General features: G+C 58.5%; 43 protein-coding genes, 1 tRNA gene and 4 pseudogenes (1 of these 48 only partly in view). 21 read left to right on the top strand and 27 right to left on the bottom strand.

Annotation, left to right across the window (positions count from 1 at the left end):
• The 7 genes and pseudogenes from AC14IB_RS09125 to AC14IB_RS09095 all read right to left on the bottom strand — a co-directional run.
• Window positions 1–742 (bottom strand): thiolase family protein (locus AC14IB_RS09125; protein WP_484231578.1); only part of this gene is annotated, 742 nt, incomplete at its 3' end.
• A 278-nt stretch (window positions 743–1,020) separates the two neighbouring features.
• Entirely contained in the window at window positions 1,021–1,269 is a 249-nt protein-coding gene (locus AC14IB_RS09120; protein ID WP_484231577.1) for a hypothetical protein, read from the bottom strand.
• Between the two features lie 403 nt (window positions 1,270–1,672).
• Window positions 1,673–2,794, bottom strand: a complete 1,122-nt coding sequence (locus AC14IB_RS09115) for an acyl-CoA dehydrogenase family protein (protein WP_484231576.1) — start codon at window positions 2,792–2,794, stop codon at window positions 1,673–1,675.
• Window positions 2,795–2,822: 28 nt separating this feature from the next.
• On the bottom strand, window positions 2,823–3,995 hold the full coding sequence (locus tag AC14IB_RS09110; protein ID WP_484231575.1) for an acyl-CoA dehydrogenase family protein: 1,173 nt from the start codon (window positions 3,993–3,995) through the stop codon (window positions 2,823–2,825).
• A 52-nt stretch (window positions 3,996–4,047) separates the two neighbouring features.
• Window positions 4,048–5,601 (bottom strand): annotated as a pseudogene (locus AC14IB_RS09105) (long-chain-fatty-acid--CoA ligase); the annotation flags it as partial.
• Window positions 5,602–5,630: 29 nt separating this feature from the next.
• Window positions 5,631–6,521: an alpha/beta fold hydrolase gene (locus AC14IB_RS09100; protein ID WP_484231574.1), complete on the bottom strand. Its 891-nt coding sequence runs from the start codon at window positions 6,519–6,521 to the stop codon at window positions 5,631–5,633.
• Window positions 6,522–6,610: 89 nt separating this feature from the next.
• The gene (locus AC14IB_RS09095; RefSeq protein ID WP_484231573.1) at window positions 6,611–8,146 is read right to left on the bottom strand and encodes a flavin-containing monooxygenase; all 1,536 of its coding nucleotides are present in this window, start codon (window positions 8,144–8,146) and stop codon (window positions 6,611–6,613) included.
• Window positions 8,147–8,416: 270 nt separating this feature from the next.
• On the opposite strand from AC14IB_RS09095, the gene AC14IB_RS09090 reads away from it, so the two are divergent.
• The 5 genes and pseudogenes from AC14IB_RS09090 (at window position 8,417) to AC14IB_RS09070 (ending at window position 14,808) form a co-directional block, all read left to right on the top strand.
• Window positions 8,417–8,893 carry a ferredoxin--NADP reductase gene (locus tag AC14IB_RS09090; protein WP_484231572.1) on the top strand — a complete coding sequence of 159 codons (477 nt, stop codon included), beginning with the start codon at window positions 8,417–8,419 and terminating at the stop codon, window positions 8,891–8,893.
• Window positions 8,884–9,288, top strand: coding sequence for a hypothetical protein (locus AC14IB_RS09085; RefSeq protein WP_484231571.1), 405 nt, complete (start codon window positions 8,884–8,886; stop codon window positions 9,286–9,288). The genes AC14IB_RS09090 and AC14IB_RS09085 overlap by 10 nt, the downstream gene beginning before the upstream one ends.
• Window positions 9,289–9,377: 89 nt before the next feature.
• On the top strand, window positions 9,378–10,457 hold the full coding sequence (locus tag AC14IB_RS09080; RefSeq protein WP_484231570.1) for an efflux RND transporter periplasmic adaptor subunit: 1,080 nt from the start codon (window positions 9,378–9,380) through the stop codon (window positions 10,455–10,457).
• Window positions 10,458–10,472: 15 nt separating this feature from the next.
• Window positions 10,473–13,592, top strand: coding sequence for an efflux RND transporter permease subunit (locus AC14IB_RS09075; protein ID WP_484231569.1), 3,120 nt, complete (start codon window positions 10,473–10,475; stop codon window positions 13,590–13,592).
• A 229-nt stretch (window positions 13,593–13,821) separates the two neighbouring features.
• Window positions 13,822–14,808, top strand: a pseudogene (locus AC14IB_RS09070) (IS3 family transposase).
• A 90-nt stretch (window positions 14,809–14,898) separates the two neighbouring features.
• Here AC14IB_RS09070 and AC14IB_RS09065 read toward each other — a convergent pair.
• Window positions 14,899–15,882 (bottom strand): helix-turn-helix domain-containing protein, encoded by a 984-nt coding sequence (locus tag AC14IB_RS09065; protein WP_484231568.1) that lies wholly within the window; start codon window positions 15,880–15,882, stop codon window positions 14,899–14,901.
• Between the two features lie 133 nt (window positions 15,883–16,015).
• On the opposite strand from AC14IB_RS09065, the gene AC14IB_RS09060 reads away from it, so the two are divergent.
• From AC14IB_RS09060 to AC14IB_RS09035, 6 genes and pseudogenes are all read left to right on the top strand, one after another.
• Complete coding sequence (locus AC14IB_RS09060) at window positions 16,016–16,336, top strand: 2Fe-2S iron-sulfur cluster-binding protein (RefSeq protein ID WP_484231567.1); 321 nt, start codon at window positions 16,016–16,018, stop codon at window positions 16,334–16,336.
• 40 nt (window positions 16,337–16,376) lie between these two features.
• A complete protein-coding gene (locus AC14IB_RS09055) occupies window positions 16,377–17,765 on the top strand; it encodes a cytochrome P450 (protein WP_484231566.1) in 1,389 nt (462 codons plus the stop codon).
• Window positions 17,762–18,985, top strand: a complete 1,224-nt coding sequence (locus AC14IB_RS09050) for an NAD(P)/FAD-dependent oxidoreductase (RefSeq protein WP_484231565.1) — start codon at window positions 17,762–17,764, stop codon at window positions 18,983–18,985. Before AC14IB_RS09055 ends, AC14IB_RS09050 begins: the two co-directional genes overlap by 4 nt.
• A gap of 67 nt (window positions 18,986–19,052) precedes the next feature.
• Window positions 19,053–19,187, top strand: a pseudogene (locus tag AC14IB_RS09045) (IS5/IS1182 family transposase); the annotation flags it as partial.
• Window positions 19,182–19,295: pseudogene (locus tag AC14IB_RS09040) on the top strand (IS5/IS1182 family transposase); the annotation flags it as partial. The pseudogenes AC14IB_RS09045 and AC14IB_RS09040, both read left to right, overlap by 6 nt.
• Before the next feature lie 182 nt (window positions 19,296–19,477).
• A complete protein-coding gene (locus tag AC14IB_RS09035; RefSeq protein ID WP_484231564.1) occupies window positions 19,478–19,666 on the top strand; it encodes a helix-turn-helix transcriptional regulator in 189 nt (62 codons plus the stop codon).
• Here the strand turns inward: AC14IB_RS09035 and AC14IB_RS09030 are convergent.
• Window positions 19,653–20,828, bottom strand: a complete 1,176-nt coding sequence (locus AC14IB_RS09030) for a tyrosine-type recombinase/integrase (RefSeq protein WP_484231563.1) — start codon at window positions 20,826–20,828, stop codon at window positions 19,653–19,655. The genes AC14IB_RS09035 and AC14IB_RS09030 overlap by 14 nt on opposite strands.
• A 178-nt stretch (window positions 20,829–21,006) precedes the next feature.
• Window positions 21,007–21,097 (bottom strand) — tRNA-Ser (locus AC14IB_RS09025).
• A 172-nt stretch (window positions 21,098–21,269) separates the two neighbouring features.
• On the opposite strand from AC14IB_RS09025, the gene AC14IB_RS09020 reads away from it, so the two are divergent.
• The 5 genes from AC14IB_RS09020 to AC14IB_RS09000 all read left to right on the top strand — a co-directional run bounded on the left by AC14IB_RS09020 (window position 21,270) and on the right by AC14IB_RS09000 (window position 27,947).
• On the top strand, window positions 21,270–23,159 hold the full coding sequence (locus AC14IB_RS09020) for a potassium transporter Kup (RefSeq protein ID WP_484231562.1): 1,890 nt from the start codon (window positions 21,270–21,272) through the stop codon (window positions 23,157–23,159).
• An 11-nt stretch (window positions 23,160–23,170) separates the two neighbouring features.
• The gene (gene modA, locus AC14IB_RS09015) at window positions 23,171–23,953 is read left to right on the top strand and encodes a molybdate ABC transporter substrate-binding protein (protein WP_484231561.1); all 783 of its coding nucleotides are present in this window, start codon (window positions 23,171–23,173) and stop codon (window positions 23,951–23,953) included.
• On the top strand, window positions 23,950–24,648 hold the full coding sequence (gene modB, locus AC14IB_RS09010) for a molybdate ABC transporter permease subunit (protein ID WP_484231560.1): 699 nt from the start codon (window positions 23,950–23,952) through the stop codon (window positions 24,646–24,648). The genes modA and modB overlap by 4 nt, the downstream gene beginning before the upstream one ends.
• Before the next feature lie 99 nt (window positions 24,649–24,747).
• Complete coding sequence (locus AC14IB_RS09005) at window positions 24,748–26,586, top strand: long-chain-acyl-CoA synthetase (protein WP_484231559.1); 1,839 nt, start codon at window positions 24,748–24,750, stop codon at window positions 26,584–26,586.
• A complete protein-coding gene (locus AC14IB_RS09000) occupies window positions 26,583–27,947 on the top strand; it encodes a WS/DGAT/MGAT family O-acyltransferase (RefSeq protein ID WP_484231558.1) in 1,365 nt (454 codons plus the stop codon). The genes AC14IB_RS09005 and AC14IB_RS09000 overlap by 4 nt, the downstream gene beginning before the upstream one ends.
• An 11-nt stretch (window positions 27,948–27,958) precedes the next feature.
• Here AC14IB_RS09000 and AC14IB_RS08995 read toward each other — a convergent pair whose 3' ends face one another.
• Window positions 27,959–29,785 carry an ABC transporter ATP-binding protein gene (locus tag AC14IB_RS08995; protein WP_484231557.1) on the bottom strand — a complete coding sequence of 609 codons (1,827 nt, stop codon included), beginning with the start codon at window positions 29,783–29,785 and terminating at the stop codon, window positions 27,959–27,961.
• A 369-nt stretch (window positions 29,786–30,154) separates the two neighbouring features.
• On the opposite strand from AC14IB_RS08995, the gene AC14IB_RS08990 reads away from it, so the two are divergent.
• From AC14IB_RS08990 to AC14IB_RS08980, 3 genes are all read left to right on the top strand, one after another.
• The gene (locus tag AC14IB_RS08990) at window positions 30,155–30,655 is read left to right on the top strand and encodes a YgjP-like metallopeptidase domain-containing protein (protein ID WP_484231556.1); all 501 of its coding nucleotides are present in this window, start codon (window positions 30,155–30,157) and stop codon (window positions 30,653–30,655) included.
• An 87-nt stretch (window positions 30,656–30,742) separates the two neighbouring features.
• Complete coding sequence (locus AC14IB_RS08985) at window positions 30,743–31,858, top strand: ferredoxin reductase (RefSeq protein ID WP_484231555.1); 1,116 nt, start codon at window positions 30,743–30,745, stop codon at window positions 31,856–31,858.
• Between the two features lie 12 nt (window positions 31,859–31,870).
• Entirely contained in the window at window positions 31,871–33,079 is a 1,209-nt protein-coding gene (locus AC14IB_RS08980) for a fatty acid desaturase family protein (RefSeq protein WP_484231554.1), read from the top strand.
• 73 nt (window positions 33,080–33,152) lie between these two features.
• On the opposite strand, the gene AC14IB_RS08975 is transcribed toward AC14IB_RS08980, so the two are convergent.
• Complete coding sequence (locus AC14IB_RS08975; protein ID WP_484231553.1) at window positions 33,153–34,079, bottom strand: metal-dependent hydrolase; 927 nt, start codon at window positions 34,077–34,079, stop codon at window positions 33,153–33,155.
• Window positions 34,080–34,188: 109 nt separating this feature from the next.
• Between AC14IB_RS08975 and AC14IB_RS08970 the strand changes: the two genes are divergently transcribed.
• The gene (locus tag AC14IB_RS08970; RefSeq protein ID WP_484231552.1) at window positions 34,189–35,214 is read left to right on the top strand and encodes an AraC family transcriptional regulator; all 1,026 of its coding nucleotides are present in this window, start codon (window positions 34,189–34,191) and stop codon (window positions 35,212–35,214) included.
• A gap of 68 nt (window positions 35,215–35,282) precedes the next feature.
• Window positions 35,283–36,095 (top strand): hypothetical protein, encoded by an 813-nt coding sequence (locus AC14IB_RS08965; RefSeq protein WP_484231551.1) that lies wholly within the window; start codon window positions 35,283–35,285, stop codon window positions 36,093–36,095.
• A gap of 87 nt (window positions 36,096–36,182) precedes the next feature.
• On the opposite strand, the gene AC14IB_RS08960 is transcribed toward AC14IB_RS08965, so the two are convergent.
• From AC14IB_RS08960 to AC14IB_RS08890, 15 genes are all read right to left on the bottom strand, one after another.
• Entirely contained in the window at window positions 36,183–37,112 is a 930-nt protein-coding gene (locus tag AC14IB_RS08960; protein WP_484231550.1) for an electron transfer flavoprotein subunit alpha/FixB family protein, read from the bottom strand.
• Between the two features lie 2 nt (window positions 37,113–37,114).
• The gene (locus AC14IB_RS08955; RefSeq protein ID WP_068859986.1) at window positions 37,115–37,861 is read right to left on the bottom strand and encodes an electron transfer flavoprotein subunit beta/FixA family protein; all 747 of its coding nucleotides are present in this window, start codon (window positions 37,859–37,861) and stop codon (window positions 37,115–37,117) included.
• 176 nt (window positions 37,862–38,037) lie between these two features.
• Window positions 38,038–38,667, bottom strand: coding sequence for a TetR/AcrR family transcriptional regulator (locus AC14IB_RS08950; RefSeq protein WP_484231587.1), 630 nt, complete (start codon window positions 38,665–38,667; stop codon window positions 38,038–38,040).
• Window positions 38,668–38,724: 57 nt separating this feature from the next.
• A complete protein-coding gene (locus AC14IB_RS08945; protein WP_484231549.1) occupies window positions 38,725–39,519 on the bottom strand; it encodes a TatD family hydrolase in 795 nt (264 codons plus the stop codon).
• Window positions 39,509–40,531, bottom strand: coding sequence for a DNA polymerase III subunit delta' (holB, locus tag AC14IB_RS08940; RefSeq protein WP_484231548.1), 1,023 nt, complete (start codon window positions 40,529–40,531; stop codon window positions 39,509–39,511). The genes AC14IB_RS08945 and holB overlap by 11 nt, the downstream gene beginning before the upstream one ends.
• A complete protein-coding gene (gene tmk / locus AC14IB_RS08935; RefSeq protein WP_484231547.1) occupies window positions 40,528–41,178 on the bottom strand; it encodes a dTMP kinase in 651 nt (216 codons plus the stop codon). Before tmk ends, holB begins: the two co-directional genes overlap by 4 nt.
• A gap of 7 nt (window positions 41,179–41,185) precedes the next feature.
• A complete protein-coding gene (gene mltG, locus AC14IB_RS08930) occupies window positions 41,186–42,202 on the bottom strand; it encodes an endolytic transglycosylase MltG (protein WP_484231546.1) in 1,017 nt (338 codons plus the stop codon).
• Window positions 42,199–43,014: an aminodeoxychorismate lyase gene (pabC, locus tag AC14IB_RS08925; RefSeq protein WP_484231545.1), complete on the bottom strand. Its 816-nt coding sequence runs from the start codon at window positions 43,012–43,014 to the stop codon at window positions 42,199–42,201. Before pabC ends, mltG begins: the two co-directional genes overlap by 4 nt.
• A 17-nt stretch (window positions 43,015–43,031) precedes the next feature.
• Window positions 43,032–44,270, bottom strand: coding sequence for a beta-ketoacyl-ACP synthase II (gene fabF / locus AC14IB_RS08920; protein ID WP_484231544.1), 1,239 nt, complete (start codon window positions 44,268–44,270; stop codon window positions 43,032–43,034).
• Window positions 44,271–44,418: 148 nt separating this feature from the next.
• Window positions 44,419–44,658 (bottom strand): acyl carrier protein, encoded by a 240-nt coding sequence (acpP, locus tag AC14IB_RS08915; protein ID WP_022956365.1) that lies wholly within the window; start codon window positions 44,656–44,658, stop codon window positions 44,419–44,421.
• A gap of 136 nt (window positions 44,659–44,794) precedes the next feature.
• On the bottom strand, window positions 44,795–45,544 hold the full coding sequence (fabG, locus tag AC14IB_RS08910) for a 3-oxoacyl-ACP reductase FabG (protein ID WP_484231543.1): 750 nt from the start codon (window positions 45,542–45,544) through the stop codon (window positions 44,795–44,797).
• Window positions 45,545–45,574: 30 nt separating this feature from the next.
• Complete coding sequence (gene fabD / locus AC14IB_RS08905) at window positions 45,575–46,507, bottom strand: ACP S-malonyltransferase (RefSeq protein WP_484231542.1); 933 nt, start codon at window positions 46,505–46,507, stop codon at window positions 45,575–45,577.
• A 67-nt stretch (window positions 46,508–46,574) separates the two neighbouring features.
• A complete protein-coding gene (gene plsX / locus AC14IB_RS08900) occupies window positions 46,575–47,630 on the bottom strand; it encodes a phosphate acyltransferase PlsX (protein ID WP_484231541.1) in 1,056 nt (351 codons plus the stop codon).
• 8 nt (window positions 47,631–47,638) lie between these two features.
• Window positions 47,639–47,821, bottom strand: coding sequence for a 50S ribosomal protein L32 (rpmF, locus tag AC14IB_RS08895; RefSeq protein WP_484231540.1), 183 nt, complete (start codon window positions 47,819–47,821; stop codon window positions 47,639–47,641).
• 57 nt (window positions 47,822–47,878) lie between these two features.
• Window positions 47,879–48,321 carry the 3' portion of a YceD family protein gene (locus AC14IB_RS08890; RefSeq protein ID WP_484231539.1) on the bottom strand. Its footprint extends 112 nt past the window's final position, so the window shows 443 of its 555 coding nt (coding positions 113–555); the start codon falls outside the window, past its right edge; it ends in the stop codon at window positions 47,879–47,881.

Genomic DNA, 48,321 nt, shown 5'->3' with positions numbered 1-48,321 from the left:
GCGCCGCGATGAAGACATCGCGGCGCAAGCCATGACGCTGCGCAAACGCGTCGGAGACGAGGAGCGAGGCCGCCGCGCCGCAAGTCGGCGGGCAGGCCATGGAACGGGTCATGACGCCTGGCCAGATCAGCTTCTCGTTTAGGACCTCTTCGGGCGAGACCACCTGCCGGAACAGCGCCAGCGGATTGTTGGCGGCATGGCGGCTGGCCTTGGCGCGGATCTTCGCGAAGGTCTCTATCTTCGTGCCGTACTTGCGCATGTGGCTCTGGCCTGCTCCCCCGAAATAGCGTAGCGCCAACGGCAGATCAACATCCACCAACGCATCGGTGACTGCGTCGAAATCCGCGAAAGGGCTTGGGCGGTCGGTAAAAACGCTGCCGATGGCGCCGGGGTTCATCTGTTCGAAACCAACCGCCAGCACACAGTCCGCCACGCCACTCGCCACCGCCTGTCGCGCCAAGTAGAGAGCAGTGGAGCCGGTGGAGCAGTTGTTGTTGACGTTGATTATAGGAATACCCGTCATGCCCAGCGGGTACAGCGCCTTCTGCCCGCAGGTGGAGTCGCCGTAAACATAGCCGGCGTAGGCTTGCTCGACATGGGTATAACGAAGGCCGGCATCGTCCAGCGCCAACTGGACCGCTTCTGCTCCCATCTCGTGATAGGGCCTGTTCTGGCCAGGCTTTACGAACGGGATCATGCCGACACCGGCGACAAATACCCTTTGTTGATTCATTTTCGACATCTCCGCTGATCTTTTTGGTCAAATGACCAAGAACGCGATTCTGTGAGTCCATCACCAGAGTTGTCAAGATGCTGTCATTGCCCCCGCCGATCTTATAAAACAAAGGCTACAAGCCGACCTTGGTCAACTGGTCAAATACTGCTACTTTTATTTTTATTGAGCGTCCAAGCGTCAAACCACGGGGAATTAAAGGCGGCTGCGACCGACAACTGGGAAAGGACTGTGAAGGACTTGCTACCAGCAGCCTTTCCTTGAAGGGAATGGCCTATGACTTCCAGCTACTCGAAGTCAACGATGCCTTCTTCGCCCAGACCGGCTTTCCCCGTAACTGTGTCGGTCGGCCCTCTCTGGAATGGGCGCCCCGGCAATAAAGCATCTGGCAGGAAAATTACTGTGGCGTCGCCTTGAGCGGCCGGGCAAAACACTTTGTAAGTTTCAGCATCGAAACTGGCCGACGCTATGAGTTGTGCCGCTACTGTCCCCAGGCCGGACGCTTTGCCGCCGTCTTCCGTAATATCAGCAAGCATGTGCGGCTGGAGCAGCAGCTCTGCCGCGAGCATGAGCTGAACCAGAAAGCCCGCTCCAATGCTGGGCTGCGGGGGTTATTCAGGAACGACTGCTTACAATGGTGCCACCACTCACTCGTGCATGCGCTACAGCACTTTCACGCGGTACGGTTCGAGCACGGTGCAGTAGCCCATGTTATAGCGTCCCTCCCGGATGAGGCCGATGATACAAAACAGGATATGAATGAAAGGGAGGCGGTCACGGAGCCCGGCTTCGATCAGGCATACGGCATCCCTTCCGTTTTCATTTAGTACTCGTATGGACAAAGATACATCTTGCTACACCCCACAAAGATGTCGTCAAGTGCGATGGGATTGGGTTCTCGAATGTCTGATGGCATCAGCTGTCGCGTAAAATGTCAGGTCAGCCCTGGCCGAAAGCCATGTAGCGTTGGACATGATGGTCGCGATCGCCGAACATCTGCGCGTAGTGCGTGACACGCCGGAAGTAGTGCCCGATATCCAGTTCCTCGGTGACGCCTATACCGCCGTGAATCTGTATGGATTTCTGCGCGACCATCACGGCCGATCGAGCGATATAGGCTTTGGCAATAGAAATTGCCTTTTCACGATCTGCACATTCCTGCGTATCGCCTTGGAGGCCGGCCATCCAGACGAGCGACTCGGATTGTTGGGTTTCGATGAACATATCGACCAGATAATGCTGGATGACCTGAAAACTTCCAATTGCGACGCTGAACTGTTTCCGCATTCTGGCGTAATCTCGGGTCTTGTTCAGCATGGTTGATGCGGCCCCCAGCAGATCGGCGCATATTGCCGCGTTGGCCACGTCGATGGCTCTCTTGACGGCATCGATTGCTACGCATCCACGTGCCAGCACAGCGGTTTCAGGCAGCTTGACAGCATTCAGGTTGACTTCCGAGGCACGCGAGCCGTCGACGACACGGTAGTGGTTCAAGGATACGCCTGGCGCCGAGGATGGCACTGCGATCAGCATCGCTTCACCATTTGCGGCACATGCCGTTACCAGCAGTACGTGGGCATACTCTGCGCCGAAGACAACGGATTTCTGTCCGTCAATGCGTATGCCATCGCCATTCTCCGTGACCCGCGTTGCAATCAGTGTCGGGTCGTAATGGGAGTTGGCTTCCAACGCCGCCAGCGCCCCTCGTGTGGTGCCTGCTGAAACGCCTGACAACAATTGCATCGCATTGACACCACCTGCGAACTCCAGAACTTTGCCCGGGAGCACGGCGCAAGTGAGCCACGGGTCGGTGCACAATTTCTCACCAAGACGCCGTGCAATCAACTGGATGTCCACCAGTGAACCGCCAAACCCCCCAACGGATTCCGGGAAGGGCAGCGCCATCCAGCCCAGCTCTGCCATAGCAGTCCAGCGCGACTCGTCAAATGCGACATCGGCCGCGAGTTGCTTGCGGTAGAGATCAAAACTGTACTGTCCGGCCAGATACTTTGATGCAGACTCATCCAGCATGCGCTGGTCATCCGATAAGCGAAAATCCATCTTGATTCCCCTGTTTTGTAAGGTGTTGTCAGAGTCCGAGCAGCATCTTGGCGATGACGTTCTTCTGAATTTCGTTGGTGCCGCCGTATATCGTGGCCGCACGCAGGAAGTTGTAGCGCTCGCGGGTGCGATTGAAGGCAAAGCTGCCCACGGGTTCGCTGTTGTCCCACGTCAGGGACAGATGGCCGCCCAGCTCCACCATCGCTTGCGTGATGGCCTGCTGCAGTTCGGTTCCCTTGATTTTCAGTCCGGAGGACTCGGCTCCCAGACCCATGCCTTCTTCGGTCGCGGCAACCGTGCGGAAGTTGGTGTACTCAAGTGCGGCCAGATCGATCTCCAGTTCGGCGACCCTGCGGCGGGCAAAAGGGTCATCCCAGCGGGAACCGTTGCCCTGTTTCGTGTCCTTGAGCATCTGCTTAAGGCGTTCGATTTCCCGCTTCGAGTCGGCAACGCCGGCGATAGTGGTTCGTTCATGGGTCAGCAGGAACTTGGCAATGGTCCACCCCATGCCTTCGCTGCCGACCAAGTTCTCTACGGGCACCCTGACATCGGTAAAATACACCTCGTTCAGGTGGTGATGCCCGTCGATGGAGTGAATGGGCCGAACCTCGATGCCCGGCGTGTTCATGTTGATCAGCAGGAAGGAAATGCCCTGCTGCTGCTTTACGGATGAGTCCGTACGCACAAGGCAAAAACACCAGTCCGCCCAGTGCGCCTGTGTCGTCCAAATTTTCTGGCCGTTGACGACGTAATGGCCTCCGTCCAGTACGGCAGCCGTTTTCAGGGACGCCAGATCCGATCCCGCATTCGGTTCGGAATAGCCCTGACACCAGTGGACATTGCCGCTGATGATGCCTGGCAAGTGCTGCTGCTTCTGCTCGGCGGAGCCAAAAGCGCAGATGACCGGGCCGACCATGGAAACACCGAACGGCGACACCGGCGGTGCGCCCGCGCGAGCGCGCTCAAGGTCAAAAATGTATCGCTGTGTTGCCGTCCATCCAGGACCACCATGCTGGGCGGACCATCCGACAACCAGCCACCCCTTCCTGCCGAGCACTTGCTCCCATCCATGTTGTTCGTCCCGGTCCGGCATTTGGCCATTATCCGCACGCGATCTGAGCGAAGCAGGTACGTTTTCGGCGAACCACTGGCGCACTTCGTTCTGGAAGGCCAGTTCTTCTGTAGTAAACTCAAGATTCATGGTGTTTCCGTCTTGTTGGTTTTTAGAGATGAAAATTAGATGACGTCAGTTTTCAGCCGACGTTTCTCGACATGTCCTGCCAGTACGGTTTTCGCAGCTCCGTCTTCAGGACCTTGCCGGCGCCGCTTAATGGCAATGGCTCATGGCGGATATCCACACTCCGCGGGAGCTTGTAGCCGGCAATACGATCCCGGCACAGGGAAATGATGTCGGCCGGGACAAGGTTCACCCCAGGCTTGGGAACGACAATGGCGTGCACGCACTCGCCCCATTTTTCATCAGGAATGCCGATCACCGCGCATTCCTGCACGCCGGGATGCAGATGGATGGCACCCTCCACCTCCACGGAAAAGACATTCTCGCCGCCCGTGATGATCATGTCCTTGGCGCGATCGACGATGAACACGAAGCCGTCTTCGCTCATGTAGCCCAAATCACCGGTATGCAGCCAGCCATTGCGCAAGGTCTCGCGTGTCTGCTGCTCCAGTTGCCAGTAGCCCCGCATCACGTTCGGCCCGCGTACGCAGACTTCGCCGATGGTGCCGGGCGACACCTCACTGTCTTGAGCGTCAAGTATCCTGACATCCACACCATAGGCAGGCTGGCCCGCGCTCTCCAACCGGTCGCCGCCTGCGGCGTGCTGCTCGGGGGACAGGAAGGAGATAACCGGGGAGGACTCGGTCTGGCCATAGCCTTGGGTAAAGCCGACCCCCGGCATCTGCTGCATGGCGCGCATCAGTACGGCTCTCGGCATCGGCGAGGCGCCATACATGAGGCGGCGCAGGCTGGAAATGTCATAGTCGCTTATCTTTCCGGAACTGACCAGCAGATTGATCATCACAGGTACGAGCAAGGCATGCGTCACCCGCTCGCGCGCCATCGTGGACAGCACGTTCTCCACGTCGAAGCGCGGCACCGCGCAATGCGTCGCGCCCGCCATGGTGACGGCAAAGGTGCTGGCCATGTCGGCGAGGTGGAACATCGGCGCAGCATGCAGGTAGATCGTGCTCGCGTCATAGGCCAGCGCCGGCAGTACATTGAGCGCGTTGGCCAAGAGATTGGCATGGGTAAGCATGACGCCCTTAGACTTCCCCGTGGTGCCACCGGTATAAAAAAGGCCAGCCAGGGTATCGCCGCCGACTGCGGCATCGGGAACCACCGAGCCCGTCGCCACGAGCGCTTCGTAGGCGAGGTAGCCGTCTGGTACTGCGCCGTCACTCATATAAATGATGTGCTCAACCGTAGTCATGGCTGACCGCAGCGCCGCCAGTATCGGGGCAAAGGTCTCGTCGATGAAGAGCACACGGCTGCCGGAGTCGTTCAGCGTGTAGGCGATTTCAGCCGGAGTCAGCCGAATATTGACCGGATTACAAGCGGCTCCAGCCCAAGCGACGGCGTAGAAATACTCGACATAGCGATCGCTGTTGAGCGAGAGGATGGCCACTCGATCTTCCGAACCCACACCCAATGCGCGCAAGGCTCCGGCCAGACGGGCGACACGCGCCCCGACCTGGCGCCAGGTGCGGCGGCGCTCTCCGTCAATGGTGGCGAGTTGGTCACCGCGGGTCTGGATCGCGCGATGCAGACCTTGAGTCAGGGACATGGTGTACTCCTTGGTGGTGGCACTGGGCCGCCTTAATGTTGGTCAATAAAGGCCAGAATGGCATCCAAAAAGATGTCGTTGCGGTCGCCAGCGACCATGTGGCCAGCCTGCGCAATCTCGACAATTTCGGCATGGGGAATGAGTTCGCGCAGCTCGCGCACGCCTTCTTCGCTGACGATGTCGCTCTGCGTGCCCCGGACAAGCAGTGTCGGCACCTGAATGCGGCGTGCCGCAGCGATACGCCGTTCATGCTGCTGCGTCATCGTGGCTGGATCGGCTCGCTCCGCATGCTCAAGCAGGCGCGGATCCCAGTGCCAGCGATAGCGACCGTCGCTGCAAAGGCGCAGATTTTTGCGTAGACCCGAGCCATCGCCAGCCTGTTGGCGCTGCGGATTGTAAGCTGCTACGGCAGAGCGTGCCGTCTCAAGCGATTCAAAGCCATCCGGATAACCACGCATAAAGGCCACGATACGGGCCACGCCCTCGGGTTCAATGCGGGGTGCGATATCGACGAGCACGAGCGCGCGACAGGCCAGCCTCCCCTCACCCACGCCTATCAGCGCGGTGATGCCGCCCATGGAAGCACCGACGAGCACTGGCGCGCGTCCGTCCTGTTCCGGCAGCGCAGTCAGGTCGGTGACCAGCGTGTCAACGCTGTAATCACTATCAGGCGCCCAGTCGCTGTCGCCATGGCCTCGTGTATCGATGCTCATGGCTTCGTAGCCGCGTTGCGCGATGCGCCGCGCCGCGCCAGCCCAGGCATGGCGTGTCTGGCCGCCGCCATGCAGGAACAATACCAGTCCGTCACCGCCACGGCCCCAGCGCTCACCGTACAGGTGTACGCCGCCGTGCCCGCACCATTCGAACAGGTTGCCCTTGTCTCGGGAGGCCAGCGCCTGCGGTGCATTCAAGGCAAGATTCATGTCGTGTAGTACTCCTTATTCAGAGTCAGGCCAGCCGGGTCAGCAGGCGCAGGGCTTGCCCGTAACGGTACAGGCGCTGCACATTCGCTTCATGCCAACGCTGGCTCTTCGACCACCGGGGCAAACACGGTGAAATCATATTTTTCGGGCCGGAATGTCTTCGCGCGCAGGACATACTCGGACGCGAGTCCGGGAAAGAGTGCGTGGTTCTCGCCATTCGCATCGAGATACCAACTGCGGCAGCCTGAGGTCCACGAGGTATGCCGCATCCGCGCCTGCAACGCATCGTGCCAAGCATCTTGCTCACACTGGCGCACGTTGAGGTAGCGCAGATTACGCTCGAATAGTGTCTTGAGCGCCTGCGTGATGTAGCTGGCCTGCGACTCGGTGTAGACCAGCACTGAGGTATGACCGGGGCCGGTATTAGGCCCCAGCATCAGGAACCAGTTCGGGAAACCGCTGACCGCCATGCCAAGGTAAGCCTTGCTGCCATGCGCCTTCCACGCGTCGCTAAGCGACACGCCTTCCAGTCCGCGTACCTCGAAGGGCGCATTGCCAATGTCCAAGCAAAAGCCCGTGGCCAGCACGATGACATCCACCTCGTGCGTTGTGCCATCCGCCGTCACCACCCCCTGGGGAGTGACGCGAACGATGGCGTCAGTGATGACATCGACGTTTTCCCGCGCCAGGGCCGGAAAATAGTCGCTCGACAACAGGACTCGCTTGCAGCCGATATGGAAAGCCGGCGTCAATTTCCGGCGCAGCGCCGGGTTCTGTATCTGCCCGTTGAGATAGGTAGCCGCCGCTCGTTCGAGCAGACGGGAGGCCGGTGAATCGACGATAACGAGTGGTCCGAAAATTGCTTCGCTGGCCGCGAAAATACCGTTCCGTACTGCCCTCTGCAAGACAGGCAGCCGCGCAAACAGGCGACGGGTGCGCGCTGCCACCGCGAAATCGGGCTTGGGCAACACCCAGGCCGGCGTGCGCTGAAAGACTTTGAGTCGCGACACCGTCGGTTGTATTGCCGGAATGACCTGTATCGCACTGGCACCGGTACCAATGACGGCGACTCGCTTGTCCCTGAGATCAACATCGTGCCGCCAACGCGCCGTGTGGAATTGCTGGCCCTTGAAAGTCTCAAGCCCGGGAATGGTCGGATACGCCGGATTCAAGAGCCCGCCCACGACCGAGACCACCGCACGGGCGGTCAACTGACTGCCGCCCTTCAGGGTCAAGCGCCAGAGGCCGGCCCTGGCATCGAAGACCGCCTGCTGTACATTAGCGCCGAAACGCAGCCAAGGCATGAGATCGTATTTCTCCACGCAGTGGTGAATGTACTGGTGGATTTCGTGGTTGCCGGCGAAGCTGCGACTCCAGTCCGGCTGTTGCTCGAAGGAATAGGAATACACAACAGACGGCACGTCGCAGGCGCAGCCGGGGTAAGTGTTGTCTCGCCAAGTGCCGCCGACATCGTCCGCCCGCTCCAGAATGACAAAATCGGTGATGCCAGCCTGCTTGAGGCGAATCCCCGCGTTGATCCCCGAGAATCCCGCACCGATCACAATGACCCGATAATCCGCTTTTTGTGCCGACGTTGAATCGATCTGACTGCCACATCTTCTCATGCCAATACTCTTCAACTATCCAAGGCAGACCGAAATCAATTTCGCAGTATTTGGTCAATTGACCAAGATATTACTTCAAAACAGCCAAGGCCTGTCAAGAGTTGGTTGTAATGTCATCCGTATGCGTGACCAGTACCAACGACGCCAAGTTGACCGAGCAGGGATTGACAATGCGTTGGTCATTTGGCCAAATGTTAAGAATATAGTTGCACTCTACGCTTTTAAATACCGCAGTCGCGGCATTGAGACTTGCGCTCGAAGGAGCTTTAAATGAGAGTCATAGCCGCCCGCTCGCATCATTCCGGTATCATCATCGTGGCCGGCCAGCGCGCTAGTGCCAAACGGTGGACGCGCTTCGTGCGTGCCGACCAGATCCACCGCAATGCTAGGCTGGTGGGGGCAATTCGGGAAACCGCTGAGGCTCGCACCTTAATGTTAGAGTGCATGGAAGGCCGACCAGTCGTGACCACGGCGGGCCAGATCATGATCCTGCAACTGGACATTGATAGTCAGTGCTACAAGAGAGCCTACTCGCTGAGCCAGGCGCCCGTGTGCAACCGCTTTGCCGTCACCGTTAAGCATGTCTCGAGTGGCCATGTTTCGGCCCTTCTCAACGATCAACTCCTGATTGGAGACTCCGTCCAGTTCAACGGCCCAAGCGGCGACTTCACCCTGCTCTCCGCGTCTGCACCACACTATGTCTTTGCGGCCGCCGGGTCGGGCATTACCCCGGTGATGTGCTTGTGATTGCCAATAAGCTCGGCGCTTGCTATGCCGTGCCGCACGGTCGGACAAATGCCATGGCGCTGCCCCATGTCCTCAGATTCAATCTTCCCGCCCGCCAACCGCGGCTTGCCCGTCTGGCGCGAATGCTGGGAATGGCAGATCTGAGAGCGAGCGATGCTGCCGACGCCCTCATACAGCGAGTAGGTGCGCTTCTGGCGGCGCTGCCACTGCAACTTCCGCCACATGCAATTGCAGCGCTGCAAATGCATTCTTCGCTATCGAGGCTAACTTGTTTTCAGTCAGAAAATTCAACAGAGTACAGTCCTATTGCCTCATTACCGAACCATCATTACTTGATGATGGATGCTGCTAACTCTTCATCTCGTCCTCTTCATCTCGTCGCCGATAATTGCTGAACACGCCCCTAGCCGCGAGCAGGTGCTTACTGCTGGCAGCCCGGATACGGCTTCCACCCTCGACTAAAATGACCAAAGAAAAAGCGTAAATGAAAAGAACAATTCCCCCCCCCCTGCTCATTGTTGCTGCTGCCATAGCCCTTTGTGCCTGTCGCGAAGAGCCCCCTCTGTCGCCCCCTCGCCCGGCCAAGCTGATAACGGCAGGTGAAACCCAGGGCGTTAACGTGGCCGAACTCGCCGGGGAAGTAAAGGCCCGCGTGGAGTCTGGCCTGGGTTTTCGAGTCGGCGGAAAGCTCATCTCACGGCGTGTGGAAAGCGGCCAGCGCGTGCGCCGTGGCGAGGAGCTCGCTCGCCTTGACGCACGAGACTTCCAGCTCTCCGACCGGTCCGCCGACTCGGCGCTGACCGCCGCCACCGCGCGGGTGGAGAACGCGCGCGCCGACTACGCGCGTTATAAAGAGCTCGCCAAAAAAGGTTTCGTTTCCACCACGGACCTGGAGCGCAAGCGCGTTGAACTCTCTGCAGCGGAAGCACAAATGCAACAGGCAGAAAGCGACCTCTCGCTGCAAAAGAACCGCCTCGCCGATACTGTGCTACGCGCCGACAGCGACGGCATCGTGGTGGCGGTACTGGCGGATGTCGGCGAAGTCGTCGGGGCCGGCCAGCAGGTGATCCGACTCGCGCATGACGGCCCGCGCGAAATCGAAGTGGAATTCCCCGAACATCGTACGATGCTGGCCCGGGCAGCAAGGGCCGAAGTGTCGCTGTGGGCGCGCCCTGACATGAGACTGCCTGCCACGCTGCGGGAGCTCGCCGCCGCCGCCGATCCAGTCACCCGCACCTTCCGCGCCCGCTACACCGTGAAAGCGCCGGCCGATGCCCTCGCCCTCGGCCAGTCCGCCACGCTGTACCTGACGTTGCTCGCGCCGAAAAACGGTGGCGTGCGCCTGCCCGTGTCTGCGGTGTTTGGCAAGAACCGACAATCACTGGTATGGGTCTACGACGCGACTTCCTCCACCGTGAAACAACGGGCGGTGCAGATCGTCGGTGCCGACGGCAACGACATGATCGTGGCAGGCCTCGCCTTCGGCGAGCAGGTCGTGACGGCCGGCGTGCATATGCTCGCAGAGGGCCAAAAGGTCGTCCCGTTCACACCACCCAAGCGCTGAGCACGGGAATCTGACATGACGACCAACTACCCGCCTGCCCACCACAACACCGCTGCCGGCCGGACCGCCGAGCGCTTCAACCTCTCGCGCATCGCCATCCAGAACCCGGCGATCACTCTCTACCTGCTCATCGTGCTGCTTATCGCCGGCAGCGCCGCTTACTTCCAGCTCGGACAGGACGAAGACCCCCCCTTCACCTACCGCATCATGGTGATCCGCGCCTTCTGGCCCGGCGCCACCGCCACGCAGATGGCCCAGCAGGTCGCCGACCCCATCGAGAAGACGCTGCAGGAAATGCCGAGCATGGAAAGGATCCGCAACTATTCCAAGCCCGGCGAGACCACCTTCCTGATAGAACTCACGGACTCCACCCAAGCCAAGGACGTTCCTCAAATTTGGTATACGGTGCGCAAGAAAATCAGCGACATGCGCCAGCTCCTGCCAGCCGGCGTGCAGGGGCCGGTGTTCAACGATGAATTCGGCGATGTATATGGCGTCATCTATGCGCTCTCCGGTGACGGTTTCTCATCTGCCGAACTGCGCGATCACGCCGAACTGATACGTCAGCAGCTGCTGCAAGTGCCCACTGTGGCCAAGGTTGAGCTGCTCGGCCTCCAGCAGGAGCAAATCCATGTAGAGATATCGCAGCGAAAGCTCGCAAGGCTCGGCATCGGCCTGCCCGAGATAGTTGCCGCCCTGAACGCACAGAACGCTGTCGCGTTCGCCGGCGAGCTGCACACCCCCAGCGACACGCTACAGGTGCGCATCGGGGGCCAGTTCGACAGCGTCGAGGCATTGCGCGCACTGCCACTGCGCTTCAACGGCCGTACCTTTCGCCTTGGCGACCTCGGCACCATCATGCGCGGCTACGAAGACCCACCCGTGCCGAAAGTACGGCACAACGGTCGCGAGGTCACCGCACTGGCAATCTCCATGGCCAAGGGCGGCGACATCATCAAGCTGGGAGAAAGCCTGAATGCAGCCACCGCCGAACTGCGGCGGCTCCTGCCGGTTGGTATCGAACTCGAGCAGATGCAGTACCAGCCGGCGGCAGTAGCGCTTTCCGTGCACGAATTCCTGCGCGTGTTGGCCGAGGCGCTCATCATCGTGCTGGGCGTGAGTTTTCTCGCGCTCGGCCTGCACAAGAACCCTTGGCGCATCGATACCCGCCCCGGCCTCGTGGTGGCGCTCTCCATTCCCACTGTGCTGGCGGCCACCTTTCTGGTGATGAACTGGACCGGTATAGACTTGCACAAGATCTCGCTGGGCTCGCTCATCATCGCGCTCGGCCTGCTGGTAGACGACGCCATCATCATCATCGAGATGACAGTGCGCAAAATGGAAGAAGGCCTGGACCGCCTACGCGCTAGCACCTATGCCTTCAGCGCAACCGCCATGCCCATGCTAACCGGCACCCTCATCACGGCGGCGGGCTTTCTGCCCATCGGGCTCGCCAACTCAGCGGTGGGCGAATACACCTTCGCCATCTTCGCGGTGACCACGGCGGCGCTGCTGATCTCGTGGTTCGTTTCCATCTACTTCGTGCCCTATCTCGGCTACAAGCTTCTGCGCGATCAGCCGCACAGCCACGGCGAGGTCTTCGATACCCCCTTCTACCGCCGCGTGCGCCGGACGGTGGATTACTGCGTGCAGCACCGCTGGCTCACCATCGGCGCCACCGTCGGCGCGCTGGTGCTGGGCGTGATCGGCATGCAGGTGGTGGAGAAGCAGTTCTTCCCCGATTCCAGCCGTCCCGAGATCCTCGTCGACCTCTGGTTACCGGAAGGCGCGTCGTTTGCCGCCAGCGAGAACCTGGCGACTCGCGTCGAAAAGCGACTGAAAGACATCAAAGGCGTGACATCGGTGTCGTCATTTATCGGCTCCGGCGTGCCGCATTTCTACTTGCCTTTGGAAGTAATCTTCCCGCAGGACAACGTTTCCCAGCTCATTGTGCTGCCAGCCTCGCACGAGGACCGCGAGCGCATCCGCCGCGATCTGCCGCGCCTGCTGGCGCAAGAGTTCCCGGAAGTCCGCACACGCGTCCAGCTGCTGCCCAATGGACCGCCCGTACCCTACCCCGTGATGTTTCGCGTGGTTGGCCCGGACTCCGCGCAGGTACGCGCTATCGCCGAGAGCGTGAAGGGCGTGCTGCGCCAAGACGCCGACATGCGCGGCATCAACGACAACTGGAACGAGGAGATCAAGGTCCTGAGCCTCGACATCGACCAGGCGCGCGCACGGGCGCTTGGGGTCGACAACGCAGGCGTGGCCCGGGCCAGCGAAACCATCTTGGCGGGCCTGCCGATCGGGCTCTATCGCGAAGACAACCGCCAGCTTCCCATCGTACTGCGCCAGCCCGAAGCAGAGCGCAACACCATCACCGCTATTGCCAGTGCCTATATGCCGACCGCCAGCGGCACCTCCATCGCCTCGGCGCAGGTCAGCCATGCCCGCTTCGACTGGGAGCCCGGCATCCTCTGGCGCTATAACGGCAACTACGCCATCACCGTGCAGGGAGACGTGCGCGAGGGCATACAGGGTGCTACAGTGGCATTACGCTTGGATGAGCAGCTACAGGCGCTGCGGGCAAAGCTGCCGGCTGGCTTCCGGATCGAGATCGCCGGCACGGTGGCGGAATCCAAGCGCGGCACGAATTCGATAGCCGCGAAGGTGCCGCTCATGCTCTTCATCATCTTCACGCTGCTGATGCTGCAGCTGCGCAGCTTCGCGCGCAGCCTGCTGGTTTTTTTGACCGGCCCGCTCGGCATCGTCGGCGCCTCGCTCACCCTGCTGCTGCTCAACAAGCCCATGGGCTTCGTGGCCACGCTCGGCATCATCGCGCTGAACGGCATGATCATCCGCAACTCAGTGATCCTGATCGACCAGATCGAGCAGGACATTGCCGCCGGGGTGGATCGCTGGACCGCCATTGTGGATGCCGCCGTGCGCCGCTTCCGTCCCATCATGCTGACCGCGGCCGCTGCGGTGCTGGCTATGATCCCGCTGATGCACAGCGCTTTCTGGGGGCCAATGGCCGTGGCCATTATGGGTGGACTGATCGTGGCCACCGCGCTCACCCTGCTCAGCCTGCCCGCCATGTACGCCGCCTGGTTCAAGGTGAGGCGTGAGGGTTAAGGGCGTGTATCTGAGCATCTGCCCCGGTTGATCCACGATGCAACAGATGGCGACGCGCGCCTGAAGGGAGAGCCGGCTGGACGATTTCAGGTAGCCCGATAAGTGGATTGGCGGGCTGACTGGGGCATCATGCCCCCATTGATCAGGAGCTGTTCCATGACCCCGACGTTCCACCGTATTTGAGTAGCACGGCGCTTTGGAGTCCAATCCCACCCTGAGGAGATTGGACATGAAGAAGCGTTTCACCGAAGAGCAGATCATCGGCTTCCTGCGCGAAGCGAAGGCCGGTCTGCAGGTAAAAGAGCTGTGCCGTCAGCACGGCTTCTCGGAAGCCAGCTATTACCTCTGGCGTAGCAAGTTCGGTGGCATGAGCGTCTCCGACGCCAAGCGACTGAAGGAGCTGGAGGCCGAGAACCCGCGGCTGAAAAAGCTTGCTGGCCGAGTCGATCCTGGAAAACGAAGTCACCCGGGAAGCCCTGCGAAAAAAGTGGTGAGCGCGCCGATCAGCCGGCAGGCGCGGGCGCTGAACCTCAGTCGCCGCACCGCCTACTATCGGCCACAGCCGGTCAGCGACTGCGATCTGCTCTGGCAGGAAGGCACCGTGGTCGGGCGTCTGCGTGTCGGTACGCTGATGAGGCGCATGCATCGCAAGCCCAACACCAGCAGGCGTGGTTAACGGCATCCGATCTACCCCTACCTGCTGCGTGGCCTGGCGATCAATCGGCCGAATCAGGTCTGGGCCATGGATATCACCTACATCCGCATGGCGCGAGGCTACGTGTATCTGGCCGCCGTCATGGACTGGTACTCACGACGGGTGCTGTCCTGGCGGGCGTCGATCACGATGGATGTCGAGTTATGTCTGGCGACGATTGAAGAAGCGATTGCCCGGCATGGCTGCCCGGAGATCTTCAACACGGATCAGGGCAGCCAGCTCACCAGCGCCGCGTTCATCGGGCTGCTGAAGGACAACGGCATCCGCATCAGCATGGATGGCAAGGGCTGCTGGCGCGACAACGTGTTCGTCGGGCGGTTATGGCGTTCGGTCAAATACGAAGAGGTGTACCTGCATGCGTATGACACGGTCTCGGCGGCCCGTGCCGGCATTGGTCGCTATCTGATGTTCTACAATCAGCGCCGACCACACTCGAGCCTTGCCCGGCTGACCCCGGATCAGGTTTACTTCAACCAGCCACCCCTGACCCAGGTGGCTTGAACCTTGGCTGACAATCCACTTATCAGGCTGTCTGAAATCGTCCAGCCGGCTCTATGTGCTGGAGCTAGATACACGTCAAAATATAGTGGCTTAATGAACCCTCCTGAATTTTCCAGGCGCTATACCAGTCCAGCGCTTGAACGCATGCGAGAAGTTCGACAAATCGCTGTAGCCAAGCGAAGCAGAGATAGTATCCAGTGTCATTGATGCATCCATGAGCATCAGCTTGGCACGATCGCATAAGGCCTCCTCCTGCAGTTCGCTGAAGGAGGTATGACACTTGGTAAGCCGACGTTTTAACGTGCTTACCGACAAATTCAAGACGGCCGCCACATGATCAATGCTCTGCCGACCGTGCACCTTGGCTAGCAGGCTTCTGACATGACCAGCGACATCATTGTTAAGATCATGCTCATCAAGCTTGGCCTGCAGTATGGCTACGATATTTTTGTAAGCGACGGGGTCAGGAAAACGGCAGACCGAGATCAAGGTTGAATGTGGCACCTTGATGAAATGCATAGGCGCATCAAAGTGTAGCCGCCCACTAACAACCTCACGATGAGTCGCTAGGGCCTCTGGCATGGGCCAAGCGATATGGATGCTAAGCTCCGGTGACTCCTCCGAAATCAGGCGCAGCAAATGCATCAGCGCTGCGGCGCTGTAGAACAGCGGGATGCGGTCGAGCACCGCATCGCCAGAGTTAACCGAGAGCGTTACCAGCAAGGCATCTTTAGACTCTTGGATGCGCGCTTTAATAACATTTGAGATCAGCGGCATAAAAGCGAGCAGACGAATAACCTCATTAATCGAGCTTGCGCTGACCAGCGACAGACTTAATAGGCCATACGAAGTCAAATGAGCATGCTCACCAGCTGCATAGCCTATGCAAGCTGCCTTTTCGGCATCAAGCGAAGGATAAGCCTCTCGGAACCAGCGCATGGGAAGCTGTGCACCCGACGTAAGTATGGTCTCAGGGTCAACCCCATCTCGCTCAATAGTGGCACGCAAGCTCGACACCGCGTCAGCATCTAGAAAATCAGATTCGAGAAGATGTGCCATGAAATGAGCCGGCATGACTGGCTCTTGGCGCATCAAAGAAGGGATCATTTGAGCCAAACTCACAAAAAACAGACCTGATGCAACATAGCTGACCAGACACTCTGCGTGCAACATCAATTTTCTGTTTTTAATTAGCACGAGTCAGTTCATGAGCCGGATAATTTTCATCTCTCACGATGGTGAATGCCACGAAGCTGCGATTTCCGATGGCAAATCACTGATGCAAATCGCGACCAGCCACGGCGTCCCAGGCATCGACGGAGACTGTGGCGGCGTCTGCGCCTGTGGCACCTGTCATGTCATTCTCGACCCACTCTGGTTCGACCGCGTCGGCCCAAGTGCGATTGATGAAGAGCAGATGTTGGGCATGACCCCGGAGCGCCAAACGACTTCGCGCCTGGCCTGCCAGGTTACGGTCAGCGCCGACATGGACGGCATGACCGTGCGCCTCCCCGAGTTCCAGATGTGATCGCCCACGCCCTCCCTTCATCACCCAGGCAGATACCCGCATGAACGTCATCGACCCGATTCTCCGCAAGGCCCAGGCCCGCATTCCTATGGACCTGCAGATCCGCGGCGTGCACCTGTTCCACAAAGTCCGCCATGCCGTGCTGCCCGACAGCCGCCCGCCCGTGTTCAGCGAGCACCCGATTCCTGATGTCGCCGACGTGGCACTGGCCGACATCGACGTGAGCAACCCCTTTCTCTATCGCCAAGGCAAATGGCGCGAATATTTCGCCCGCCTGCGCGAAGAGGCGCCGGTGCATTACCAGCCCGAGAGTGCCTTCGGACCGTTCTGGTCGGTGACCCGCTACGAAGACATCCTCACTGTCGACAAGGACCATGAGCGTTTCTCGGCTGAACCCTTCATTGTGCTCGGCGATCCCCCTGTCGGCTTGAGCATTGAGATGTTCATCGCCATGGACCCGCCCCGACATGACCTGCAACGCCAAGCCGTACAGGGGGTGGTGGCACCAAAAAACCTCAAGGAAATGGAAGGTCTGATTCGCCAGCGCGTGCAGGACGTGCTCGATCACCTGCCCACCGATCGCCCCTTTGACTGGGTGGAACAGGTATCGATTGAGCTCACCGCGCGCATGCTAGCCACCCTCCTTGACTTCCCCTACGACCAGCGCCACAAACTGGTGTACTGGTCCGATTTAGCTGCCGGTGGCCCGGACACCACTGGCGGCCCACTCGACCTAGACGAGTTCTTTCAAGGCATTATCGACATGGCGCAGCACTTATCCGCGCACTGGCATGACAAAGCGGCGCGGCGTTCTGCCGGCGAGGCCCCGGGCTACGACCTGATCAGCCTGATGCAGAGCCATGATAGCACCCGCGACCTGATCGACCGACCCATGGAGTTCCTTGGCAACCTGGCGTTGCTCATCGTTGGCGGCAACGACACCACGCGCAACTCCATGAGCGGCGGAGTGCTGGCGCTGAACCGCTTCCCGGATCAGTTCGCCAAGCTCAAGGCCGACCAGACGCTGATCCCCAACATGGTCTCCGAGATCATCCGCTGGCAGACCCCGCTGGCCTACATGCGCCGCATCGCCACCTGCGACACGATGCTGGGCGGCCAGTTCATCCGGAAGGGTGACAAGCTGGTGATGTGGTATGCCTCCGGCAACCGCGACGAGCGCCAGTTCGAGAATGCCGACGACTTCATCATCGACCGGCCGAACGCGCGCAACCACATGTCATTCGGCTTCGGCGTGCACCGCTGCATGGGCAACCGTCTGGCCGAGCTGCAGCTGCGCATCCTCTGGGAGGAGCTGCTGGCGCGTTTCGACGACATCAGCGTGCTGGAAGAACCGGGGATCGTGCAGTCCAACTTCGTGCGCGGCTACTCCAGGATGATGGTGAAGCTGACGCAGAAGTCGGCGACATGACTACCGACCGCGTTGTCATCATCGGCGCCAGCCATGCAGGTGCCCAGCTCTGCACCAGCCTGCGCCAGGAAGGCTGGTCCGGCGAGATTGTGCTGATTAGCGACGAGCCGGTGCTTCCCTACCATCGCCCGCCACTGTCCAAGACCTTTCTGGCTGGTACCGCAGGTCTGGATGACCTGCTTATCCGCCCCCCTTTGTACTACGAGAAGCAGCGCATCACGCTGCGGCCGGGTCGTGTGATAAGCATCGACCGGGCGGAGCACCGTATTTGCATGCACGATGGCGAGACGTTGTCTTACACCAAGCTGGCACTGTGCTTGGGAGCAAGCCCTCGTGCCCTCTTAATTTCCGGCGCCAATATGCATGGTGTGCACACGCTGCGGAGCGCCGCCGATGTCCTCGCTATCCGTGCCGAGGTCGCTGCGGCCCGCCGAGTCGTGATCATCGGAGCAGGCTATATCGGACTGGAGACGGCAGCGTCATTGCGCAAACTAGGTCTTGCAGTGACCGTCCTGGAAACCGCCGAACGTGTTCTACAGCGCGTCACGGCACCTACCGTGTCAGCATTTTACGCCCGAGTGCATAGTGAGGAAGGTGTGCAACTTCGCACCGGTGTGTGCATCACCGCACTCATCGGAGATGACCGGGTGCGAGGTGTGCAGCTGGCTGATGGCGAGGTTCTTGCAGCCGACCTGGTGATCGTCGGTATTGGTGTGGTGCCCAATGTAAAGTTGGCCGAGGCAGCCGATCTGGCAGTAGAAAACGGTATCGTAATCGACGCGCACGGACGCACAAGCGACCCCGACATCGTCGCCGCCGGCGACTGTGCCGCGCACCCCTGCCCGTTTACTGGCCAGCACCTTCGCCTGGAGTCAGTGCCCAATGCCGGCGAACATGCCAAGGTAGCCGCCGCCACACTCTGCGGCAAGCACAAAGTCATTAGCTCTCTACCCTGGTTCTGGTCCGACCAATACGATCTCAAGCTGCAGATCGCCGGGCTCAATAGCGGCTATGACCATGTGGTACTACGAGGAGATCCTAATGTTGGCCGTAGCTTCTCCTGCTTTTATCTTCGCAATCGTCGGTTGATCGCTGCTGATTGTGTTAACCAGCCTAAAGATTTTTTATTAAGCAAACAAATCATAAGTCAAGGACAAAGCATAGATATTAATTATTTGGCGCATGCAGACTTTGACAAGCAACCACTGCCCAGAAATTAGCCGCAACAGTTAGACTAGTAGATGGCCTTGTTGCACAAACGCCCACAGCCTGTAGGCTAGCGCGCCCATGACCCAGCCGGCTCCCGCCCAATACCGTACCACCAATTGGAAAGACTACAACGCTACCCTCAAGGCCAGAGGCTCGCTCTCGGTCTGGCTGGATCGTGACATGCAATGGCACGGCCAGCCAGACCGAGAGCGGGTCATGGCCCGCGACTTTGACCGCCAGGTAACGGAGCTTCAGGTGCGTGCTGCGATCCCGAACCAGTGCACGCGCCTGGGCACGCAACACACGATACGTGTGTCCTGAGCAGACTGGGGAAAGGGGGAGCTGCGCTCAGTGGACTAATTGCGCAACAGCGCCCAGTGGGCAACAAAGGCGGTTAGGCCGAATTTCGACCATAGTGCGCTCAGCTACGCTGCAGCAGGTTGGGCGTTTCCACTCGCAAGGCCACCATCACAGGCAATTCCCCGCCATGAGCCGGAGTTGCCATGAATGTCGCACATGAAGACCGCGTGATTTTTCGCCCCGAACTGCAGGAGCTGCTGCATGTCAGCAGCGAGACCATCCGACGCTGGCTCCTGGCCAGCAAGCTGCCCACGCCCGATGTCGCGCTGACTCGCAAGACAGTCGGCTGGAAGCGCTCCACGCTGGAGCGCGCCGGCATCAGGCTGGCGTGAGGCCGCATCCATCCAGCCAGTCCGCCCAGTCCTGCAGCATTTTCTTGCGATCCGGCAGATACTCGGCGCGGTTGTAGACCGCACGAATCTTGTTGTCAGGCACATGCGCCAGCTGGCGCTCGATGGCATCCGGCGAGTAGCCGTTCTCGTTGGCCCAGGTACTGGCCACCGACCGCCAACCATGACCCGTCATGCGGCCTTTGTAGCCCATGCGCGCCATCAGGTAGAGCACGGCATTCTCGGACATCGGTCTATCCATACGATGTGGCGCCGAGAATACATACCGTGCCTCTGGCCGGCAGCGCGCCCTGAGATGCTTTAGTAGCTCAATGGCCTGCAACGACAGAGGCACCAGATGCTCCCGCTCACGCTTCATTTTCCCGGCCGGAATCAGCCAGGTCTGTGAGGCTTCATAAATTTCAGACCATTCCATCATGCGAAGTTCGTTGGTGCGCACCCAGGTCAGCGCCAGCAACCGGCAGGCCAGCACGCTCTGCAAGTCACCTTCAAGCGCGAGTCGCTGCAAGAACTCGGGCACCTCGCGCAGACTGAGTGCGGCGAAACTTGTGGTCTTGCTGCGACCAAATGCCTTTTCAGGCCGGATCAAGGCCGCCGGATTGGTGAGGGCTAGGCCATTTTCGACCGCCCACTCGAAGACCTGACCGATCCACATGCGCACCTTGCGCACATAGACATGCAGGCCGGCCGCATCCATGCGCAGCAACTCACCAAGAAGATCCTCACGAGCAATGCTGGAAATGGGGCGTGCCAGCAATCGCGCAAGGTGCATTTCAATGCCTCGCTCTGCATTGCTGCGGTAGGATGCCGACACATCCTTGCGCCCGGCCCAGTAAGCGTCAGAGGCTTCTTTCAGCGTCATGCTCTGACGACTGATGCGACGTGGCGCCATCGGGTCTTTGCCATCGACCAAGGCCTTCTTGGCCTCGTTGCGCTTGGCCCGCGCCTCGGCAAGCGAAACCTCGGGGTATGGACCCAGACTCATGGTCTGCGGCTTGCCCGCCACGCGGTAGGCCAAGCGCCAGGTGCGCGAGCCCGTCGCAGAGACAAAAAGATGCAAGCCGCCACCATCAAACAGCTTGTAGGGCTTGTCAGCGGCCTTGGCGCCCTTGCAACGGGCATCGGTGAGAGTGTTTGTAGGCATCGTGCCGCCCTCCTCCGATTCGTACCTACAGCGATACCTACAGACTGGCTGTGGTGAACCGTGGTTTTCGGTGGTGAAGCGAGGGCAATTGTGCAAACAGAAAACCCCCGGAAGCCCTCATATTACTGGGCTTGGCGGGGGTTATCTAGGGGTATTGCCAACGACGTTGGACTTGATTTGGCGGTGAGAGAGGGATTCGAACCCTCGATACGGGATTACCGTATACACGCTTTCCAGGCGTGCTCCTTCAGCCACTCGGACACCTCACCGTAGCGCTGAAGCATTGCACTTCAGCGGCGCGCAATCCTAGCGGAAGGCGCTCTGCAAGGCAAAGCCTTTTTGCGACCAATGTGCTTGGCTATCTCGACGTGGGCGGTGTTAAAATCGTTGCCCGCAAACGAGGTCGCTAGCAGTGCAACTGCTCGCACATTGAGGAACTGTATGCACGCTGAGTCAGCTGGCTCATCCCGCCTAAAACACCAGGCAGCACTCACAGCAGGCGCGCTTGGGGTTGTTTTTGGCGACATCGGCACCAGCCCTCTCTACGCTTTGAAAGAATGCTTTCACGCTGCTCACGGCCTGGCGCTAAACGAAGCGAATGTACTGGGCATTCTGTCGATGATTTTTTGGTCCATGACCATCATCGTGTCCATTAAATACATCGCCTTCATTATGCGCGCCGATAACCGCGGCGAAGGCGGCATCATGGCGCTGCTGGCATTGGCGCTACGAGCTCAATACCGTCACCCTTGGCTGCGCCCTTTGCTTATTGGCATAGGCTTGTTTGGCGCGGCGCTGTTCTTCGGCGATGGCATGATTACACCCGCCATCTCCGTGTTGTCGGCCGTGGAAGGTTTAAAGGTGGTTTCACCCGGCCTTGAGCCGTTTGTTTTACCCATCACCATCGCTGTATTGATTTCCCTATTTCTGATTCAACGCCATGGCACGGCGTCTATTGGCGCTTTTTTTGGCCCGGTCATGATGGTTTGGTTTTGCACGCTGGCTGTGCTTGGCCTCTACAACGTTCAGCACAGCCCAGAAGTGCTACAGCTCGTTAACCCGTCATGGGCCATCAGCTTCGCCCTCGAACATCCCGTGGCTGCGTTTATTGCCATGGGCGCCGTGGTATTGACCATAACCGGTGGCGAAGCACTCTACGCTGATATGGGCCACTTTGGCCGTAAGCCGATTCGCCGCGCGTGGTTCTTCTTAGTCTTTCCCGCGCTACTGCTGAACTATGCCGGTCAGGGTGCACTGCTACTGAGCGACCCGACAGCCATTGAAAATCCCTTCTATCGATTAGTACCCGACTGGGGTCTTTATCCCCTCATCATACTGTCCACGCTGGCTACCGTCATTGCATCCCAAGCGGTCATTTCTGGTGTGTTCTCGATTGCTCGCCAAGCCATGCTGCTGGGCTACCTTCCACGCTTCGAAATTAACCACACTTCCGACCGTGAGATGGGCCAGATCTACATCCCTTTCTTCAACTGGACGCTGCTGGCCACCATTATTCTGCTGGTACTAACCTTCCAATCCTCCAGCAATCTGGCGTCGGCCTACGGCATTGCCGTGACCATGACCATGATTTGCGACGCCTTGCTGCTCCTCGTGGTGGCTCACAAATTGTGGGGTTGGCACCCCGCATTAGCGGCCGCCGTAACCCTGCCCTTTTTAATCGTCGACTTCATCTTTTTTGCCGCCACCTCGCTGAAAATTTTCCAAGGCGGTTGGTTCCCCCTACTCATTGGCGCATCCGCTTTTTTCCTGATGTCTACTTGGAAAGCGGGGCGCGACATCCTCAGTCATCGCTTGAATGCTGAGACCATGCCGCTGAAGTTGTTTGTGAATAGCATTGGTGCTGGCGCGGGCCAAACGGTACCGGGCACGGCGGTGTTTATGACTGGCTCACATCACTACGTGCCTCATGCCCTGCTACACAACATGAAGCACAACAAAATCATCCATGAGCGTAATGTGCTGCTGACATTGATTACCCGCGACGTGCCTTTTGTTGACGATAATGAGCGCGTCATCATCGAGCGTATTGCCCATGAGTTTTATCTCGTGACAGCGGCATATGGCTTTAAAGAGCAGCCCGATGTGCCCGCGCTGTTTGCACTGTGCCAAGCCCAAGGCCTGAAATTCGACATGATGGACACCAGCTTCTTCGTGTCTCGTGAGCGCATAATCGCGCATGGTCGCCACGGCATGTCGCGCTGGCGCGAGAAGATCTTTGTGGCTATGGCGCGCAATGCGGTTTCTGCCACCGACTTTTTCCAAATCCCCACCAACCGGGTGGTGGAAATGGGCACGCAGGTCGAGCTCTGAAACGATTATCTGTGTGTTGGCTGGCGGCATGCCTCTGGCTGCCGCCGGCTCATGGCAGCGAGGTATTTATCGCCGCCGCATCGGATCTGGTGTATTGCCTGGACGAGCTAAACACCGCCTTTAAGCAGACCGTCCCTTCTATTCGCCTGCGCAGCACCACCGGTTCATCGGGTAATTTCACCGCACAGATTCGTCATGGCGCACCCTTTGATGTACTGCTTTCCGCCGACGCCCTTTACCCACAAGCGCTGATTGACAGTGGTGATGCCGTTGCCACTTCGTGGACACCCTATGCCGTTGGTCGACTTGCGCTTTGGACCGCTCGGACCGATTTAGACCTTCAGCAAGGACTATACGTTTTAGCTCAGCCGGAAGTGCGGACATTTGCCATCGCAAGCCCGGATCACGCGCCCTATGGACGTGCCGCGCAAGCTGCGCTGACCCAGGCCGGGCTGTGGCAGTCCCTCAGTAATAAACGCGTGGTGGGCGATAACATTGTACAAGCCCTGCAGTTTGCTCAAACCGGTCATGCCGACGTGGGAGTTCTGGCACTGTCGTTAGTTTTATCCCCAGCGATACGCCAACAAGGTCAGTTTTATTTACTACCGGATGGCAGTTACCCGCCCCTGAATCAGGTCGCCGTGGTCACACGCAAAGGTCGGCAAAATGCAGGTGCACACCGCTACGTGAAATGGCTGGTCAGCCCACAAGCCCAAGCCATATTTTCGCGCCATGGCTTTTTAAGTCCCGGCCACGCACTGGTGCCTTCGGCAGGCCCGAAGCCCCTGCCATGACAAGCCTCTTGGATTTATCCCCTGGGCTTTGGCAGGCTCTGTTCTTAACGCTAGGTTTGGCCACTTGCACCACCCTTATTCTCTTGGTGATTTGCATTCCGCTGGCCAATTGGCTGAACACGCGTCAAGGCCATTGGGTGCTTTTACTGGAAACCTTGCTGACACTGCCAATTGTGCTGCCACCCACCGTCATCGGTTTTTATTTATTGCTCGCCATGTCGCCCCAATACGGAATCGGCCACTGGTGGCACACGCATGTTGGCCAGTCCTTGTCGTTCTCTTTTGTGGGCTTGGTCGTGGGCTCTGTGATTTACAGCTTGCCCTTCGCCTTACAACCCATTCAAAACGGGTTTCGGCAAGTCCCAAAACTCTTGCTAGAGGGTTCGGCGGCACTTGGCGCGAAACCTCGGCAAACCTTCTGGCGCATAGTTCTGCCTTCTGGGCGCGGCGGCGTCATTGCTGGAGCCTCACTCAGCTTTGCTCACACGCTGGGGGAATTTGGCGTGGTGCTGATGCTGGGTGGCAATATCCCTGGCGAAACCCGCGTAGCCTCGATTGCGTTGTTTGATGAAGTTCAGCAATTGAACTATGCCAGCGCTCACACCTACTCGCTGTTGTTGCTGATCATGTCCTTCACGCTGCTGCTGTTGATTACCTGGCTGCAACGCCAACATTTGCAACGCATCCGCTATTGAGCGGATAGCCACTGCCATCTATCTCGCCAAAGAGGTCAGGCGTCTAATTTGTGGCAAACTGGCTGAACTCCTCCTAAGACTCTTTCAGAGAGCTATGCCATGTGCGCATCCTCCGCATCAAACGCCCCTGAAACACCCAAAAATATCGGCCTGCGCGACATTGCGCGCGGTGCGCTGCAAGCCCTACCGGATCTCATCACGCTCAACAAAGGTTTGTTTGGATTAGCCACGTTGAAGCCCGACAGCAAGCTCTCAATTGGATTAGTCCTTGAGCGCTGGGCTAAACAAACGCCACACGCCATTGCCGTGCGCTGGCAAGATCAGCAATGGACTTATGCCGAGTTTAATAGCTGGGCCAATCGTCTCGCCGCCAGCTTTGCCGCGCGCGGCGTGGGCTATGGCGACACCGTGGCTATTCTCGCGGAAAATAGCCCGACGCAGCTGGCCTGTGTAGCCGCCGCCGTGAAGCTGGGTGGCATTGCTGGCATGCTGAACTATAACCAACGTGGTGAAACGCTGAGCCACAGCATCGGGCTAGTGAAGCCCAAAGTGCTGGTACTTAGCGCTGAATGTCGTACGGCGCTGGAGTCAACTCCGTGCTTACCCGGTAACGGCATGACCTTATTCTGGACCGGTGGCGAAACTCGTGCCCCAACGCCCGAGGGCTATATCGATCTTGATCGAGACAGCGGCCGCCAACGCAGCATCAACCCGTCCAGCACGCGCCAAGTCATTGCCCGCCAGCCCTGTTATTACATTTTCACCTCCGGCACCACCGGCATGCCCAAGGCCTCAGTGATGACGCACTACCGCTGGCTAGCCTCTATGGCCGGTGTTGGCAACGCCACCATGCGCCTGAAGTCGGACGACATTTTCTACTGCTGCCTACCGCTTTATCACAACAATGCACTAACCGTAGCCTGGGGCTGTGTGCTATCTGCCGGGGCCACGCTGGCGATAGACCGTAAGTTCAGCGCCAGCCAGTTCTGGGATCGCATCCGCCATTACGACGCCACCGCCTTTACCTACATTGGCGAGCTGCTGCGCTACCTGCTTAATCGAGATCCCTGTCCTCGCGATCAGGATCATAGGGTTCGGTTAATCACCGGCAACGGCCTGCGCCCGGAAATCTGGCAGCAGTTCCAGAAGCGTTTCGGCATTGAGCGAATTTATGAGTTTTATGGCGCGAGCGAATCCAACATCGGCTTTATCAATGCCTTTGGTGTGTCTGAAACCGCTGGATTCTCTCCCCTGCCATTTGCCATCGTGGAATTTGATGTTGACACCGACGAGCCCGTGAAAAACGCCAAGGGCCATCTCGTGAAAGTGAAGAAGGGCGGCGTGGGACTGCTGATTAGCGAAGTCAGCGAGCGTCGCCCCTTTGATGGCTACACCGACCCGGCCGCCGGCGAAAAAAAGCTACTGCGCAATGTCTTTAAGCAAGGCGACTGCTACTTCAATACCGGCGACTTGGTGCGCGATCAGGGCCTGCGTCATATCCAATTCGTTGATCGCGTCGGCGATACCTTCCGCTGGAAAGGTGAAAATGTGGCCAGCACCGAAGTCGAAGGTGCTCTGGCGCGTTTTGACAGTATCGAACACGGCGCGGTGTATGGCGTGAACATACCGGGCTGCGATGGTCGCGCCGGCATGGCGGCCATCACACTAAAAGCGGGTCAATCGCTGGATGGCTCAGCACTGGCCCTACATCTCACAGGCATCCTGCCCGCCTACGCCGTGCCGCTGTTCATTCGCGTGCAGGCCGCGCAGGAAACCACAGGTACTTTCAAATACCGAAAGGTCGAGCTCAAGCAGGAAGGCTTCGACCCAGAGCGCATCAGCGAACCTCTCTTCGTTCTAGTAGACCGCGCTCGCGGCTATGAGCCACTCACTCACGATGTCCATCAACACATTCAAAATATGATCATCAAGTTATGACGCCGCTATCCCCGCAAGACCAAATGTTCCTGCTCGTTGAGCGCCGCAATCAGCCCATGCATGTGGGCAGCCTCATGCTGCTGTCGCCGCCGCCCGATGCCGGACCAAACTACGCGCAGGAGCTAGCGGACTGGGCGCGCTCGTATACCAAAGCACAGCCGCCCTTTAATCAATTGCTGACTTACAAGCTCGGCCTGCCGTTCTGGATTGACGACGCTGAGTTCGATCTCGAAGCCCATTTTCACCACATTTCGCTGCCGAAACCGGGCCGTATCCGTGAACTGCTGGCGATTGTCTCCAAGCTGCATAGTGGCGTAATGGATCGCGCAAAGCCGCTGTGGGAAATCTATATTATTGATGGCGTGGAAGATGGCCGCGTCGCCGTCTACAGCCGCATCCACCATGCCCTGGTCGATGGCGTGGCAGGCATGCGCATGTTGCAGCGCAGCATGTCGCCCGACCCGTCCGTGCGCGATACCGTGCCGTTCTGGGCCATCCCGCCCCGCAAGCGCGCACCGGCCGACGGTGTTGTGGCGCAGGTCGCGCAGCCGATTTCTAAGGCCGCAAAATTTGCCGGCATCCTGAAAGATCAGGCAGCCACCTGGCCCACCGTGGCTCGCGAAATCTACAAGTCCATTAAAGCGCGCAGCTCGGACGCAGACTATGTGTCGGTGTTCCAAGCCCCGCGCACCATTCTCAACCAGCCGATCAGCGCCTCGCGTCGCTTCGCCGCGCAATCGTGGCATTTGCCACGCATCAAAGCCGCTGCCAAGCGCCACAACGCCACGCTCAACGACATCGTGCTGGCCATGTGTGCTGCGGCCGTGCGCAAATACTTGCTCGAACTCAACGCCTTGCCCGACAAGCCCCTGGTGGCCATGGTGCCGATGTCGCTGCGTAAGGATGACTCTGAGGGCGGCAATCAGGTCGGAGCTGTACTGGCCAACTTGGCGACACATCTTGCCGATCCGCTTGAGCGCCTCGACGCCATCGCGCGCTCGGTGCAGAACAGCAAAGATCGTTTTGCCACCATGAATCAGCTGGAAATCATGAACTATGTCGCCACCGCCATGGCGGTCAGCGGCATCAACATGGCGACCGGCATCGCGCCGACCTGGCAGGCCTTCAACATCGTGGTGTCCAACGTGCCGGGGCCGCGCGAAACGCTGTACTGGAATGGTGCCAAACTGGAGGGCATCTACCCGGTGTCCATCGCCATGGATGGTCAGGCCACCAACATCACCGTGGTCAGCTACGCCGAGAAGTTCGAGATCGGCATCATCGCCTGCCGTCGCACGCTGCCGCATATGCAGAAGCTGCTGCAGTATCTGGAGGACGGCCTCGCCGAACTGGAGGCCTGATCCACTGACAGCTATTCCGCCTCGAGAAAACCGCCGGACTGACGCGCCCACAACTGCGCGTAAAGTCCGCCGGCCGCGACCAGCTCCGCATGCGTGCCGACTTCCACGATGCGGCCCTGATCCATCACCACCAGCCTGTCCATGGCAGCAATCGTGGATAGCCGGTGGGCGATGGCAATGACCGTCTTGCCGGCCATGAGGCGATACAGGTTCTCCTGAATCGCCGCCTCCACTTCCGAATCCAGCGCCGATGTCGCCTCGTCGAGAATCAGAATCGGTGCGTCCTTGAGCATGACGCGGGCGATGGCAATGCGCTGGCGCTGACCGCCGGAGAGCTTAACTCCGCGCTCGCCGACATGGGCATCAAGGCCTTGTCTTTCCTTGGCATCGTGCAAACCGGCAATAAAGCCATCGGCCTGAGCACGCCTAGCCGCCGCCAGCACCTCCTCATCGGAAGCGTCGGGTTTGCCGTAGCGAATGTTGTCGCGTACCGAGCGATGCAGCAGCGAGGTATCCTGCGTGACCATGCCGATTTGCGCACGCAGTGAGTCTTGCGTTACCTGAGCGATGTCCTGCCCGTCGATGCGAATCGCGCCCCCTTCCAGATCGTGGAAACGCAGCAGCAGATTAACCAGCGTCGATTTACCCGCGCCTGAACGCCCGACCAAACCGACCTTTTCACCGGGCCGGATATGCAGCGACAAATCCTCGAACACGCCGGCGGCCTTGCCGTAGTGGAAGCGCAAGCGATCAAACACGATGTCGCCGGCCTGAATCGCCAGAGCGGGCGCACCCGGCACATCCTCAACACGATGCGGCCGAGCAATCGAGCTGATCCCATCTTGCACGGTGCCGATGTTTTCGAACAGCGCCGACACTTCCCACATGATCCACTGCGACATACCGGACAATCTCAGCACCAGTCCCAGCGCCACGGCAACGGCTCCCACGGCGATTTGCTTGTCTAACCACAGCGATAACGCCAGCCCGGCCACCGACAACAACAACACGGCATTGAGGCTATACAGCGTGACATTGAGCTGCGTCACCAGTCGCATCTGGCCATGCACACTGACCATGAATTCGCCCATGCCTTCGCGGGCAAACGATGCCTCTCGCTGGGCATGCGAAAACAGCTTCACGGTTTGGATATTGGTATAGCTGTCCACGATCCGGCCCGTCATCAGCGAGCGAGCGTCCGCTTGGCTTTGTGACACTTGGCTCAAACGCGGCACGAAGTAACGCAGCATGAATAAGTACAGCACCAACCAGGCCAACAGCGGCAGGGCCAAACGCCAATCAGCGCTGGCGATTAAGACCACCGTGCCAATGAAATAGACCACGATGTAATTCAGCACATCAATAAGCTTGATCACGCACTCGCGCACCGCCAGCGCCGTCTGCATGAGCTTGGTGGCGATGCGACCGGCGAACTCGTCCTGATAGAACGCCATGGACTGACGCAATAAATACCGGTGCACCATCCAGCGGATGCGCATGGGGTAATTGCCCATCAGGGTCTGATGATTGAGCAGCGAGTGCATAAGGGTCATGACCGGCAAAGCCAGCACCACCGCGGCCATGCCCAGCAGATGCCAACGCTGCGTCGCCCAGAAGGTCTCGCGCGACTGCTGCGACAGCCAATTGACGATATCGCCCATAAACCCGAAGAGCCAAACTTCGGCCACAGCAATTAGCGCCATAAGCACCGCCGATGCCGTCAGCCAAGGCCAGGCACCCCGTGTGTAATGCAGACAAAACGCCACCAACGTGCGGGGCGGCTCTTGCGGCTCTTCCGGCGGAAAGGGGTCCAGACGACGTTCAAACCAAGCAAACATCAGCGCTACTCAAAACAGTTAGACGCACCATCATAACGGAGGCGAACTGGTCGTCACTGCCACAAAATTGAATAATGCCAGTGACTTTACGCTACTGATAATCCCACCAGCCTAAACGAGCCCGTTGCTCCTCCGTCAGCACTTCCATCATGTCCTCTCGATCCAGCTCATCAATGAGTTTAAAAAGTCCTTTCATGAAACAGATGCAAAGGCAGAATTTGGCATCGATAATGCGCGTCAGCGGTAACATGGGGCACCTCACTTGGCCTTAGCCCGTCAATGTTTTGACAGATTTTCAGGGCACTCTGTAAGTGCTTTTGCATACGCAATGCCAACTTCGTGAAAGCCATCCCAAGAGGACTGTTTAGCATGTCGAACCCGGACTGGCGCTATCTGAGCGGATACCCAGAACCCTTGCTGGCGAAAGTCGCTGGCCTGGTCGAAAGCCGTCAGCTCGGTGACTATCTGCGCCGAAAATACCCGGAGCGCCACACGATCCAGTCCGACAAGGCGCTGCATGCCTATGTCACTGAACTCAAGCAGACGTATCTGCGCAACGCCCCCGCGATCGACCGCACCTGCTACGACAGCAAGCTCGATGTCATTCAGAACGCGCTCGGCCTGCATATGCGGCAATCGCGCAACCATGGCGGCCGCCTGCGCAGCAGCCGCGAAATCCGCATCGCCTCGCTGTTCAAAGCCATGCCGCCGGAATTTCTCAAGATGATCGTGGTACACGAGCTCGCGCATCTGAAAGAGCTCGATCACAACAAGGCCTTCTATCAGCTCTGCGAGCACATGGCGCCGGGTTATGCCCAGCTCGAATTCGACCTGCGTCTGCACCTGACTTGGCAATCTCTGCCGGCCTGAAGATCAGGCCGCTAATCGGAAACCGACACACGCCGGCCTAGCGATGTGCTATCAAAATGACCATCTGGTCAGCATGAGACGCGCAGCATGGAACCGAGCCCGCAATCCCCGCAAGGCAGCCTGTTCGGACGCCTGAGCTACTTCACCGACATGCTCGCCTGGCCGCTGCGCACCTCGCATTATCTGGAGCTGGTGAATCCGCTGTGGACCACGCATGCGCTGCAGGCGCGCGTGGAAAAAGTCTGGGATGAAACCCGCGATGCCCGCACCCTGACCCTGCGCCCCGGCCTGAACTGGCGCGGTCATCGCGCCGGCCAGCATGTGCGCGTCGGCATCCCGGTCGGCGGCATGCACTACACACGCACCTACACCATCTCGTCACCGCCTGAGCGCGATGACGGCTGCATCACCATCACCGTCAAGGCGCATCCGGGCGGCCGCATCTCCTCGCATCTGGTGCGCCAGATCAAGGTCGGCAGCTACCTGCCCATCGGCCTGCCGCAAGGCGACTTCACCCTGCCCGATGCGACTCCGGTACGGCCGCTGTTCATCAGCGCCGGCAGTGGCATCACGCCGGTCATGAGCATGCTGCGCAGCCTGATCGCGCGCGACCGCCTGCCGCATAGCGTGCACATCCACTACGCGCCGCATGACTACGATGTCATCTTCGGCCAGGAGCTGAAGGCGCTGGCCGAGAAACATCCGCACTACCGGCTCAAGCTCGTGTTCACGCAAGAGCTGGGTGGACAACCCTCCGGCAACAACCGCTTCACCGTCGAGCAATTGCAGTCGCTGTGCCCGGACTGGCGTCAGCGCGAAGTCTATGCCTGCGGCCCGGCCTCGCTGCTCGCCGCCATCAAAGCCAATTGGGAAAGCGCAGGACTGTCACGCCATGTCCATCTGGAGCGTTTCCGTGCCGCCTTCAGCGCGGTCCCGGCGGATGCCACTGGCGGCAAGGTCAGCTTCGCCCGCAGCAGCCTCACGGTCGATGCCGACAGCGCCACCAACCTCCTGCGCATCGCCGAAGACGCCGGCCTGAACCCGACACACGGTTGTCGCATGGGCATCTGCCATACCTGCGATGCCACACTCAAATCCGGCTGCGTGCGCGATCTGCGCAACGGCAATGTCATCAACGAAACCGGCCAGCTCATCCAGATCTGCGTCTGCGCCGCCGCCGGCGACTGCGAAATTGACCTCTGAGGGAGCGATGCCATGAAGACCCATACCCTGCCTGTTGCCCTCAACGACGCCGAGCTGGAAGAGTTCGGCCGCGAGATGGACGCCATCCGCGAAGACACGCTCGACGCCCTCGGCGACAAAGATCGCAAGTACATCCTGCGCGTCATCAAGCTGCACCGCAGCATGGACTTCGTGTCACGCATGATCATCTTCGCCGGCCTGTTCTTTCACCCGCTCTGGCAACACGCCTGGGCCGGCCAGACCGTCATGCTCAGCCTGTTCGGCATCGGCACGCTGCTGCTCGGCATGGCCAAAATCTTGGAAAACATGGAGCTCGGCCACAATGTCCTGCACGCGCAATGGGACTGGATGAAAGACCCGAGCATCCACTCCAGCACCTGGGAATGGGACAACACCTGCCCGTCCGACACCTGGATGAAATCGCACAACATCGTGCATCACACCTGGACCAATGTCGTCGGCAAGGATCTCGATGTCGGCTACGGCGTGCTGCGCGTCACGCCGCTGCAGAAATGGAACCCGCTGTTCCTGCCACAAATGATTTACGTTTTTTTCATCATGATGCTGTTCGAGTGGGCCGTGGCCCTGCACGACGACCATGTCGACGAGTGGATGCGCGGCAAGCGCAGCTTCAGCCAGACCGCCTCGGTCTTCGCCAATATCGGCCGCAAGATGTGGCGGCAGGCGCGCAAAGACTACATCGCCTGGCCGCTGGTCGGCCTGCTGGTGGCCATCCCGATCCATCTCAGCGGCTACCTCCCGGTGCTCGGGCCCACGCCAGACATCCTGCCCGAGGTCTTTCTCAATGTGCTACTGGCCAATGTCGTGGCTAATCTGATCCGCAATGTCTGGGCCTTCACCATCATCTTCTGCGGGCATTTCCCGGAAGGCACCTACAACTTCACCGAATCTCAGGTCGAAGACGAAACCCGTGCCCGCTGGTACATCCGGCAGCTGCTCAGCTCCTGCAACATCAAAGGTAGCCGCACCTTTGACCTGTTCGCCGGCAACCTCAGCTACCAGATCGAGCACCACCTGTTCCCGGATCTGCCGAGCAGTCGCTACCCGGAAATCTCGCAGCGCGTGCAAGCCCTGTGCGCGCGCTATGGCCTGCCCTACAACAAGGGCTCGCTCACGCGCCAGTTCGGCACCACGCTGATCAAGCTCACACGCATGTCGTTTCCGGGGGGATCGACGGAGCAGAAGATCGCGAGGGCCTGAACCCCATAAATCACAGCCGAAAAAAAACCGCCCTGACTCTCATCAGGGCGGCTAAAACTTCAGTAGTGCAGGCTTAGTGCACGGTTTTGCCCTTCAGCAGCTTGTTCAGCTCACCATTCGCACCGAACAGTTTTTCACGCCATTCAGCCACCAGCGCCGTGGTGTCGTGATCGTTCGGGTGGAAATCCGGACGGAAGAAGTCCAGGAACTTCGGCAACAGGCGCGTCATGCGACCCTGACGACCGAACAGCGCACGCATACCCTTCACATTGTCACGCACATTGAACAGCTTGCCATCGGCAACGAGCAGACGACCCGTGGCATAGGTCATCACAGCACCCAAAATCGCCGTGGTGATCACCATGGTGCCGGCACGAAACACATAACCACCGCCGGTCTGCTCGTAAACATCCCAGGCCACGGCCTTGTGCTCGGTCTCTTCCAACGCATGCCACATCCACAGCGGGCGGATATCTTCATGCGCGCTCATGTGGTGGTCTGTTTCGGCCAACAGCTGCTCGCCGAGCAGGGCCGTGAAATGCTCGAGGCAAATCGTTGCCGCCAGGTTTAGGCGCGGATGAATCTTCGCGACGTTATCCAGCAGGAACTTGAGCTGGGCTTCCAGTTCATGCGCCGGCAGGTTCTTGTCGTTGATGAACTGATTCAGCACTTCATGGCCCTGCGTGTGCAGCGCTTCCTGGCCGATGAAGCCAGAGATGCCGGCCTTCAGGTTCTCGTCGGTGATCTGGTTACGGTAGTGACGCACCGCTTCCACAAAGAACTGTTCGCCTTCCGGCAACAGCACCGAGAATGCCGACCAGAAATAGGTCAGAAACGGGCTATCGGCGTACCAGTAGCCAGCGTCGGACTTGTCGAAGTTCATGGCCACACGGCGCGGCGGAATACCGACCTTGGCACCCAGGGGCTGACGCGGAGCATCCGACGCGGGCACAGTCGTAGCGGCAGCAGTAGCAATAGCAGTCGTGTTCAGTGAAGTCATTTTGCCTCTCCAGAAAAATACATATAGGGCGAGATGGACTGTGCCTTTGACCGGCGGCCAGTAGCAGGTTATTTTGGGACAACTTCTTATCCTTATGTGCCATTCACTGATGTCACGATCTGCAGCTGATACCACACCCGGTCTCCCCGCCGCCTACGCACTGCTCCTGCTCGATGTCCTGAAACGCTGGCACATCGACGAAGAGGCGTTGCTCACGCCCCTGGGTCTTGACCGCCAGACACTGACCTCACCAACCACACGCGTCCCGCTGGAAACCATGAACGCGCTTTACGAGCAGGCACTGGAGCTGACCAACGAGCCCGGCCTGCCGTTCTACATCGGCATGCAGATGAAACTGTCCAGCCACGGCTTTATCGGCTTCGCCGCCATGACGGCCGATACCGTGGCGCAGGCGCTGGAGCTGGTGGAGCGCTTTATCAGCCTACGCATCATGGGCTTTGCCCTGCGTCTTGAGCGCGAGGGCGACATCGCCCACCTGTATCTCGACACGGCACTGACTCAGCAGCCCCTGCGGGATACCGCCGTCGCCGCCCTCATGGTTGGCCTCGGGCAGATGGCCCAAGTGATCACCGGCGAAACCCTGTTCGGTGAAGCCGACATCGACATCCCCGAAAACCCGCGCTTCGAGGAGTTCCGCTACATCCTGCCCGCGCAAATCACGTTCGGACAGTCCTGCAACCGCATCTCCTTCGATGCCGCCTACCTCGATCTGCCCTTGGTCATGGCCGATGCCGCCTCCATGCAGCTGGCCGTGGAGCAATGCGAACGCGAACTGGTCGCGATCGGCCTGCACAACCGCTTCGTGCGCCAGGTACGTGAGCTGATCTATCGCGAGGACGAAGGCTTTCGCGGTGTTGAAGCCGTGGCCAGCGACCTGCACATGTCGGAGCGCACGCTGAAGCGCCAGCTCGCACTCGAAGGCACCACCTTCACCGACATACTCGAAGACCTGCGCCGGCAAAAAGCCATCCTGCTGCTGGACGACCCACGGCAGAATCAGGAGCGCATCGCCGAACAGCTCGGCTACTCCGATGTCGCTAACTTCAATCGCGCCTTCAAGCGCTGGACCGGCACCACACCCGGTCTCTACAGACGCAATCCGTCGGGCAGTTAGCCCCGCACCCTGCCCTCGGCGGATTCGCTTGTGTATAACTCCCTAGACACACGAAGAGCGAATGCATCATGGCAGATGAGAGAAAATCCAGCCCGTTGAACCAGGCCTTTGGCCTTGCTGGCTTGGCCGCTGGCACCGCCCGCGATCTCGCTAAACAGGCCCTAGGCTCAACCGTGGTAGGCGTGCAGGAGGTTGTTGGCAAAGCCTCTCAAGGCACACGTGATACCGCCATGGCACTGGCGCAACGCTATCTGCGTCACTCCACACTCACCCTGCCCTTGCCCGAAGCCCTGCTCAATCAGCAGATACGCGCTCGCCTGAAGGACAACCCGCACATCGACTACATCCAGGTCGATTGCCTGCCGAACCGCTTCGACATCAAGCTCGACGGCCACTTCCAGCGCATGGTCTACACGCTGACGCTGTCGGTCGCGGTCAAGGAATGCCAGCTAACCGGCGACACGCCGTTCATGCGCTTCCAGCAGCTCGACCAGGCACTTGATGTGCAATGGCGACAAGCGCCGATGCTGGTGAACTGGGCCACCCGCCATCTTGGCCAGAGCGCATTTCAGCTCGCCAGTAAGCTGCCCTTGCCATCGCTCACGCAGCAGATCGTCAGCCATATTCCCGGTTTGCATCGCGAAGGCATCAAACAGTGGCGACTGAATCTGGCCGAGGCCGGCATGATCGATTTTCTCAACAATCGTTCCTGGTTCATGGAAAAACTGGTCAGCCTCGGTGACCGCAACATCCTGCCCGGCCTAAACCTGTTGCAGGAAAGTCAGGACTGGTTGCATCAGCTGGTCAATCAGATCGAGGTCAAAGACTTGAGCGTGCAGAGTGGCCGACTGGATATGAAAGTGGGGCTGCGCGGTAGCTGAACCCTTGCGCTGCAACACCGTCGCCCATGAAAAAGGCCGCCCTGGTTACCCGGAGCGGCCTTTTCGTCAGCGTAGATTAGTGGTCGATTAGACCAGCTTTTCCAGCTGCGGAACGAGGTCGAACAGATCGCCTACGATGCCGTAGTCGGCAACGGAGAAAATCGGCGCTTCTTCGTCCTTGTTGATCGCAACGATCACCTTGGAGTCCTTCATGCCCGCCAAATGCTGGATGGCACCGGAAATGCCAACGGCGATGTAGAGCTGTGGCGCGACGACCTTACCGGTCTGACCGACTTGCATGTCGTTCGGCACGAAGCCGGCGTCGACGGCAGCGCGCGAAGCACCTACGGCAGCACCAAGCTTGTCAGCCAGGGTGTAGAGGATCTTGAAGTTGTCACCGTTGCCCATGCCGCGGCCACCAGAAACAACAATCTTGGCACCGGCCAGCTCTGGACGATCGAGCTTAGCCAGCTCTTCGTTCACGAACGAGGACGTGCCAGCGTTCTGAGCGGAAGCAACGGCTTCGGTCGATGCCGAACCACCGGTAGCAGCAACGGCGTCGAAAGCTGTTGGGCGTACGGTGATGACCTTGATGCTGTCCGAGGACTGCACGGTGGCAATGGCGTTGCCGGCATAGATCGGACGCTCGAAGGTGTCAGCAGAGATCACTTTGGAGATTTCCGAAATTTGCGCAACATCCAACAGTGCAGCGACGCGTGGCAGCGTGTTCTTACCGTTGCTGGTAGCAGGCGCCAGGATGTGGCTGTAACCCTTGCCCAGCTCGGCAACGAGCAACGACACGTTTTCAGCGAGCTGATGCGCATAGGCGGCGTTGTCAGCAACCAATACTTTGCTCACACCAGCGATCTGGGCAGCAGCGGCGGCAGCAGCGCCACAGCCGGAGCCAGCAACCAAGACATGGATGTCGCCGCCAATAGCCTTGGCCGCAGCAACCGTGTTCAGAGTGGCGCCCTTAACGACGGCGTTGTCGTGTTCAGCAATAACAAGAATAGCCATGATCAGATCACCTTCGCTTCGTTCTTCAGCTTTTCGACCAGCTCTTCGATGGTCTTGACCTTGATACCAGCGGAACGCTCGGCCGGTGCTTCAACCTTAAGAGTCTTCACGCGCGGGGAAACATCAACACCGTAATCCGCCGGGGACTTAACATCCAGTGGCTTCTTTTTAGCTTTCATGATGTTTGGCAGCGAGGCGTAGCGTGGTTCGTTCAAGCGCAGGTCAGTGGTAACCACTGCAGGCAGTGCCAGCTCAACGGTCTGCAGACCGCCGTCAACTTCACGCGTTACTTGCGCTTTATTGCCATCAACCTTAACCACGGAGGCGAAGGTGCCTTGAGCGTAACCGGCCAAAGCAGCCAGCATTTGGCCAGTTTGGTTGTTATCACCGTCAATGGCTTGCTTGCCCAGAATGACCAAACCAGGTTGTTCCTGGTCGCAAATGGCTTTCAGCAGCTTGGCAATGGCGAGAGGCTCGGCATCAGCCGTTTCAACCAGAATGCCGCGATCAGCGCCGAGGGCCATGGCCGTACGCAGCTGCTCTTGAGCATTGGTTGGACCCACAGACACTACCACGATTTCAGTGGCAATGCCCTTCTCTTTCAGACGCACGGCTTCTTCGACCGCGATTTCGCAGAACGGGTTCATCGCCATTTTTACGTTGGCGAGTTCAACACCCGTCTTGTCCGCTTTCACGCGAACTTTTACGTTGTAATCGACAACGCGTTTGACAGCTACCAGAACCTTCATGGAATCCTCAGCTTACATTGATGAACGAATAAGAGTTCAGCCAGAGAACCCAGCCAGCACCATTGCGCTGGTGGAGTCCCCTAAAAGGCTGGCTATCTTGCCGCCTGAGGCCGTTCCGGTCAATAACCGCACGGCACTTCAAGCCTGACATATATGCCTATGAGGGCGATATCACATTAACTGGACATGCCCAGCACGCGCTTATTGCCCATGCGAACAGCCACATTCAGCAGAAAATCGAGGAAGGGCTCTTGCTCACCGATGAAATCAGCGTAGAAGCTGGACTTCGTTAGTGCCGAAGCTCCGTGGGCCAGCGCCCACGCCGCGGCGATATGGTATTGCGGTGGCACATCGGCCAATTTGCCCGCTTTAATCTGGCCATTCACCATCGCGCAGAGCTTTTCAAAGTTTGCGGCGCGAATGGCGTGCAATTTTTCCATCAGCGCTGGCACGACCTTATCGGCGACGAGCTTGCTTTCTAGGCGATCAAACAGCAGGTATTGGTCTGCATCGCGGACGCGAAAGGTAAAGTACTCGCGGACCAGCGATTGTTTGTCTTGCGAGATATCAATACGGCGAAAAAGGTCGGCCAAGACTTCTTCGTAGCGAATCATCAGCAGCAAATAGATTTCGTTTTTCGTTTCGAAGTGCTTATAAATCGTGCCTTTGCCGATGCCGACTTTGTCCGCAATCATTTCCACGGTGACTTTGTCTTCACCGTGTTCAATGAATAACTCTTGCGCACAATCCAGAATGGCTTGCTCACGTTGACGAAACTCACGGGCTTTTTGCGTTGCTCGCGCCAGATCAGTCATTTTTGCTCCTCATTCACCGCCGGATCGGCGATATATCAAGACGGAAGTTTAACTTGCCAGCGCACGTATCGGTAGCGTGTCCAGACGAAACGCGGCCTGATAATTGCGCGTCGTAGCCTCCGCTAGAGCGTCCAAACTCAGCCCCCGCAGCGCCGCAATATAGGCTGCCGTGTCCGCGAGAAACGCCGGCTCATTGGGCTTGCCACGATTGGGGGCGGGCGCCAGATACGGCGCATCGGTTTCAATCAATAAGCGGTCCAAGGGAATACGCTTGGCCACGTCTTTCAGCTCCAATGCTTTCGGGAACGTCACAATGCCCGAAATTGAGATGTAATAACCCAGATCCAAAGCGGCCTCAGCGGTGGCCCAATCTTCGGTAAAACAGTGCATGACCGCCCGCTCGGCACCTTCATGACGCATCTGTGCTAGCACATCGTCCCGCGAATTGCGTGTGTGGATGATCAAGGGCTTGCCAGTGCGTTTCGCCACTTCGATGTGGGTTGAGAACAAGGCCTGCTGTGCTTCGCGGGTCGAGGCATCGTGGAAGTAATCGAGACCGGTCTCACCGATGCCAATCACTTTCGGGTGCTGCGCCAGTGCCAGCAGCTCATCGACCGTAGGCTGGTGCGAGTGCGTATGGCAGGGGTGCACGCCCACCGTGGCATAGACATCGTCATGGGCTTCCGCAATGGCACGAATCTGATCGAACTTTTCCAGCTCAATGCTGATGCACAGGAAGTGCCCAACACCTCGCGCACGCGCCGCATCCAGCGCCGCATTTAAGGAACCGCCGTGACGGTCGAGCTTTAAGCAGTCGAGATGGCAGTGACTATCAACCAGCATGTGAACCTCGTTTTTGACGCGTTTCTCGACCCCAGTGCAACCAGAGCCCTTCCAGAATAGCTTGCGGTTGCACGCTGGTGCCCAGCAGGCGGCGCGCTTCTACCACTTCATACAGCGTATTAAGCAATGCCTGTGCCGAAACGGCGGCCAGTAACGCGGCCATATCCGTACGCAAATCACTGTGACGCGTGGGATAGTCGGCAACCATCGCCCCCGGCACCGCATCGTCGAGCAGGCTTTGCCATGCTAAGGCCTGTTCATTGGCGTCAAGCTTTTGCCAGCGCTGTGCGGCTTGCAGGGGCATTAGCCGAGACTGTGCGACCGCCAGCAAATCCACCAGCAGATCGGCGCGGGCAGAAAACCACGGCTGCGTCTGTAGCGCCGCAGCCGCCAGCGGCGCACCCCGCGCCAGCTCCAACAAAGTTTCCGCCATTTCCGGCGGTTGCACCTGTGTACTGAGCCATGCCAGTGCCTGTGCGGGCGCGGGCAAAGGCATTGGCAGTAATTGGCAACGACTGCGAACGGTCGGTAACAGGGCGGCGGGCTTGTCGGTCAGCAGCAAAAATAAGGTATCGCGCCCTGGCTCTTCCAAGGTCTTGAGCAAGGCATTGGCGGATGCGGTATTCAAAGCGTCTGCCGGCTCGATCACTACAATGCGTTGACCACCCTGGCGATGAGCCGATTGCGTAGCGAACTCCACCACCGTGCGGACCTGGGCAACTTTGATGACTTTGCTGGCCTTAGTGCCCTTTTCCTCGTCCTCATCGGGGCTGACCCAGAGTAAGTTGGGGTGATGGCCTGTACTCAGTAATTGGCAACTACGGCATACGCCACAAACGCTGTCGGCACTGGGCTGTTCGCATAACCGCCAAGCGGCAAACTGGCGAGCAAAATGGGCCTTACCCAAACCTTGCGGAGCTGCCAGCAATAAAGCATGCGGCAGACGCTTCTGCTGACTTAAATGGCAAAGCGATTGCCACAAACCCGCTTGCCAAGGATAGATGGCGCTCATATGGCGGACCCCGTCTTTTCTGCACAGTAAGCGCGCACAATGGTCAGTACATCGGTCTGCACAGCCAGTAAGGGCTGGGCGGCATTGATGCAGCGAATGCGTTGCGAGTCGGCCTCAGCCCGAGCCAAATACCCCACACGCACTCGCTCAAAAAAATCTACGTGCTCTTGTTCAAAACGATCCAAGGCTGAGCGGGCACGTGCGCGCGCCATGCCCTCGGCAACCGGCATATCTAAGAGCAAGGTCAAGCCCGGCTGATGCCCTTGCAGCAACCAACGCTCAAGCACGGCAATATCAGCCACAGGTAAGCCACGACCTGCACCTTGATAGGCGTAGGTGGCATCCACAAATCGATCGGACAATACCCAAGCGCCTCGCTTCAGGGCCGGCAGAATCAGAGCGTGCCAGTGCTGGGCGCGTGCAGCAAACAATGTGAGCAGCTCGGCCGAGGGCGTAACAATTTCTTCACGCGGCGTCAGTAATAAACTGCGTAATGCTTCGGCATAAGCCGTGCCACCCGGCTCCCGAGTCACCACTACCTCATCACCAGTAGCGCGCAAAAAATCTGCGATGGCAGCGATTTGGGTGGATTTTCCCACGCCTTCGCCACCCTCCAGGGTGATAAAGCGAGACATCAAATCAGTCATGAATAGCTCAGCGTTGGTAGCGGTTAACCGCGCGATTATGCTCGGCGAGCGTGGCCGAAAAAATATGGCGCCCGTCACCGGTGGCGACAAAAAACAAGGCGTCGCCCTCGGCTGGATGAAGTGCGGCATGAATGGCAGCGCGCCCTGGGTTAGCAATAGGCGTGGGCGGCAACCCAGCACGACGATAGGTATTATACGGAGTGTCTTCGCGCAAATGCGCCCGCGTGATGTCGCCCTTATAGCGCTCACCCACGCCATAAATCACGGTGGGATCGGTCTGCAAGCGCATTCCGACTTGCAAGCGACGAACAAACACCCCAGCAATTTGCGCACGCTCTTCGGCCACACCGGTCTCTTTCTCAATAATCGACGCCATGATTAAGGCTTCATAGGCATTGTTATAGGGCAAGCCATACTGACGTCCTGCCCACTCTTCCGAGAGAATCCGTTTCTGCCGCTGATACAGCCGTCGCAAAATATCCAGATCGCGCTCACCTTCTTCAATGACATAGGTGTTAGGCGCAAATAAGCCCTCCGGATGCTTCTCCTCCGCCCCAATGGCGGCCAGTATTTCTGCATCGGTCAACGAGCTCATGGCTTGGCGCACATCTTCGCGATCCGCTAACTTTTTACGTAAATCCTTAAAGCGCTCGCCCTCAATAAGCACCAATGGCTGCGTGCCATCGGGTGCTTCGGCCAAGCGCTGAACCAGTTGATCCAGTGTCATGGGCGGGCGTAAGACGAAAACGCCAGACCGCAACACTTCCTCACCGGGCCGGAGCATGAGCCAGACACGCAAGCTCATCGCAGACGTAATAAAACCTTGCTCTGCCAATTGTTCAGCCACATGGATCCAGCTGCTGCCACGCGGCACTTTCAGGCGATAGCCCTGAGGGGGCAATTCAAATGATTGCAATACGGTCCGATAGAGCAGGATTGCCAACAACACGAACACCACCCAAAACAGTCTTAAGCGACGGGGTGTGCGAGGCGCGGGCGTTTTTCGTGATCGGGCAGCATTCATTCAGGAGCAAACCAAGGGGCGGTGTGAGCTTGGCATTGTCGGGTGTATTCGCCCACAGGCCAAGCCCGTTCGCGATAAGTGGCAACCGGCCATATGCCCATCACGCTGTTGGCAAAAAACACTTCATCGGCGGCCAGTAGGTCTGAGGGGGTCAACGTGGCGACTTCCACCGGCAAAGGGGCATCTGCCAGCAATGCCTCACGCAACACACCGGCAACGCCGCATTGAGTGACTGGTGGGGTCAGGAGCACGCCTGCGCGAATCATGAACAGGTTAGAAAAAACACCCTCCACGACTTCGCCGGCTTGATTGCATACCACCAATTCTTGGCACTGCGGCTGTGTTGCCAGAGCATCTCTCAATAGGACCTGCTCCAGCCGGTTACTGTGCTTAATGCCTGCCAATGCGGGCTGCGAGGCCAGGGCAAAGGGTGCATCCGCGACCCGAATGCCCCACTGAGTATATTGCGCAGGATATTGGGGCCGCTCATGCCAGCTTAAGGCAAAGCCCGGCGTCATCACGGGGGGAGACTGATAACCGCGCGCGCCTCGCCCGCGTGTGACCTGCACGCGCAAGATCCCTGTCTTGCCAGTGGCAAGCGCATCAGCGATTCGTTGCGGCCAGCTCGCGAGAAAGGGAATGCCGAGCTGTAAGCAGCCTTGTTGGAGACGTTGTAGATGCCCCGCCAGCAAGACACCTCGACCCGCTTCTACCCGCAAAGTTTCAAACAGGCCATCTCCGTAGGCGATGCCGCGATCATCTGCTGCCCAATGCGACACGGCCTCATCGCCATACCAAATTTGGGTCGACATACTTGCGCTGGTCTGAGTCACAGGCGGCGGAACAGCAGGCTGCCATTCGTCCCGCCAAAGCCAAACGAATTCGACAGCACCACATTCATCTTCATCGCACGCGCTTTATGCGGCACATAATCGAGGGGACAGGCCGGATCCGGATGGTCTAAATTGATGGTGGGGGGCGCGATTTGGTCGCGCAGCGCCAGCACACTGAAAATCGCCTCCACACCGCCAGCAGCACCTAATAAATGCCCCACCATGGATTTCGTTGAACTCACGGCGAGTTTTTCGGCATGAGCGCCAAACACCTGCAGAATAGCTTGCGACTCGGCCACATCACCGGCCGGTGTCGATGTGCCGTGGGCATTAATGTAATCCACCTCATCTGGACGAATACCGGCATTTCGCAGGGCATTGGCCATTGCAGATGCAGCACCGGCACCGTTTTCTGGCGGAGCCGTCATATGAAACGCATCGCCACTCATGCCAAAGCCAATAAGCTCGGCATAAATGCGCGCACCGCGAGCTTGGGCATGTTCATATTCTTCCAACATGAGCACACCGGCCCCATCACCCAGCACAAAGCCATCACGGTCTTTATCAAACGGTCGACTGGCCAGGGTTGGGTCTGAGTTACGGGTGGATAATGCCCGAGCTGCTCCAAAGCCTCCAAGACCAAGCGGCGTAGAGGCTTTCTCCGTACCGCCAGCGAGCATGGCATCAGCGTCTCCGCTGGCAATTAAACGCGCGGCTAAACCAATACAATGCGTTGCCGTGGTGCACGCGGTGGTCACCGAAAAGTTAGGCCCCTTCAGGCCATGGCGGATCGACAACAGACCTGCCGCCATATTGATAATGGAGCCCGGCACAAAAAACGGCGAAATTTTACGCGGCCCGCCTTCCAACAAACTGCGATGCCCATCTTCAATGGTGGTTAGCCCACCAATGCCGGAGCCCACCGCCACACCCACACGATCGGCATTCAACTCGCTAATGACCAGCCCTGAATCCAGCAGCGCCTGTTGACCCGCCGCTAAACCGTATTGAATAAATGCATCTACCCGGCGAGCTTCTTTTGCCGGCAAATAGTCCTCCACGACAAAGTCCGTGATGGTGCCGGCAAACTGGGTGGAGAAGGCCGAGGCATCAAAATGATCAATCGGACGAATACCACTTTGGCCCGCCAGAATACCCGCCCATGTTTTTTCAACCGACGAGCCCAAAGCCGTCAACATGCCTAAGCCAGTGACCACTACACGCCGCGACATCATGACAAATCCCCTTGCACCATTTAACCAACTCGCATCATGTTACCAATTCGTGACGACTAGATGACCATGACAACAAGATTGCAATCCCCTAGGCATAAAAAAACCGCAGATACGCCAAGCGCACCTGCGGTTTTTTTTACAGCAGCAATTACTGCTTGCTGTGCGCGGTCACGTAATCGATCGCGGTTTGAACTGTGCTGATTTTTTCAGCTTCTTCGTCTGGAATCTCAGTTTCGAATTCTTCTTCCAGTGCCATGACCAGCTCAACGGTATCCAGCGAATCAGCGCCCAGATCATCGACGAATGAGGCTTCGTTGGTCACTTCTTCCAGCTTAACGCCCAGTTGTTCAGCGACAATTTTCTTGACGCGCTCTTCGATCGTGCTCACGTTTATCTCCTTTGATGTCGGACTGCCGACAAGTCGCCGCAAGTGTATTGAAGCGTCCCGTAGGTGGCAAGCTCCGCCTGCCCAGCAAACCGTAAGTAGTTATTTCAAGTTAATAGGTAATGGATGACTGGCCGGTCTAGGCCATGTACATGCCGCCGTTTACATGCAGTGTCGTGCCTGTGACGTAAGCCGCACGCTCCGATGCCAAAAAAGCCACCGCTTCTGCAATGTCCTGTGGCTGACCCAAACGCCCTGCGGGCACCTGCGTCAACAATTTTTCCCGCTGCGCTTCAGGCAAGGCCTGAGTCATATCGGTTTCGATAAATCCTGGCGCAATCGCATTCACCGTGATATTGCGTGACGCAATTTCAGCGGCTAAAGCACGCCCAAACCCTTCTAGCCCGGCTTTAGCAGCAGCGTAATTCGCCTGACCGCCATTGCCCATCGAACCGACCACCGAACTGATGTTAATGATACGGCCCCAACGCGCTTTGGTCATGCCCTTCAAGCTGGCCTTGGTGACACGGAAAATGGCCGTTAGGTTCGTGTTAATCACCGACTGCCATTCCTCTTCCTTCATGCGCAGCATGAGGTTATCTCGTGTAATACCGGCATTGTTAACGACGATAAGCGGCGCTCCGAATTCTTCCGAAATTTGCGCTAACACGGTCTCAATGCTGCTCAACTCGGCAACATCCAGCACCACACCCCGACCTGGAATGCCTGCCTCTGCTAATGCCTGCGTAATACTGGCCGCTCCCGCGTCCGTGGTTGCCGTTCCAATCACGGTAGCACCTTCGCGCCCCAGGGTTAGTGCGATAGCACGCCCAATGCCACGCGTCGCACCCGTCACCAGGGCCACCTTATCGTGTAATGACTTTTCCATCAGGCCATCCTTAATTTAATGGTGTTCAGTCTATTCCGTCAGCGCCAAAGCCGCTTTTAGGCTTTCGGCGGACTCCACCGAGACATGCTCGGCCTCTTTCGCGATGCGTTTATTCAAGCCCGTCAATACTTTACCTGGGCCGCTCTCTATAAATCGCATCACGCCCTGCTCGGCTAACCACTGCACGCTTTGCGACCACAGTACTGGACTATGCAGCTGCGCGATCAGGGACTCCTGCAAAGCGACGGGGCCCGCCTCAATTCGCGCGGCCACATTCTGTACAACTGGTATGACGGGCGTATGAAAGGTCAGTGACTGTAGATGCGCAGCCAGTTTCTCAGCGGCAGGCAACATCAGCGCGCAATGGGACGGCGCACTCACCGGCAAGGGCAGCGCACGCTTAGCGCCGGCTGCCTTACACGCCGCCATGGCGCGATCCACGGCGGCGGCACTCCCCGCAATAACCACTTGCCCTGGGGAATTAAAGTTTACAGCCGACACCACCTCGCCTTGAGCGGCCTCAGCACAGGCGACTACCACCTGCGCATCTTCAAGCCCGAGAATAGCTGCCATAGCGCCCTGTCCCGCAGGCACGGCGGCTTGCATTAAGCGACCGCGCTCGGCGACTAACTTAACGCCATCGGCTAAAGACAAAACCCCGGCAGCCACCAACGCGGTGTACTCACCCAAGGAATGGCCTGCCACGTAATGAGGACTGGCTCCACCCTGCGTCAGCCACGTACGCCAGACCGCAATGCCAGCTGTGAGCAATAATGGCTGGGTATTTTCCGTCGCATTAATGTCTGCTTCCGGGCCCTGCTGAGCTAGCAACCACAAGTCCTTACCCAATGCCGCCGATGCTTCGGCGAAGGTCTCTTGAACCGTTGCAAACTCTGCTGCTAAATCTGCCAACATGCCGATGGCTTGCGAACCCTGACCAGGGAAAACCCACGCCGTTGTCATCAAGAAATCCTTGCGAAGTAATTCGAAACGGTACTGAGGTTAGCCTAAAAGTGCGCGAGAAGTCGCCTTAGACCGTCTCAACTGGCGATTCTGTGGCCAACAAAAGCGCCCTTTTGGCGTGTTCAGCCGCGCTAAAGTGGCGCGCAAGCAGCGCAGGAATATCCGTTTCAACTTCTTTAATGGCGACCCGCAACGCTTGTGCGAAGGAGTCAATTTGAGCACTGCCATGGCTCTTAACCACAATACCGGTCAGTCCAACCAAGCTGGCACCGTTATAACGGCCCGGATCCATTTCCCGCTTTAAACCCTGCCAAATGGGGTAGGCCAACAGTCCGAGCAGCTTCGTCAGCCAGTTGCGATTGATTTGCGCCTTAATCATAGCCGCCATCATTTTCGCCACACCTTCGGAGCTTTTCAGCGCGATATTGCCGACAAAACCATCGCAGACCACCACATCGGCATCGCCGTGAAAAATACCATCGCCTTCCACATAGCCGATGTAATTTAGGGAAGATGCCCGCAACAATTCATGCGTGGCTTTAATGAAGTCATTGCCCTTAATTTCTTCTTCGCCAATGTTGAGAAGGCCCACGCGAGGTTGGTCATGACCATCTAAGGCTTGTGCCACGAGTGCGCCCATTTCAGCGAATTGCAACAAGTGCTGCGGCTCAGAATCAACATTGGCGCCCAAGTCGAGCATGTGGGCATGGCCCGTTTGAGTCGGCAAGGCGGTCATAATGGCGGGACGATCAATGCCAGCGTGCATTTTTAGCACAAACCGACCGATGGCCATCAGCGCGCCGGTATTGCCCGCAGACACGCAAGCCTGAGCTTGGCCGTCACGCACGGCATTTATCGCCAGCCGCATCGAGGATTGCTTTTTATTGCGCAAGGCCACAGAGACCTTGTCACTCATGGTGACAAATTCCGTGGTGTGGACGATTTCAATACGTGCACGAGGCGTATAAGCGCTGAAGGCGATGAGCGGCACTATTTGTGCTTCATCGCCTACCAGGAGGAGATGCAAGTCAGGCTGTTCAGCCAGAACCTGCAATGCGGCGGGGACTGTGACGGAGGGACCGAAGTCACCGCCCATCACATCCACCGCCACGGTGATACGCATGGCGCGTATCAGGCCTCGTCTTTCGCGCCGAACAATTGGTGACCACGGTAGAAACCGTCTTTGGTCACGTGGTGACGACGGTGCAATTCACCCGTGGTTTGATCGACGCTGAGGGTCGGGCCATTCAGGGCGTCATGCGAACGACGCATGTCACGACGGGAACGGCTCTTACGATTTTGTTGAACGGCCATGGTCTACTCCGGCACTTACACTGGTTGGCTGCGTCACCGCAGTCGGGTTAAATCACATTACTCCGTGTCTGACGGCTTCAAGCCAGCCAACACACGAAACGGGTTTTCTTTTTTCGGCATGGGCTCGTCGTCGGCTTCCGGCAACACTGTCAACGCCGCTTGCGGTTGACAGTCTTCATGGCGCGCCACTATAGGCAACGACATGATGAGCTCATCTTCTATGAGTTCGAGCAAATCGAGTCGATCATCCTCAAACACCACATAATCATCGTCTTCGCTGAGCCGATCGGCATACACCTCATCATTCAGCAGAAACACATTCACATCCGCCTGAAGCGGAACTGTCACGGCGTTCATGCAACGCTGGCAGGTCTGCTCAACCGTTGCCGTGATGACACCGCGCACATTAGGCACACCGCGTGTATCGCGATGAAACTTTAACTGCACGCTGACCTCACCCGCGTCACCTAAAGTGACTTCGCCCAAACGCTTGAACGCTG

This window comes from Perlucidibaca sp. (assembly GCF_057084925.1).
Note: the sequence above shows the minus strand (reverse complement) of the source record. Positions and strands in the feature narration are given on the sequence as shown.

What these genes read in the sequence shown, in the direction of transcription:
- AC14IB_RS09120 (WP_484231577.1), bottom strand. Translation starts at nt 1,269, where the DNA reads ATGCTTGCTGATATTACGGAAGACGGCGGCAAAGCGTCCGGCCTGGGG.
- AC14IB_RS09115 (WP_484231576.1), bottom strand. Translation starts at nt 2,794, where the DNA reads ATGGATTTTCGCTTATCGGATGACCAGCGCATGCTGGATGAGTCTGCA.
- AC14IB_RS09110 (WP_484231575.1), bottom strand. Translation starts at nt 3,995, where the DNA reads ATGAATCTTGAGTTTACTACAGAAGAACTGGCCTTCCAGAACGAAGTG.
- AC14IB_RS09100 (WP_484231574.1), bottom strand. Translation starts at nt 6,521, where the DNA reads ATGAATCTTGCCTTGAATGCACCGCAGGCGCTGGCCTCCCGAGACAAG.
- AC14IB_RS09095 (WP_484231573.1), bottom strand. Translation starts at nt 8,146, where the DNA reads ATGAGAAGATGTGGCAGTCAGATCGATTCAACGTCGGCACAAAAAGCG.
- AC14IB_RS09090 (WP_484231572.1), top strand. Translation starts at nt 8,417, where the DNA reads ATGAGAGTCATAGCCGCCCGCTCGCATCATTCCGGTATCATCATCGTG.
- AC14IB_RS09080 (WP_484231570.1), top strand. Translation starts at nt 9,378, where the DNA reads ATGAAAAGAACAATTCCCCCCCCCCTGCTCATTGTTGCTGCTGCCATA.
- AC14IB_RS09075 (WP_484231569.1), top strand. Translation starts at nt 10,473, where the DNA reads ATGACGACCAACTACCCGCCTGCCCACCACAACACCGCTGCCGGCCGG.
- AC14IB_RS09065 (WP_484231568.1), bottom strand. Translation starts at nt 15,882, where the DNA reads ATGCCGGCTCATTTCATGGCACATCTTCTCGAATCTGATTTTCTAGAT.
- AC14IB_RS09060 (WP_484231567.1), top strand. Translation starts at nt 16,016, where the DNA reads ATGAGCCGGATAATTTTCATCTCTCACGATGGTGAATGCCACGAAGCT.
- AC14IB_RS09055 (WP_484231566.1), top strand. Translation starts at nt 16,377, where the DNA reads ATGAACGTCATCGACCCGATTCTCCGCAAGGCCCAGGCCCGCATTCCT.
- AC14IB_RS09050 (WP_484231565.1), top strand. Translation starts at nt 17,762, where the DNA reads ATGACTACCGACCGCGTTGTCATCATCGGCGCCAGCCATGCAGGTGCC.
- AC14IB_RS09035 (WP_484231564.1), top strand. Translation starts at nt 19,478, where the DNA reads ATGAATGTCGCACATGAAGACCGCGTGATTTTTCGCCCCGAACTGCAG.
- AC14IB_RS09030 (WP_484231563.1), bottom strand. Translation starts at nt 20,828, where the DNA reads ATGCCTACAAACACTCTCACCGATGCCCGTTGCAAGGGCGCCAAGGCC.
- AC14IB_RS09020 (WP_484231562.1), top strand. Translation starts at nt 21,270, where the DNA reads ATGCACGCTGAGTCAGCTGGCTCATCCCGCCTAAAACACCAGGCAGCA.
- modB (WP_484231560.1), top strand. Translation starts at nt 23,950, where the DNA reads ATGACAAGCCTCTTGGATTTATCCCCTGGGCTTTGGCAGGCTCTGTTC.
- AC14IB_RS09005 (WP_484231559.1), top strand. Translation starts at nt 24,748, where the DNA reads ATGTGCGCATCCTCCGCATCAAACGCCCCTGAAACACCCAAAAATATC.
- AC14IB_RS09000 (WP_484231558.1), top strand. Translation starts at nt 26,583, where the DNA reads ATGACGCCGCTATCCCCGCAAGACCAAATGTTCCTGCTCGTTGAGCGC.
- AC14IB_RS08995 (WP_484231557.1), bottom strand. Translation starts at nt 29,785, where the DNA reads ATGTTTGCTTGGTTTGAACGTCGTCTGGACCCCTTTCCGCCGGAAGAG.
- AC14IB_RS08990 (WP_484231556.1), top strand. Translation starts at nt 30,155, where the DNA reads ATGTCGAACCCGGACTGGCGCTATCTGAGCGGATACCCAGAACCCTTG.
- AC14IB_RS08985 (WP_484231555.1), top strand. Translation starts at nt 30,743, where the DNA reads ATGGAACCGAGCCCGCAATCCCCGCAAGGCAGCCTGTTCGGACGCCTG.
- AC14IB_RS08980 (WP_484231554.1), top strand. Translation starts at nt 31,871, where the DNA reads ATGAAGACCCATACCCTGCCTGTTGCCCTCAACGACGCCGAGCTGGAA.
- AC14IB_RS08975 (WP_484231553.1), bottom strand. Translation starts at nt 34,079, where the DNA reads ATGACTTCACTGAACACGACTGCTATTGCTACTGCTGCCGCTACGACT.
- AC14IB_RS08970 (WP_484231552.1), top strand. Translation starts at nt 34,189, where the DNA reads ATGTCACGATCTGCAGCTGATACCACACCCGGTCTCCCCGCCGCCTAC.
- AC14IB_RS08965 (WP_484231551.1), top strand. Translation starts at nt 35,283, where the DNA reads ATGGCAGATGAGAGAAAATCCAGCCCGTTGAACCAGGCCTTTGGCCTT.
- AC14IB_RS08960 (WP_484231550.1), bottom strand. Translation starts at nt 37,112, where the DNA reads ATGGCTATTCTTGTTATTGCTGAACACGACAACGCCGTCGTTAAGGGC.
- AC14IB_RS08955 (WP_068859986.1), bottom strand. Translation starts at nt 37,861, where the DNA reads ATGAAGGTTCTGGTAGCTGTCAAACGCGTTGTCGATTACAACGTAAAA.
- AC14IB_RS08945 (WP_484231549.1), bottom strand. Translation starts at nt 39,519, where the DNA reads ATGCTGGTTGATAGTCACTGCCATCTCGACTGCTTAAAGCTCGACCGT.
- holB (WP_484231548.1), bottom strand. Translation starts at nt 40,531, where the DNA reads ATGAGCGCCATCTATCCTTGGCAAGCGGGTTTGTGGCAATCGCTTTGC.
- tmk (WP_484231547.1), bottom strand. Translation starts at nt 41,178, where the DNA reads ATGACTGATTTGATGTCTCGCTTTATCACCCTGGAGGGTGGCGAAGGC.
- mltG (WP_484231546.1), bottom strand. Translation starts at nt 42,202, where the DNA reads ATGAATGCTGCCCGATCACGAAAAACGCCCGCGCCTCGCACACCCCGT.
- pabC (WP_484231545.1), bottom strand. Translation starts at nt 43,014, where the DNA reads ATGTCGACCCAAATTTGGTATGGCGATGAGGCCGTGTCGCATTGGGCA.
- fabF (WP_484231544.1), bottom strand. Translation starts at nt 44,270, where the DNA reads ATGATGTCGCGGCGTGTAGTGGTCACTGGCTTAGGCATGTTGACGGCT.
- fabG (WP_484231543.1), bottom strand. Translation starts at nt 45,544, where the DNA reads ATGGAAAAGTCATTACACGATAAGGTGGCCCTGGTGACGGGTGCGACG.
- fabD (WP_484231542.1), bottom strand. Translation starts at nt 46,507, where the DNA reads ATGACAACGGCGTGGGTTTTCCCTGGTCAGGGTTCGCAAGCCATCGGC.
- plsX (WP_484231541.1), bottom strand. Translation starts at nt 47,630, where the DNA reads ATGCGTATCACCGTGGCGGTGGATGTGATGGGCGGTGACTTCGGTCCC.
- rpmF (WP_484231540.1), bottom strand. Translation starts at nt 47,821, where the DNA reads ATGGCCGTTCAACAAAATCGTAAGAGCCGTTCCCGTCGTGACATGCGT.